This is a genomic window from Synechococcus sp. BL107 (genome assembly GCF_000153805.1).
In the GTDB taxonomy this organism is placed as follows: Bacteria; Cyanobacteriota; Cyanobacteriia; order PCC-6307; family Cyanobiaceae; genus Parasynechococcus.
In genome coordinates this window covers 1423944-1479438 of sequence record NZ_DS022298.1, presented here as the reverse complement: position 1 = coordinate 1479438, position 55495 = coordinate 1423944, and the positions used below count along the sequence as shown (strand labels likewise).

Annotated in this window: 61 protein-coding genes, 1 tRNA gene and 1 other RNA gene (1 of these 63 running past the window's edge); 36 read left to right on the top strand and 27 right to left on the bottom strand. The window is 52.4% G+C overall.

What is annotated here, in order from left to right; genetic code table 11:
- Positions 1 to 30: 30 nt before the first annotated feature.
- Together BL107_RS07670 and dnaK are read right to left on the bottom strand one after the other, a co-directional pair.
- Positions 31 to 960 (bottom strand): DnaJ C-terminal domain-containing protein, encoded by a 930-nt coding sequence (locus tag BL107_RS07670; protein WP_009789745.1) that lies wholly within the window; start codon positions 958 to 960, stop codon positions 31 to 33.
- Entirely contained in the window at positions 944 to 2935 is a 1992-nt protein-coding gene (gene dnaK / locus BL107_RS07665) for a molecular chaperone DnaK (RefSeq protein WP_009789744.1), read from the bottom strand. The genes BL107_RS07670 and dnaK overlap by 17 nt, the downstream gene beginning before the upstream one ends.
- Before the next feature lie 139 nt (positions 2936 to 3074).
- On the opposite strand from dnaK, the gene pstC reads away from it, so the two are divergent.
- The 3 genes from pstC to pstB all read left to right on the top strand — a co-directional run bounded on the left by pstC (position 3075) and on the right by pstB (position 5830).
- Entirely contained in the window at positions 3075 to 4025 is a 951-nt protein-coding gene (pstC, locus tag BL107_RS07660) for a phosphate ABC transporter permease subunit PstC (RefSeq protein ID WP_009789743.1), read from the top strand.
- A gap of 1 nt (position 4026) precedes the next feature.
- On the top strand, positions 4027 to 4941 hold the full coding sequence (pstA, locus tag BL107_RS07655) for a phosphate ABC transporter permease PstA (RefSeq protein ID WP_009789742.1): 915 nt from the start codon (positions 4027 to 4029) through the stop codon (positions 4939 to 4941).
- A 70-nt stretch (positions 4942 to 5011) separates the two neighbouring features.
- On the top strand, positions 5012 to 5830 hold the full coding sequence (gene pstB / locus BL107_RS07650; protein ID WP_037988312.1) for a phosphate ABC transporter ATP-binding protein PstB: 819 nt from the start codon (positions 5012 to 5014) through the stop codon (positions 5828 to 5830).
- A gap of 140 nt (positions 5831 to 5970) precedes the next feature.
- On the opposite strand, the gene BL107_RS07645 is transcribed toward pstB, so the two are convergent.
- Positions 5971 to 6057, bottom strand: a tRNA-Ser gene (locus BL107_RS07645).
- 54 nt (positions 6058 to 6111) lie between these two features.
- On the opposite strand from BL107_RS07645, the gene BL107_RS07640 reads away from it, so the two are divergent.
- From BL107_RS07640 to BL107_RS07625, 4 genes are read left to right on the top strand one after another with little or no spacing between them, the layout of a single operon-like run.
- Positions 6112 to 6480, top strand: a complete 369-nt coding sequence (locus BL107_RS07640) for a 2Fe-2S iron-sulfur cluster-binding protein (protein ID WP_037988885.1) — start codon at positions 6112 to 6114, stop codon at positions 6478 to 6480.
- A 4-nt stretch (positions 6481 to 6484) separates the two neighbouring features.
- A complete protein-coding gene (locus tag BL107_RS07635) occupies positions 6485 to 7372 on the top strand; it encodes an inositol monophosphatase family protein (protein WP_037988310.1) in 888 nt (295 codons plus the stop codon).
- Between the two features lie 22 nt (positions 7373 to 7394).
- On the top strand, positions 7395 to 8573 hold the full coding sequence (locus tag BL107_RS07630; RefSeq protein WP_009789738.1) for an ATP phosphoribosyltransferase regulatory subunit: 1179 nt from the start codon (positions 7395 to 7397) through the stop codon (positions 8571 to 8573).
- Between the two features lie 27 nt (positions 8574 to 8600).
- Positions 8601 to 8825, top strand: a complete 225-nt coding sequence (locus BL107_RS07625; RefSeq protein ID WP_009789737.1) for a ferredoxin family protein — start codon at positions 8601 to 8603, stop codon at positions 8823 to 8825.
- 9 nt (positions 8826 to 8834) lie between these two features.
- Here BL107_RS07625 and BL107_RS07620 read toward each other — a convergent pair whose 3' ends face one another.
- On the bottom strand, positions 8835 to 9443 hold the full coding sequence (locus tag BL107_RS07620; RefSeq protein WP_037988883.1) for a ferric reductase-like transmembrane domain-containing protein: 609 nt from the start codon (positions 9441 to 9443) through the stop codon (positions 8835 to 8837).
- 132 nt (positions 9444 to 9575) lie between these two features.
- On the opposite strand from BL107_RS07620, the gene htpG reads away from it, so the two are divergent.
- From htpG to BL107_RS07580, 8 genes are all read left to right on the top strand, one after another.
- A complete protein-coding gene (gene htpG, locus BL107_RS07615) occupies positions 9576 to 11480 on the top strand; it encodes a molecular chaperone HtpG (RefSeq protein ID WP_009789735.1) in 1905 nt (634 codons plus the stop codon).
- Positions 11481 to 11555: 75 nt separating this feature from the next.
- Positions 11556 to 11792: a 50S ribosomal protein L28 gene (rpmB, locus tag BL107_RS07610; protein ID WP_009789734.1), complete on the top strand. Its 237-nt coding sequence runs from the start codon at positions 11556 to 11558 to the stop codon at positions 11790 to 11792.
- An 11-nt stretch (positions 11793 to 11803) separates the two neighbouring features.
- The gene (locus tag BL107_RS07605) at positions 11804 to 12364 is read left to right on the top strand and encodes a peroxiredoxin (protein ID WP_037988308.1); all 561 of its coding nucleotides are present in this window, start codon (positions 11804 to 11806) and stop codon (positions 12362 to 12364) included.
- Positions 12365 to 12415: 51 nt separating this feature from the next.
- Complete coding sequence (ggpS, locus tag BL107_RS07600) at positions 12416 to 13912, top strand: glucosylglycerol-phosphate synthase (protein WP_037988305.1); 1497 nt, start codon at positions 12416 to 12418, stop codon at positions 13910 to 13912.
- Positions 13909 to 15210: an ABC transporter substrate-binding protein gene (locus BL107_RS07595; RefSeq protein ID WP_009789730.1), complete on the top strand. Its 1302-nt coding sequence runs from the start codon at positions 13909 to 13911 to the stop codon at positions 15208 to 15210. Before ggpS ends, BL107_RS07595 begins: the two co-directional genes overlap by 4 nt.
- The gene (locus tag BL107_RS07590; protein ID WP_009789729.1) at positions 15207 to 16073 is read left to right on the top strand and encodes a carbohydrate ABC transporter permease; all 867 of its coding nucleotides are present in this window, start codon (positions 15207 to 15209) and stop codon (positions 16071 to 16073) included. Before BL107_RS07595 ends, BL107_RS07590 begins: the two co-directional genes overlap by 4 nt.
- Positions 16070 to 16909, top strand: coding sequence for a carbohydrate ABC transporter permease (locus BL107_RS07585; protein ID WP_009789728.1), 840 nt, complete (start codon positions 16070 to 16072; stop codon positions 16907 to 16909). Before BL107_RS07590 ends, BL107_RS07585 begins: the two co-directional genes overlap by 4 nt.
- Positions 16906 to 17880: an ABC transporter ATP-binding protein gene (locus BL107_RS07580; RefSeq protein WP_009789727.1), complete on the top strand. Its 975-nt coding sequence runs from the start codon at positions 16906 to 16908 to the stop codon at positions 17878 to 17880. The genes BL107_RS07585 and BL107_RS07580 overlap by 4 nt, the downstream gene beginning before the upstream one ends.
- On the opposite strand, the gene csaB is transcribed toward BL107_RS07580, so the two are convergent.
- The gene (csaB, locus tag BL107_RS07575) at positions 17877 to 18950 is read right to left on the bottom strand and encodes a polysaccharide pyruvyl transferase CsaB (RefSeq protein WP_037988302.1); all 1074 of its coding nucleotides are present in this window, start codon (positions 18948 to 18950) and stop codon (positions 17877 to 17879) included. The genes BL107_RS07580 and csaB overlap by 4 nt on opposite strands.
- Before the next feature lie 59 nt (positions 18951 to 19009).
- Between csaB and BL107_RS07570 the strand changes: the two genes are divergently transcribed.
- Genes BL107_RS07570 through psaK form a run of 3 tightly spaced genes read left to right on the top strand, consistent with a single transcriptional unit; the run spans position 19010 to position 19903 of the window.
- Entirely contained in the window at positions 19010 to 19285 is a 276-nt protein-coding gene (locus BL107_RS07570) for a DUF2499 domain-containing protein (protein ID WP_009789725.1), read from the top strand.
- 3 nt (positions 19286 to 19288) lie between these two features.
- The gene (locus tag BL107_RS07565) at positions 19289 to 19585 is read left to right on the top strand and encodes a DUF3593 domain-containing protein (protein WP_009789724.1); all 297 of its coding nucleotides are present in this window, start codon (positions 19289 to 19291) and stop codon (positions 19583 to 19585) included.
- A gap of 30 nt (positions 19586 to 19615) precedes the next feature.
- Positions 19616 to 19903 carry a photosystem I reaction center subunit PsaK gene (gene psaK / locus BL107_RS07560; RefSeq protein ID WP_009789723.1) on the top strand — a complete coding sequence of 96 codons (288 nt, stop codon included), beginning with the start codon at positions 19616 to 19618 and terminating at the stop codon, positions 19901 to 19903.
- Between the two features lie 46 nt (positions 19904 to 19949).
- On the opposite strand, the gene BL107_RS07555 is transcribed toward psaK, so the two are convergent.
- Together BL107_RS07555 and dxs are read right to left on the bottom strand one after the other, a co-directional pair.
- Entirely contained in the window at positions 19950 to 21158 is a 1209-nt protein-coding gene (locus BL107_RS07555; protein ID WP_009789722.1) for an NAD(P)/FAD-dependent oxidoreductase, read from the bottom strand.
- Positions 21159 to 21176: 18 nt separating this feature from the next.
- Complete coding sequence (gene dxs / locus BL107_RS07550; protein WP_009789721.1) at positions 21177 to 23108, bottom strand: 1-deoxy-D-xylulose-5-phosphate synthase; 1932 nt, start codon at positions 23106 to 23108, stop codon at positions 21177 to 21179.
- 79 nt (positions 23109 to 23187) lie between these two features.
- Here dxs and ilvA point away from each other — a divergent pair, with 79 nt between their 5' ends.
- Genes ilvA through BL107_RS07535 form a run of 3 tightly spaced genes read left to right on the top strand, consistent with a single transcriptional unit; the run spans position 23188 to position 25580 of the window.
- On the top strand, positions 23188 to 24717 hold the full coding sequence (gene ilvA, locus BL107_RS07545; protein WP_009789720.1) for a threonine ammonia-lyase, biosynthetic: 1530 nt from the start codon (positions 23188 to 23190) through the stop codon (positions 24715 to 24717).
- A 44-nt stretch (positions 24718 to 24761) separates the two neighbouring features.
- Positions 24762 to 25259, top strand: coding sequence for an SMC-Scp complex subunit ScpB (gene scpB / locus BL107_RS07540; protein WP_037988299.1), 498 nt, complete (start codon positions 24762 to 24764; stop codon positions 25257 to 25259).
- A gap of 24 nt (positions 25260 to 25283) precedes the next feature.
- Positions 25284 to 25580 (top strand): YggT family protein, encoded by a 297-nt coding sequence (locus BL107_RS07535; RefSeq protein WP_009789718.1) that lies wholly within the window; start codon positions 25284 to 25286, stop codon positions 25578 to 25580.
- A 12-nt stretch (positions 25581 to 25592) separates the two neighbouring features.
- Here BL107_RS07535 and BL107_RS07530 read toward each other — a convergent pair whose 3' ends face one another.
- Both BL107_RS07530 and BL107_RS07525 read right to left on the bottom strand, forming a co-directional pair.
- Positions 25593 to 26063, bottom strand: a complete 471-nt coding sequence (locus tag BL107_RS07530; RefSeq protein WP_037988882.1) for a hypothetical protein — start codon at positions 26061 to 26063, stop codon at positions 25593 to 25595.
- A 10-nt stretch (positions 26064 to 26073) separates the two neighbouring features.
- Positions 26074 to 26403 (bottom strand): nucleoside triphosphate pyrophosphohydrolase family protein, encoded by a 330-nt coding sequence (locus BL107_RS07525; RefSeq protein WP_009789716.1) that lies wholly within the window; start codon positions 26401 to 26403, stop codon positions 26074 to 26076.
- Between the two features lie 57 nt (positions 26404 to 26460).
- Between BL107_RS07525 and pyk the strand changes: the two genes are divergently transcribed.
- The 3 genes from pyk to ftsH are packed head-to-tail and all read left to right on the top strand — an operon-like array spanning position 26461 to position 31140.
- Positions 26461 to 27912, top strand: a complete 1452-nt coding sequence (gene pyk, locus BL107_RS07520; RefSeq protein WP_009789715.1) for a pyruvate kinase — start codon at positions 26461 to 26463, stop codon at positions 27910 to 27912.
- Between the two features lie 12 nt (positions 27913 to 27924).
- Complete coding sequence (locus tag BL107_RS07515) at positions 27925 to 29154, top strand: ABC transporter permease (RefSeq protein WP_037988297.1); 1230 nt, start codon at positions 27925 to 27927, stop codon at positions 29152 to 29154.
- A 57-nt stretch (positions 29155 to 29211) separates the two neighbouring features.
- The gene (gene ftsH, locus BL107_RS07510; RefSeq protein ID WP_009789713.1) at positions 29212 to 31140 is read left to right on the top strand and encodes an ATP-dependent zinc metalloprotease FtsH; all 1929 of its coding nucleotides are present in this window, start codon (positions 29212 to 29214) and stop codon (positions 31138 to 31140) included.
- Between the two features lie 192 nt (positions 31141 to 31332).
- On the opposite strand, the gene BL107_RS12275 is transcribed toward ftsH, so the two are convergent.
- Positions 31333 to 31473 (bottom strand): DUF2256 domain-containing protein, encoded by a 141-nt coding sequence (locus BL107_RS12275; RefSeq protein WP_009789712.1) that lies wholly within the window; start codon positions 31471 to 31473, stop codon positions 31333 to 31335.
- The gene (clpP, locus tag BL107_RS07505; RefSeq protein WP_009789711.1) at positions 31470 to 32063 is read right to left on the bottom strand and encodes an ATP-dependent Clp endopeptidase proteolytic subunit ClpP; all 594 of its coding nucleotides are present in this window, start codon (positions 32061 to 32063) and stop codon (positions 31470 to 31472) included. Before clpP ends, BL107_RS12275 begins: the two co-directional genes overlap by 4 nt.
- 79 nt (positions 32064 to 32142) lie before the next feature.
- Here clpP and psb29 point away from each other — a divergent pair, with 79 nt between their 5' ends.
- Positions 32143 to 32790, top strand: a complete 648-nt coding sequence (gene psb29 / locus BL107_RS07500; protein ID WP_009789710.1) for a photosystem II biogenesis protein Psp29 — start codon at positions 32143 to 32145, stop codon at positions 32788 to 32790.
- Here psb29 and BL107_RS07495 read toward each other — a convergent pair.
- Both BL107_RS07495 and petN read right to left on the bottom strand, forming a co-directional pair.
- Positions 32772 to 34136, bottom strand: coding sequence for a hypothetical protein (locus BL107_RS07495; RefSeq protein ID WP_232192841.1), 1365 nt, complete (start codon positions 34134 to 34136; stop codon positions 32772 to 32774). The genes psb29 and BL107_RS07495 overlap by 19 nt on opposite strands.
- Positions 34137 to 34298: 162 nt before the next feature.
- Complete coding sequence (petN, locus tag BL107_RS07490) at positions 34299 to 34400, bottom strand: cytochrome b6-f complex subunit PetN (RefSeq protein ID WP_009789707.1); 102 nt, start codon at positions 34398 to 34400, stop codon at positions 34299 to 34301.
- Positions 34401 to 34470: 70 nt separating this feature from the next.
- Here petN and clpS point away from each other — a divergent pair, with 70 nt between their 5' ends.
- Positions 34471 to 34767: an ATP-dependent Clp protease adapter ClpS gene (clpS, locus tag BL107_RS07485; protein WP_009789706.1), complete on the top strand. Its 297-nt coding sequence runs from the start codon at positions 34471 to 34473 to the stop codon at positions 34765 to 34767.
- 1 nt (position 34768) lies between these two features.
- Here the strand turns inward: clpS and BL107_RS12270 are convergent, their stop codons facing one another.
- Entirely contained in the window at positions 34769 to 35011 is a 243-nt protein-coding gene (locus tag BL107_RS12270) for a hypothetical protein (RefSeq protein ID WP_009789705.1), read from the bottom strand.
- 59 nt (positions 35012 to 35070) lie between these two features.
- Between BL107_RS12270 and BL107_RS07480 the strand changes: the two genes are divergently transcribed.
- The gene (locus BL107_RS07480; protein WP_037988880.1) at positions 35071 to 35346 is read left to right on the top strand and encodes a DUF2103 domain-containing protein; all 276 of its coding nucleotides are present in this window, start codon (positions 35071 to 35073) and stop codon (positions 35344 to 35346) included.
- A 35-nt stretch (positions 35347 to 35381) separates the two neighbouring features.
- Here BL107_RS07480 and ssrS read toward each other — a convergent pair.
- The 3 genes from ssrS to BL107_RS07470 all read right to left on the bottom strand — a co-directional run bounded on the left by ssrS (position 35382) and on the right by BL107_RS07470 (position 37679).
- Positions 35382 to 35565: non-coding RNA, 6S RNA (gene ssrS / locus BL107_RS12265), on the bottom strand.
- A 7-nt stretch (positions 35566 to 35572) separates the two neighbouring features.
- Positions 35573 to 36751, bottom strand: a complete 1179-nt coding sequence (locus tag BL107_RS07475; RefSeq protein WP_009789703.1) for a 5-(carboxyamino)imidazole ribonucleotide synthase — start codon at positions 36749 to 36751, stop codon at positions 35573 to 35575.
- Between the two features lie 55 nt (positions 36752 to 36806).
- Positions 36807 to 37679, bottom strand: coding sequence for a carbohydrate ABC transporter permease (locus BL107_RS07470; RefSeq protein WP_009789702.1), 873 nt, complete (start codon positions 37677 to 37679; stop codon positions 36807 to 36809).
- Positions 37680 to 37725: 46 nt separating this feature from the next.
- Here BL107_RS07470 and aroB point away from each other — a divergent pair, with 46 nt between their 5' ends.
- Positions 37726 to 38838, top strand: a complete 1113-nt coding sequence (gene aroB / locus BL107_RS07465; RefSeq protein ID WP_009789701.1) for a 3-dehydroquinate synthase — start codon at positions 37726 to 37728, stop codon at positions 38836 to 38838.
- On the opposite strand, the gene BL107_RS07460 is transcribed toward aroB, so the two are convergent.
- Positions 38807 to 39976 (bottom strand): class I SAM-dependent methyltransferase, encoded by a 1170-nt coding sequence (locus tag BL107_RS07460; protein ID WP_232192838.1) that lies wholly within the window; start codon positions 39974 to 39976, stop codon positions 38807 to 38809. The two genes, aroB and BL107_RS07460, sit on opposite strands and share 32 nt — an antisense overlap.
- 40 nt (positions 39977 to 40016) lie before the next feature.
- Between BL107_RS07460 and BL107_RS07455 the strand changes: the two genes are divergently transcribed.
- The gene (locus tag BL107_RS07455) at positions 40017 to 40826 is read left to right on the top strand and encodes a TPM domain-containing protein (RefSeq protein ID WP_009789699.1); all 810 of its coding nucleotides are present in this window, start codon (positions 40017 to 40019) and stop codon (positions 40824 to 40826) included.
- 7 nt (positions 40827 to 40833) lie between these two features.
- Here the strand turns inward: BL107_RS07455 and BL107_RS07450 are convergent, their stop codons facing one another.
- The 3 genes from BL107_RS07450 to BL107_RS07440 form a co-directional block, all read right to left on the bottom strand.
- Positions 40834 to 41508 carry a glycoside hydrolase family 104 protein gene (locus BL107_RS07450; RefSeq protein WP_050749872.1) on the bottom strand — a complete coding sequence of 225 codons (675 nt, stop codon included), beginning with the start codon at positions 41506 to 41508 and terminating at the stop codon, positions 40834 to 40836.
- Positions 41509 to 41802: 294 nt separating this feature from the next.
- Positions 41803 to 42885, bottom strand: coding sequence for a hypothetical protein (locus tag BL107_RS07445; protein WP_037988287.1), 1083 nt, complete (start codon positions 42883 to 42885; stop codon positions 41803 to 41805).
- A complete protein-coding gene (locus BL107_RS07440; protein ID WP_071984237.1) occupies positions 42879 to 43727 on the bottom strand; it encodes a TIGR04168 family protein in 849 nt (282 codons plus the stop codon). The genes BL107_RS07445 and BL107_RS07440 overlap by 7 nt, the downstream gene beginning before the upstream one ends.
- 54 nt (positions 43728 to 43781) lie before the next feature.
- On the opposite strand from BL107_RS07440, the gene nadA reads away from it, so the two are divergent.
- Positions 43782 to 44714, top strand: a complete 933-nt coding sequence (nadA, locus tag BL107_RS07435; RefSeq protein WP_009789694.1) for a quinolinate synthase NadA — start codon at positions 43782 to 43784, stop codon at positions 44712 to 44714.
- Between the two features lie 10 nt (positions 44715 to 44724).
- Here nadA and BL107_RS12260 read toward each other — a convergent pair whose 3' ends face one another.
- Complete coding sequence (locus tag BL107_RS12260) at positions 44725 to 44958, bottom strand: hypothetical protein (protein WP_071984236.1); 234 nt, start codon at positions 44956 to 44958, stop codon at positions 44725 to 44727.
- 68 nt (positions 44959 to 45026) lie between these two features.
- Here BL107_RS12260 and BL107_RS07430 point away from each other — a divergent pair, with 68 nt between their 5' ends.
- Positions 45027 to 46013, top strand: a complete 987-nt coding sequence (locus BL107_RS07430) for a ligase-associated DNA damage response exonuclease (protein ID WP_009789693.1) — start codon at positions 45027 to 45029, stop codon at positions 46011 to 46013.
- An 11-nt stretch (positions 46014 to 46024) separates the two neighbouring features.
- Here BL107_RS07430 and BL107_RS07425 read toward each other — a convergent pair whose 3' ends face one another.
- The gene (locus BL107_RS07425; RefSeq protein WP_009789692.1) at positions 46025 to 46291 is read right to left on the bottom strand and encodes a hypothetical protein; all 267 of its coding nucleotides are present in this window, start codon (positions 46289 to 46291) and stop codon (positions 46025 to 46027) included.
- Between the two features lie 136 nt (positions 46292 to 46427).
- Here BL107_RS07425 and BL107_RS07420 point away from each other — a divergent pair, with 136 nt between their 5' ends.
- The 4 genes from BL107_RS07420 to BL107_RS07405 all read left to right on the top strand — a co-directional run bounded on the left by BL107_RS07420 (position 46428) and on the right by BL107_RS07405 (position 51641).
- Complete coding sequence (locus BL107_RS07420; protein ID WP_009789691.1) at positions 46428 to 48080, top strand: ATP-dependent DNA ligase; 1653 nt, start codon at positions 46428 to 46430, stop codon at positions 48078 to 48080.
- A gap of 14 nt (positions 48081 to 48094) precedes the next feature.
- The gene (locus BL107_RS07415) at positions 48095 to 50569 is read left to right on the top strand and encodes a ligase-associated DNA damage response DEXH box helicase (RefSeq protein WP_050749840.1); all 2475 of its coding nucleotides are present in this window, start codon (positions 48095 to 48097) and stop codon (positions 50567 to 50569) included.
- Between the two features lie 80 nt (positions 50570 to 50649).
- Positions 50650 to 51189 (top strand): DUF1543 domain-containing protein, encoded by a 540-nt coding sequence (locus BL107_RS07410; RefSeq protein WP_009789689.1) that lies wholly within the window; start codon positions 50650 to 50652, stop codon positions 51187 to 51189.
- A gap of 194 nt (positions 51190 to 51383) precedes the next feature.
- The gene (locus tag BL107_RS07405) at positions 51384 to 51641 is read left to right on the top strand and encodes a hypothetical protein (protein WP_009789688.1); all 258 of its coding nucleotides are present in this window, start codon (positions 51384 to 51386) and stop codon (positions 51639 to 51641) included.
- 405 nt (positions 51642 to 52046) lie between these two features.
- Here the strand turns inward: BL107_RS07405 and BL107_RS12250 are convergent, their stop codons facing one another.
- Entirely contained in the window at positions 52047 to 52397 is a 351-nt protein-coding gene (locus tag BL107_RS12250; RefSeq protein ID WP_009789687.1) for a molecular chaperone DnaJ, read from the bottom strand.
- 674 nt (positions 52398 to 53071) lie between these two features.
- Here BL107_RS12250 and BL107_RS12240 point away from each other — a divergent pair.
- On the top strand, positions 53072 to 53554 hold the full coding sequence (locus BL107_RS12240; protein WP_009789685.1) for a DUF427 domain-containing protein: 483 nt from the start codon (positions 53072 to 53074) through the stop codon (positions 53552 to 53554).
- Positions 53555 to 53563: 9 nt separating this feature from the next.
- Here the strand turns inward: BL107_RS12240 and BL107_RS13240 are convergent, their stop codons facing one another.
- From BL107_RS13240 to BL107_RS07395, 3 genes are all read right to left on the bottom strand, one after another.
- Entirely contained in the window at positions 53564 to 53692 is a 129-nt protein-coding gene (locus BL107_RS13240; protein WP_009789684.1) for a hypothetical protein, read from the bottom strand.
- A 128-nt stretch (positions 53693 to 53820) separates the two neighbouring features.
- Positions 53821 to 54261: a hypothetical protein gene (locus BL107_RS07400; protein ID WP_156779421.1), complete on the bottom strand. Its 441-nt coding sequence runs from the start codon at positions 54259 to 54261 to the stop codon at positions 53821 to 53823.
- A gap of 584 nt (positions 54262 to 54845) precedes the next feature.
- A protein-coding gene (locus BL107_RS07395) for a methyltransferase domain-containing protein (protein WP_037988284.1) crosses the window boundary here: on the bottom strand, positions 54846 to 55495 show its 3' portion. 4 nt of this gene lie beyond the right edge of the window; the window shows 650 of its 654 coding nt (coding positions 5–654); the start codon falls outside the window, past its right edge; it ends in the stop codon at positions 54846 to 54848.

Here is a 55495-nt window from a genome sequence, read left to right as displayed (position 1 = left end):
AACTACGCAGCCGCGGAGGTGGGGATTACATCACTGGATCTCAGATTCGACCGCTAGCTCCTGCAAGCGCCGATAGAGCGCCCGTTCATCTTCTCCCAAGTCCGACGGGATCACCACCACCACTTCAACCAACTGGTCCCCCAGTTGCTCATCCATGGATAGGCCCCGTCCCCGCAGACGTAAAAGCCGACCACTCGAGGAACCAGGAGGAACCTGCAAGGTGACAGGGCCATCCAGGGTGGGCACATCAACGGCACAGCCGAGGGCCGCATCAGGGGGGAAAAGTTCCAACTTGTAGTGCACCCGAAGGCCATCCACTCGCAGCCCCTCTTCGGTGATCACACGCAGCTGCAAAAAATGATCTCGCCCACCCGGAGCCACCCCCTCGAGACGCAAGCGCCAGCCATCACCGGCAAAGGGTGGGGTATCGAGCTGAATCAGCGTTCCATCGCCAAGCGTGAGTTCCACCTGGGTACCCAGAAGGGCTTGGTCAGGGGTGAGCTCCACAACAGATTCCAGATCTTCCACGGCCAAGACGGGCGGTGGTGGTGCGGGTGCTGCCACGGGCCGTTCTGTAGCCGCTTCACCATCACTCGCCTGCCAGGGCATGACGTCTGGTTCGGGCTCAGATTCAGCAGCAGGGTCTTCACGACGTTCTCGCCTCCCAAAAATCACATCGAGGTAATCCTCAAAATCAGGAAAACCTGTCGTGAATGGATTGTCGTCGGCTTCTACAACAGCTCCGCCCCGCTGCCACGCATCCCGCCGTCGTGGGTCATTGAGAACCGCATACGCCTCATTCACGAGCTTGAACCGCTCTTCGGCTACTGGATCATTTCCATTGAGATCCGGATGCCAACGTCGCGCTTCCCGACGGAAAGCTCGTTTGAGCTGCGCCGCATCGCTATCGGGACGGATCCCAAGCAGGGACCAATAATCAGGGTTAGCGGTAGATGTCATCGTCCCAAGCGGATGCATCACGCCGATTCAACCCGCGGCTCCGGTCGGGCGGACGACTGGGGGCACCCCAAGGGTCGTCATCCCAATCATCGGAGAACAATTCATCCTTCAGGGAACCGAGGGTGCTACGGATGCCCTGAAGAGGACTTCCATCGGATTGACGCTCAGCCGAGAGGCGTCGGTTCAAACCAAATAATGCTTCCTCCAAACCACTCACGCTGAGGTCAATCTCTTGAAGGTCGTCCGCGGCCAAACAGTCCTGCACATCACGGATGGCCATTTCCACGGATCTCTGCTGACGTTCTGCCCCATAGGGACCCAGTTCAAGCGCCGCATCACGCAACCGCCGCTCAGCTTGGGATAGAAGGGTTTGAGCTCGATTGCGCCGCTCAATCTGATTGCGTTTGCGGCGATCTTCATCAGCTCTTGCCTCAGCCTCAGCAAGGAGAGCCGTCACCTCCTCTTCATTGAGATTCGAACCACCCTGAATCGACACCGATTGTTTTCGGCCCGTCGTTCGGTCCGTGGCACTGACCTGAAGCAAACCATTGGCATCGATATCAAAGGCCACTTGCACCTGGGGAACGCCACGGGGGGCTGGGGGGATTCCTGAGAGGCGGAAGCGTCCTAACGACTTGTTATCGGATGCCATCTGGCGTTCACCTTGCCAGATATGAATTTCAACGGACGATTGGTTCGCTTCCGAGGTGCTGAACACATCGGATTGGCGCACGGGGATGGGGGTATTACGGGGAATCAAAACCTTCATCAAACCTCCCACTGTTTCCAGACCAAGGGAGAGCGGTGTCACATCGTTCAGCAGCAGATCTCGCAGTTCCCCAGTGAGGATCCCGGCCTGGACCGCGGCACCAATGGCCACCACTTCATCGGGGTTGACCGACTGGCAAGGGTCAATCGGAACAAGGGTCCGCACCAGTTGTTGAACCATCGGCATCCGGGTGCCACCCCCCACCAACACCACATCGTCAATGTCATCCGGTGCCCAACCGGAATCGCGCAATGCAGCCTGAACCGGATTCAGCAAACGGTCGAGGAGGTCCGGACAAAGTCCTTCAAAGGTGGGTCGGTCCAGGTTGGTTTCGATATGGAGTGGGCCCTCAGTTCCCGTCGCGATAAACGGCAAAGAGATGGGAGTCGTTAGGACGCCAGAGAGTTCTTGTTTTGCCTTTTCCGCGGCCTCGGTGAGCCGTTGCAAGGCCTGTCGATCGCGTCGCAAGTCAATGGAGTGTTCCTTCTGAAAGGCATCAGCGAGCCAATCAACGATGCGCTGGTCGAAATCGTTGCCACCGAGTTGGGTATCACCATTTGTTGATTTGACATCAAAAACACCATTGGCAATTCGAAGCAACGACACATCGAAGGTGCCACCACCAAGATCGAAGACGAGAACACGACGGACTGCACTGCGATCAAAGCCGTAGGCCAATGCTGCGGCTGTGGGTTCATTCAAAATTCGCTCAACGGAAATACCAGCCAACCGACCGGCATCACGGGTTGCCTGCCGTTGCGCATCGTTGAAGTAAGCCGGAACCGTCACCACTGCGGCTTCAACGGTTTCACCTAAGTAAGTCGAGGCATCGTCGACCAACTTTCGAATGATGCTTGCGACCAACTCCTCCGGTGCATATTCCCTCTCGGTCACAGGGCAGGGCACGCGCACCTGACCACGGTCATTGGCCCGAACGGTGTAGGGAACGGAAAGACTGCTGTCGTCCAACTCATCCCAATCGCGGCCCACAAAACGCTTGAGATTGGAAAAGGTATTGCGTGGGCTCAAGACCAGCTGTCGTCTGGCAAGTTGACCAACTAAAAGTTCTTGATCTTTGCTGTAACCAACAACGGATGGCGTGGTGCGCCCACCTTCAGCATTGGCAATGACATGGGGGCGACCGGCCTCCAAAACGGCAACAACCGAATTGGTGGTCCCTAGATCGATTCCGACGATCCGACCCATACCCGCGATCAGTGGAACTCCAGGCTAACGGCCGGTAACGAATAAGCCTCCAGCAAACCGACATGTATTTGTGTTCGGGATCACAAGGAACCCAGGACCGATCTCTCCCATACTTAGGGGAGGTGTGATCCTCCGATCAATGTCCAGCAACTTGGACGATCAGTACCGACTCCGCAAACGACCGCAGTCCGAAAAGCTGGTGGACTCGGGTTTCAAAAACTTGGCGGTGATCCTGGCGTCGGTCGTGGCCCTTGTCCTGTTCGCCATTTTGTTCGTGGTGTTTCAGGGGGGCCTGCCATCCATGCTTCGGTATGGCTGGGAGTTTTTAATCACGTCTGATTGGAACCCCGTCGATGATGAATACGGGGCTGGGGCCGCAATTTACGGCACATTAGTGACCTCGATCTTGTCACTCTTCATTGCCATTCCATTGGGGGTTGGAACGGCAATATTCATTACAGAAAACATTATTCCGCAAAAAATAAGAAACTTTATCGGATTGATGGTGGAGTTATTAGCAGCAGTTCCATCAGTAGTTCTCGGCTTATGGGCCATCTTTGTGATGGAGCCATTCATTCGGCCAGGCCTCGAAATGCTGTACACCTATTTTGGCTGGATCCCCCTATTTAGCTCTCCACCAATGGGGCCAGGAACCTTGCCAGCCGTGTTGATTTTAGTGGTGATGATTCTACCAATCATCACCGCAATCACCCGTGATTCGCTTCAACAAGTTCCTGAACGATTAACTCAGGCAGCCTATGGAATCGGAACCACTCGCTGGGGCGCGATTACCAACGTAACCTTACCTGCAGCAATCTCTGGCATCGTCGGAGGCGTGATGCTTGCCCTAGGCCGAGCGATGGGCGAAACGATGGCAGTAACAATGATTATTGGAAACTCAAATAATTTTAGTTTCTCCTTATTGGCACCTGGCAATACAATTTCTGCAATGCTTGCCAACCAATTTGGTGAGGCTGATGGATCGCAGGTTTCATCATTGATGTATGCCGCCTTCGTACTTATGATCATGACATTGGCCGTCAACATTTTGGCGCAGCTGCTTGTGAAACGGCTCAGCCTCAAATACTGACATGAACATCAATAATGCTGGTCTTATCACAAGACAAAAACAACTTAACTACAAACCAAATATCAAGCGTAATCTTGGCAACCGATTTATGACAGGACTGGCAGCACTGTTTTCAATCGTTGCTGTTCTGCCATTAATTCTTGTCTTGGGTTACGTATTACTCAAGGGTGCCTCGAAAATCAGCATCAGCCTCTTTACCGAACTGCCACCACCCCCTGGGCTAGAAGGAGGTGGAATCGGAAATGCAATCATTGGAACATTTGTGGTTACATTTGTTGCAGCATTATTTGCAATTCCGATAGGCGTTGGCGGAGGAATTTATTTGGCAGAATATTCAAGATCTGATTGGTTTGCACAATTTATCCGCTTCGGAACCAACGTTCTTTCTGGAGTGCCATCCATCATTGCTGGCGTATTTATATACGGAACACTCGTAACGACCAGACTGATATTTGGAAATGCCTACAGCGCCGTTGCAGGCGGATTAGCACTTTCAATCCTAATGATTCCAACCGTCATTAAAACAACGGATGAAGGATTAAAGCTGGTGCCAGACGATCTTCGTCGTGGGGCCTTGGGCGTTGGGGCCTCTCGATTCATCACGATCACTCGGATCACATTGCCAGCGGCATTTACACCGATTGCGACTGGGGTGGTGCTTGCCATTGCAAGGGCAGCAGGCGAAACAGCACCTCTTATCTTCACGGCATTATTTTCTCCCTACTGGGCAGATCTATTGTCAGTGGACGGGTGGTTTTCGTCGATTGCCACATTATCAGTCTTAATTTATAATTTTTCGATCATGCCCCTTGAAGTGCAAAATGAATTGGCTTGGGCTGCTTCTTTTGTCCTCGTAGCATTAATTTTGGCCCTCAATTTATTTGCGCGCTGGCTTGGACGGGTCGCATCCAGATGAATCATCGAAGCAAGCTTTCATCCAAAGGTTTCCCCGACGTCTTCCACTACTTAACCAATCACAGGGCACCATGACCTCCGAATCCGCAGACATTCAGCCAAGCACCCAAGAAGAAGTTGCTGTTTCAATGCAGAATGTGACCATCAGCTATGGCAATTCTGCTGCAGTACGAGATGTTTATTGTGATATACCAAGTGGGAAAGTAACAGCTTTAATTGGGCCTTCGGGATGCGGTAAGTCGACGATCTTGCGATCGATTAATCGTATGAATGACCTTATCGAAGGTTGTACGTTGAAAGGTCGCGTTTTGTTTGATGGTGTGGATTTATATGCTGCAGCGGTCGACCCAGTGGAAGTAAGACGGCGCATTGGAATGGTGTTTCAACAGCCCAATCCATTTCCCAAAAGTATTTACGAAAACGTGGCTTTCGGGGCCCGCATCAATGGCTACAAGGGAAATATGGATGAATTGGTGGAGCGCTCTCTGCGTCAGGCAGCTGTTTGGGATGAATGCAAAGACAAGCTAAAAGAGAGCGGCTACTCCCTTTCTGGTGGGCAACAACAACGCCTGTGTATCGCCCGCACGATCGCCATCCAACCGGAAGTCATCTTGATGGACGAACCTTGTTCTGCCCTAGACCCGATATCGACATTAAAAATTGAAGAAACCATGCATGAGCTCAAAAAGAGTTTCACGATTGTGATTGTGACTCACAACATGCAGCAAGCCGTACGAGTCAGCGACGAAACAGCCTTTTTCAACGCAGAGACAGTGGAAAACCGATCTGGAAAAGTTGGCTATTTAGTGGAGTTCAATGATACGCAATCGATTTTTAATTCTCCCCAACAGCAAGCCACGCAAGACTATGTGTCTGGGCGATTTGGCTAGACTTCAAAATAAGATATAAACAAATACTGCCTGGCTTGTAGATCTAAATATTGTGTCGTTTTTACTTGAAGGTTGCGTCTTCTTTCAGACTTATCTGAGAGATTTTCCAAAAAAAATCCGGCCCGTGAGGACCGGAATAGCGGAGAGCGAGGGATTCGAACCCTCGATAGAGTTGCCCCTATACAGCATTTCCAGTGCTGCGCCTTCGACCACTCGGCCAGCTCTCCACCGGCTTTTATGGGGCAGATGCCAATGTAGCAGGGCGTTTCCAGATGGATGGCATGAGCCCCAGCCACCAGATCACCATTCACTGGCGGCAGGAGAACCGCACCATCACCCACGAGGTTCCAGAAGGCGACTACATCCTTCACAGCTTTGAGCAGCAAGGAGATCCGCTTCCTTTCTCCTGTCGCAATGGATGCTGTACGAGCTGTGCCGTCCGCGTCCAAAGCGGCCAGCTTGATCAACAAGAAGCCATGGGCTTGTCCCATGAGTTGCGCCGTCAGGGTTACGGATTGCTCTGCGTCGCCAGAGCCATTGGTCCTCTCGAAGCAGAGACCCAAGACGAAGACGAGGTCTACGAACTGCAATTTGGTCAACACTTTGGCCGCGGCAAAGTCAGTCCTGGTCTCCCCATTGAAGAAGAGTGAATCCATGGCACAACAACTCACAGCCACGGCCGCAACAGAGGCCGGCTTAACCACAACCGAACTCACGCGACTCGTTGGCATCGCTCGCGAGGCCGCTGAACAAGGTGGAGCTGAGTTGATGCGCCACTACGGACGCCTGGCCTCCATTGAAAGCAAAGGTCGCGTCGGAGACCTTGTCACCAACGCCGATCTCGCCGCAGAAAAAGTTGTTTTGGATGTTTTGGCAGCTGCAACGCCAGACATCGCCGTCTTGGCTGAAGAGAGTGGCTCCGCAGGTGAACAGGACGGCCTGCGTTGGTGCGTTGATCCTCTTGATGGCACAACGAACTTTGCGCATGGATATCCGTTTTTCGCCACATCCATTGGACTGACGTTTCGTCAAACACCAGTGCTTGGAGCAATAGCGGTTCCTTTTCTTGGTGAGCTGTATTGGGGAGCACCCGGACTTGGGGCGTTCTGCAACGAACAAGCGATCAACGTGAGCAGCTGTCAACAACTCGAGGATTCATTGCTCGTCACTGGATTCGCCTACGACCGACACACACGCTTAGACAACAACTACGCAGAGTTTTGTTGGTTCACCCATCGCACCCGGGGAGTTCGGCGCGGAGGTGCCGCAGCCGTCGACTTGGCCTTCGTCGCCGCAGGACGTCAAGACGGCTACTGGGAACGTGGTTTGTCTCCGTGGGACCTTGCGGCAGGTGTCGCCTTGGTGGAGATCGCTGGAGGCCGTATCAGTGGATATCAAGGCGATGCATTTCAACTCAACAGTGGCCGAGTCGTCGCCGCTGGAGCGCAGCTCCATCCAGCAATTGTGAATGGTCTTGCCCAGGTGACGCCCTTAAAAGGATCAGACTTCGGTGCGCCCGAGGTCACGGCCATGGGATCCTGATCACAAGGCGAGTAATCCGACAATGGCGCTGCAACCTGCCGCTGGCGCAAGGGATCTGAACCCGCGCCAGGTAGAAACCAATCGGAACCTCACTGAGCGACTTGCTCGAGTGTTTCGACTCTGGGGTTATGACGAGGTTTCTCCTCCCCGCGTAGAACGGATGAAAACCTTGATGGCGGGGGGCGCCATCGCCAGTCGCGACATCGTGCGTCTTGTGGCTGACGATCCATTGGGCCTACGGCCAGAGATGACGGCTTCGATTGCTCGAGCAGCCTGCACGCGACTGGCAACACGACCACGCCCCATGCGTTTGTGGGCGTCGGGCACCGTGTTTCGATCCAGGGCTGCTGACGAGGGTGGTCAGTGCATTGAAGAAAACCTCCAAAGCGGAGTGGAGCTGTTTGGGGTCGCTGCCATCGAAGCGGAGATGGAATTGCTCAGCCTGCTGATGGCATCCATCGCTGCTTTAAAGCTGGGCCGATTGACGCAGCCTCGACTGCTGTTGGGACATACCCAACTCATGGAATTGATCCTCTCTCCATATGCGGGTCCGAAACGGGATGCGGTGCGTTCAGCTCTGATCCATTTCGACCGTCTAGCCGTTGAAACAATGGAGTTGTTGCCCAACCAACGGCAAACCCTGCTGGCACTAATGGAGTGTCGTGGAACGCCAACGGATGTGCTCCAGCAACTACAACAATTGTTTGGCCAACAACCCGTCTTCGATGATCTCGATCGCCTCTGCTCGCTCCTCAGCAAAACTGCACTAGAGCAGGAGGTCGTTCTGCAACTCGACCCAACCTTTCAGCCCCAATTTGAGCTGTACACCGGGTTGGTCTTTCAGCTGGTCTGCAACGGACGATCAGCACCTGAGGTGCTTGCCCGTGGCGGTCGTTACGACGAGCTGGTTCAACGGTGTGGAGCCCCACCAAACCAAGCGTTTGGCGCAGGCTTCAGTTTGGCGATCGATTCGATTCGAGAGCTGATGGTGGAAGACAACTCGGTTCAAGCAGAGGCGAAAAATGTGCTGGTGGCATATTCCTCGAATGCAAACTTGGAAACGGCCCTAGATCACCAGCGGCAGTGGCACGCGAAAGGACATCGTGCTGTTCTTGAGCTTCAGCCGATTCGATCCATCGATGAAGCCCAGGCTCTTTCGCAAGCGCGAGGGAACCTTCAGCTCGATTGGATCGATCTTTAATATTCAACTAACGGAGATTGATTTGCCATGGCTCACACCATCGTTTCTGAGGTGTGCGAAGGCATCGCCGATTGCGTTGATGCCTGCCCAGTGGCCTGTATCGACCAAGGCAACGGCAAAAACACCAAAGGCACAGATTTCTACGTGATCAATTTCGACACCTGCATCGATTGCGGGATCTGCCTGCAGGTCTGTCCCGTTGAAGGGGCGATTCTGGCCGAAGAGCGGCCAGATCTTCAGAAAGTCAGCTGAGGGAGCCGCTCACATCGATGCGCCGAGGGGAGCTTTCGGAGGGATGTGTTTTGCATAACGAATTGGAATCAGCGCCAACGTGAACACCAAGAAGGGGAGATAAAACCCGAGTGGTCCTTCCTTGACGTGTTTCACGTAAGTCAGCAAGAAAAGCACCCAGATCCAATGACTTCCAACAAAGTGAAGACGCTTCCAGTTCTTCATTCCCATCCAGTGCTGGGCCTGATCGGTTGAGGTGAGTGCCATCAAAAACACAAACCCATAGGCAAGTCCACCAAACACCCACTGAGCCATGGATTGTTGACTAACGAATGGATCCGGAAACAAAACGGTCATCGAGACGATCAGACCGAGATGGATGAAATGGGATGAAGCAAAACTGAGACCGATCCAACGCCGATTTCGCAGCGTCCAACGCGAGAGAGAAGACGGCCAAAGACTTTCAAGGCTGGAAGACGTAAAGGCAATCGCAAAAAGGATGAGGGAACTACGCCCCGTCGCATCGATCGCCTGATGAATGGCTGGTGCATTCCATCCCGCCAACCCAAAGTTGAACAGCAGGCCAACAACGATGAGACAGGTCACCAAGGTCGTGAGTCGCCACCCCTGCAAATTCATGACCAGCCAGTCAAAAAACAACTTTGCCAGAGGGGTGAGCAGCCAAACCGGGATGGTTCGGAGACCCCTCCTTCAACCGTCGTTGAGTTAGGCCTACCTCTCTCTCTAAGGTCGAGTTTTCACGTTGTTGTCATGGCGGTGTTGGACGAACAGGGTCAAATTCAGATCCACACCGAAAACATCTTCCCGATCATTAAAAAGGCCGTCTATTCAGGCCATGAAGTCTTTCTCAGGGAACTTGTCAGCAACGGAGTGGATGCCATCAGCAAGCGAAGGATGGCTGCCATGGCTGGCGATTGCTCCGAGGGAGACGATGGCGCCATCACGATCCACGTGGATCGTGAAGCCAAAACCCTCACCATTTCTGACAATGGCATCGGCATGACCTCCGATGAAGTGAAGCGCTATATCAATCAGGTGGCCTTCTCCAGCGCTGAGGATTTTTTAGAGAAATACAAACAAGAGGACGACGCGATCATCGGCCACTTTGGTCTTGGCTTCTACTCAAGCTTCATGGTGGCCGACCGCGTCGAGCTAATCACCCAGTCCGCCAAACCTGATCAGGAGTCTGTTTGTTGGAGCTGTGATGGGTCGCCCAATTTCAACTTGTCGGGAGCAGAGCGCAGTGAGCCTGGAACCGATGTTGTTCTCCATCTCATGGAAGAAGAGATGGAATATCTGGAGCCCGCGAGAATTCGCACCCTCATTAACACCTACTGCGACTTTATGTCAGTACCGGTACAACTGGAAGGTGAAACAATCAACAAAATGGAGGCTCCATGGCGGAAGAGCTCCAGAGATTTAAGCGATCAAGATTACATTGATCTTTACAACTATCTTTATCCATTTCAAGGTGACCCTCTCCTTTGGGTGCACCTCAATACCGACTATCCATATAATTTACAAGGCATTTTATTCTTTCCGAAACAAACGGGACGGGCCGATTGGGAGAAGGGAGAAATTAAGTTGTATTGCAACCAAGTTTTTGTTAGCGATTCCATCAAAGAGGTCGTGCCTCGCTATCTACTTCCGTTAAGGGGAGTGATTGATTCTCCAGATATTCCACTAAATGTAAGCAGAAGTGCCTTACAAACAGATCGTCGTGTGCGCTCGATTGGAAATTTTGTGGCTAAAAAAGTTTCCGACCGTTTACGTTCACTCAAAAAAGATGATCCGAAAGCTTATGCCGAAGCCTGGGATTCATTGGCGCCATTTGTAAAAATTGGTGCGATGGAAGATGAGAAGTTTGCCGATCAAGTGTCTGAATTGATTTTGTTCGGAACAACAACGAATCCCAACGAGCCAGAAGGGGATGACCCCATCGCGGCTAATGGCAAGTCGTTCACCACACTGGAGGGATATCGAAGCCGATTGAGCGAGGAAAACAGCAAACGAATCCTTTACAGCACGGATGATGTTTCCCAAGCGGGGGCACTCAATCTTTGGACAGCGCAGGGGGCAGAGGTGTTGAAGCTCGAAACGGTGATTGATACACAGTTCATCCCATGGCTGGAATACCGCCATGAGGAACTCAAGTTTCAACGTGTGGATGCGGAGCTGGATGAAAGCCTCAAAGAAGAAGACCCTGAATTGGCTGATCAAGACGGCACCACCGACTCAGAACGGCTGCGTAGCTTGATCAAAGACGCGCTCAACAACGAGAAGGTGACCGTGCAGGTGCAAGCGCTTAAAGCGGAAGGAGCACCACCGGCGATGATTTTGCTTCCCGAGCAAATGCGCCGCCTCAACGATATGGGCGCATTGATGGAGCAACGGCTTCCAGGATTGCCCGATCATCACGTGTTGCTGGTGAATCGGCGACACCCTTTGGTGGAAGGGTTGCTCAAACTTCAATCGGGAAGTGTTTTGGTGGGCAACAGCGAGAGCTCTCCTACCCTCAACCTGTCGGAAAACCTCGCCCGCCATCTCTATGACATGGCACGTCTTGGCGTGGGCGGTCTCGAGCCCAACGAACTTGCTGGCTTTCAAACCCGTAGCGCTGAACTGATGGGAACCCTGATGCAACGAGGCCTTTAGTCAAGGTCCTTTTGGTAAGATTGGGGTTGGACCTGTTTGTACAGATCCAACCAACTCAATCAGTAGGACAAATACATGTCTCGGGTGTGTCAGCTCACAGGTACTCGCGCCAATAACGGCATGGCCGTGAGCCATTCCCACATCCGCACCAAGAAGTTGCAGCAGGCCAATCTGCAGCAACGTCGCCTCTGGTGGGCTGAAGGGAATCGTTGGATCAAATTGCGCGTCACCACCCGTGCGTTGAAGACGATCCAAAAAAAGGGATTAGGTCCCTATGCCAAGTCCTTGGGCATTAACCTGGCCAAACTCTGATCTAGTAGAACGTGCGCCGGCGAGAACTTCTAATTCGAACCGGCCTACTGCTCACAGCTTTGTCTCTTAAACCCTCAAGAGCATCCGCTCTTGGGGGTGTTGTTTTGGAAACTGGCAACGCAGCTCCAGCTTTCAGCTTGCCCGGTTCCAGCCGTTCACAACCCGACCAGAGCAACTGGTCCTTGCAGGATTTCAAGGGCCGTTGGGTTGCTGTTTATTTTTACCCCAGGGACTTTACTGGCGGCTGCACAATCGAAGCACGTGGATTCGAGACGCTTCACTCCGACTATCTGGCCGTAAATGCAGAGGTGGTTGGGATCAGCGCCGACAGCGTCGATGATCACGAGTCATTCTGCGAAAGCGAAGGACTGAGTTTCCCCCTCTTGTCGGATCCGGACGGAACAGTCAGCAAGGCCTACGGCTCATGGATGGCTCCCTATTCGTTGCGCCACACGTTTTTGATTGATCCTGATGGGGTTTTGCAGCAACGGTGGGTGGCCGTGCGTCCCAGCGGCCACGCCCAGGAAGTGCTTGATTTTCTAACGAATCTGCAAAACAAGACTTCTGTTTGACAAATCCAGGGCCATCATGAAGGGTAGTGAAACTAATTCAAGAAATAATCAATGAGCATTGGCAGTAGTTCTTTTGTAATCCTTTATCACCGGACCCCTTTCGACGAATCAATCGATAGTGAAGGCAATAGAACATGGGTCGATCAGAAAAGTCCTAATGGGATTATTCCCACCCTTAGAAATTTATTTAGAAGCAAGGATGACGGAACATGGATCGCATGGAGACGTGTTGATTCTGTTGAGAATGCCGAAGACGAGAGCATTGAAATGACGAATCCTGCACCATTCACATTGTGCAGGATTCCCTTGGAAGATGATCAAATATCAAGCTTTTACCACATCACATCCAAGGAATGTTTCTGGCCCATATTGCATACTTTTCCAACACATTTTAATGTTAATAATGCGGATTGGGGGATCTTTGAGGAGGTCAATCGTCGTTTTGCTGAAGCTGCCTGCAAAGAGGCTGCCGAGGGAGCAACTGTTTGGGTTCATGATTACAACCTCTGGCTCGTACCTGGGTATATCAGAAGTCGTCGGCCTGATCTAAAAGTAGCGTTTTTCCACCACACGCCTTTTCCAAGCAATGATGTTTTTGCAATTCTCCCCTGGCGTGAACAGATCTTAGAAAGTTTGCTCTGTTGCGATGTTGTTGGCTTCCATATTCCCCGTTACACGGAAAATTTTGCCCGCGCAGCGAGCACCCTCGTCGGAGCTAAACGTGGTCCAAAGGTTCCTGTTGATTCGAAGTTCATCCCCGTAGGAACGGCTCTCTCTGAAGGGACAGTCACCAGTTATCTCGAGCACAATGGCCGCCGCATTCAACTGTTGAGTTCTCCCGTGGGCACGTCGCCCGATGTGATTCAGGAACTCAGCTGGAGTGCTTCTGTTGAAAGTCATGGTGAATTAATTGTTCAAGACACAAAAAAAGGGCGCAAGTTAATTCTTTCTGCCAGTCGCGTTGACTACACCAAAGGCAACGAAGCCCTTCTTCTCACCTTCGAAAGACTGTTGGAACGTCGTGAAGATCTTCATGGCGAAGTGGTTCTGATGTTGGCTTGCGTCGCGGCTGCGAGTGGTATGAAAATCTACGAAGATACTCAACGCACAATTGAAGAAATAGCAGGACGAATTAATGGGCGCTTTAGCAAGATTGATTGGGTTCCAATTCGTTTTTCAACGCGAAGAATTCCCTACGACGAAATGGTGGCTTGGTTCTGTCAAGCCGATGTTTGCTGGATTACCCCGTTAAGAGATGGTCTCAATCTTGTTGCTAAGGAATACGCCGCAGCACGCCGCAACCGTGGCGGAGTTCTTGTTCTTTCCGAATTCACAGGAGCGTCTGTGGTGCTCGACGGAGCTGTTCTCACCAACCCATATTCCAACAAACGGATGGATGAATCCATTGAAAAGGCTTTGTTTATGGATTCAGAGGCACAACGCGATCGCATGACGCGCATGTGTACGGCGGTCGAGAATTACACCGTGAAGGACTGGGCTGAAGAACAACTAGCTGGTTGCGAGCCGCCGTCGACGACGCCCGAATGAGACGAAGCATCCGGATTGCCAGCGGCTTGATCGGTCTGCTGTTTGTTCTGGCTTGTGTGGCATGGTCAGGCCAAAAACAGCCTGTACCAGTCTCAATTTTGATGCCTGCGCCCTATGCGGATGCAAGCACTCAAATGGTCGAAGCTTTCAATCGTGAGCACCGCGGATCGATTCACCTTGAGGTGATCCGTGGCCCCCTGGAAACCGAGTCGATCTCTGATCTCGCCATTAGTAGTTTGTTGCTGGGGGACACCCCCTTTGATGCCCTGTTGATGGATGTCACCTGGCTGCCGAAATATGCCGAAGCAGGTTGGCTCGAACCGCTTGACCCCTGGTTCGATCAAGCCGCTCTTGATCAATTGATCTTGGGTGCTCGCCTTGGCAATCACCACAAAGGTCAGCTCTATCGATGGCCCCTTGGCGCTGATGTTGGCGTTTTGTATTGGCGGACAGACTTGATGGACTCGCCTCCCTCCACTCCAGAGCAACTATCCGAGATCGCCATCAATCTGGTCCAAGCCCAGCGCGTCGCCAACGGCTACGTCTGGCAAGGCAGGCAATACGAAGGGTTGAGCTGCAACTTCGTTGAAGTGCTCCATGGCTTCGGAGGCCAGTGGCTTAACCCAGCCACCGGTCAACTCGAACTCGACGCAACGGCGGCAGCTCGCGCAGCCGCCTGGATGCAATCACTGATCACAACTGGAGCCAGTCCAAGAGCGGTGACCAATTACTCCGAATCAGAGTCGCTGCAAGCATTTAAAGCCGGGGATGCAGCATTCATGCGCAACTGGCCTTATGCCTGGGCCGAGCTGCAAAAACCCGAAAGCAAGGTCCAAGGCAATGTTGGAATTGCATTGATGGTGGCGGAACCGGATCAAAGTCCAGCCGCCACCGTTGGCAGCTGGGGTTTGAGCTTGCTCAAACAGTCACCCCATCCAGAGGCCGCTGTTGAAGCGATTCGCTATCTCACCTCTGAAGCTGCGCAGCGTGAACGGTTCCTCAACCAGGGCTATACCCCCACCAGCAAAAGCTTGTTTACGGATCCAGAGCTCATCGCAGTGTCGTCAGCCCTTCCTGAAATCGCGAAGGCTTTGGACTACTCCGTTGCAAGGCCGCCATCACCGCTTTATGCACAGCTCAGTGATCTTCTTCAACGCCAACTGAATGGCCTGCTAACCGCCGAACCAGCGAAGACCAATCGCGCTATCGACACGGCAACTGCTGCCTCAGCCGCCGCGATGAACAGAGTTCAAACCAAAAGCGACATGCTGCTCAAAGCAACAGGGGCCGAAGCATGACGGTGTTGCTTGCCCTCCCGGCGTTGTTGTTAATGGCTGTCGTTTTTGGCTGGCCAATGCTTCGGTACGCCTGGTTGAGTTTTCATGCCGACTCCGTCCTTACGGGGTTAGTTCCGATCCCAAACGGGGGTGCCAATTGGTTGCGTCTTCTCACGGACTCTCGCTTTTGGCTTGATGCCGGTCAAACAACGAGATTTGCCATCGTCTCCGTTGGCCTGGAGTTGATCCTGGCCCTCGCCATTGCTCTCCTCCTCGACCAGCGCTGGCGAGGACGCAGCGCCATAAGAGCTCTATCGCTTTTGCCCTGGGCTCTTCCGACAACAATGATGGCTCTTGGCTGGCGTTGGATTTTCAACACTCCTTATGGACCGATTGAGCAATTAGCGGAAGTAGTTGGAGTCGGGCCACTCAATCTCCTTTCCACTCCCGCCGTTACTTGGATCGTGACGGTGCTTGCTGATGTTTGGAAGACAACCCCTTTCATCACACTGATTCTCCTGGCTGGTCTTCAAACGATTCCAGAGGATCTTTATGCCGCCTTTCGCCTCGAAGGCGGCTCTGCATCCCAGGCCCTGAGGCGCGTCACCATTCCTCTGTTGATGCCATACATCCTGCTCAGCCTTTTATTCAGAATGGCGCAAGCGTTTGGTGTCTTTGATTTAATCCAAGTGCTTACCGGTGGAGGGCCAGCAGGAAGTACGGAAAGCCTTGCTCTTTACGCATATCTGAACGGAATGCGCTTTCTTGATTTCGGGTACAGCGCCACCGTCATGGTCGGTGGATTCTTACTGCTCACCGCTTTAATTTTGCTCGGCGCTCTGCTGCTCCGCATGTCCGGCGCCTTGAGGGCGATGCAGCCATGAGCATCAAACGTTCATGGGTGACCAGTCGACAAGCTTTGTTGATCACATTGCTGCTGATCTGGTCTCTTGCACCGATGGTTTGGCAATTGATCAGTTCCTTCACAAGCTCGGAAGCCCTCGTGAACGGAGCCATTCCTTTTCAGAACCGCTGGACATTGATTCATTACCGCGAGCTCCTATCCAGCGATCCTCCGTTTTGGCGATATCTACTAAATAGCACCGTTGTCGCTGGCGTTTCAACAGTTCTCACCCTGGTTTTGGCTGTGCCTGCTGCCTACGTTTTGGCCCAACTACCGCGGCGATGGCGGCGAGGCATCAGAAGTGGCGTAATGGCGGCTGCTCTTTTTCCTTACGTACTGCTGTTTTTGGCCCTTCTTGAATTGGCGCGCAACTTTCATCTCGGCAACAGCCTGTTCGCCCTTTCTCTGCCGTACAGCGCGCTGGCCATGCCCCTCGCACTTCTCCTGCTCACAGCAGCCTTCGAAGGGTTACCCAAGGATCTTGATGATGCAGCCAGGCTCGAGGGCCTCAGCCTGCGGCAAAGACTGCGATGGGTGATGTTGCCGCTGATCGCGCCGGCCTCAGCCAGCACAGCGATCCTTGTTTTTCTCTTTGCTTGGAATGAATATCCCATTGCACTCACTTGGCTGAGCCGCAGTGATCTACTCACGCTTCCAGTCGCGATGGCGCGGATCGCAGGATCATCGATTTACTCCATTCCGTATGGGGCCTATGCCGCTGCCACAGTGCTCGGAGCGATTCCACTGTTGTTGCTTGTGTTGTTGTTCCAGCGCCAAATCGTGAGTGGACTCACCAATGGAGCGATTAAGGGATGACACTCAGCCTCAAAGGAATTTCCAAAAATTTTGGTAGTCGAACCATCCTCCACAACCTCGACCTCAACGTTGGCGATGGTGAGTGCGTCGCATTGTTAGGACCAAGCGGTTGTGGCAAAAGCACGGCTCTCCGCTTGATTGCGGGGCTCGATCAACCCGACAGCGGCTCGATCAGCATTAATGGCGCTGAGATGAACAACATCCCCGCGGAAGACCGCAGGATTGGCATGGTGTTTCAGAGCTATGCCCTCTTCCCCCACCTCAGTGTTCGCGAAAACTTGGAACTGGGACTGCGGATGCGCGGCAGCCATGGAGCAGGGCGTGATCAGCGCATTAAAACGATTTTGGAAGTGCTGCAACTCACCCATCAGGCTCACCAAAGGCCAGCGCAATTATCCGGGGGTCAGCGGCAACGCGTCGCCTTAGCTCGCGCACTACTCCGTGATCCCCTGGTGTACTTGCTCGATGAGCCCATGAGCAACCTCGATGCCCAGTTGCGCGAAGAACTACGGCCTGAACTAAAACGCCTGATGCTTGGCGGGTCGCAACCTGTGGTGTATGTCACCCATGACCAACAAGAGGCCATGGCACTGGCCGACCGAATTGCGGTAATGCGCCACGGACGAATTGAACAAATCGGCACACCCAGGGAGTTGTATCACCACCCCGCCACCAGCTTTGTGGCTCAATTCATCGGGCGTCCCCAGATGAACATGCTCAGCGCTGGTCAGGGTCGAACGCTGGGTATCCGTCCAGAGGATCTTCGGCTCGATCCCAATGGAATCCCTTGCGAAGTCGAGAGCCGTGAATGGCATGGAGCGAGTCAACTGCTCTTGATTCGTTGCGCACGAGGGCAGCTCCGTTTGGTTTGCCCTGGCGACCAACAGATTGGAGACAATCCCCAGATCAGTTGGCTCAAAACGTCTGAACACCTTTTCGATGATCAAACTGGCCAACGGATAGATGATTAACCAACAGCGTTTGGATTAATCCAACGCCTGAGAAGTTCCCCATGCGCTGAAGCGTCGGACTGAATCCGTTGAATCACCGCCCGATCAGCTTCCTGATCAGCTTCAGCCATCCACTGAGCAGCCAGGTGATCAGTGGATGGCAAGTCGTTTAGCCGTGTACAAGGGACCTGCGCCATCTCAGCAGCAGCGTCCACCTTTGGGTCGTAGCTCAACGCAGCCATCGGACAACCAACAAGCCTGGCCAAAATCAAAGCGTGAAGTCGCATTGGCAGCACGAGCCGCGCTGTGGAGACGAGTTCAAAGACATGATCCAACGAGCGTGGAATCACGGTTGTGCTTCGAGCCAACAATTTTGCGGGCACAAGCTTTTGTGCAACAAGAGCGTCAAGCAACGGGCCATCTTGATGCTGATGAAAAGCCATCCAACACACAGACACATCAAGGCTTGCTGCCACTGAATCCAGGGCGTGGAGAAGACGTTGCCAACGGGGACCATCCAACAGATCAGTCGGTCGCCAACTGAGCACGATGTCTCCTCCTCCAACCCAGGGTTGACTTGGCATCTGCCACACCGGGTCGGCAGCCATACACATCGGTAGGTTCGGCGCCCAGGCTTGAGCCAGCCGAAGCGAGGCTTGATCCCTCCAACTCGCAGCAGTACAAAACGGCAGTGCACAACGCACAAGCCAGCGACTCATGGATCGACGTAATGGGCCTAGGCCTTGACCCCAAAGCACAACGCGGCGACGACGCAACCGCGCGAGCGCAATGAGGAGCAAGTAATAAATCAGGCTTCGAAAGCTAGTGCTGTCTTGTAGAAGACTGCCGCCACCAAGAATCAGAACATCCGCTTGCAAAACAGCGATCAAGCTGGCGCGTAGCGATCGCCGATTGACGATGCAAGCCAAAGGCGCCATCCCCTGCACCTCCGCTTGATCGTGGGCGGTGATCATCAATGAGGAAGAACCTGGCAGACCCTGCAAAAGAACCTGAAGAAGAGCGTCATCCCCCAAGTTGTGCTCGCCGTAATACCCACAAAGCAGCAACGAGGCCGGTCCAGATCGGGGCATCGGCGTCTTCCCGAACGTTGCCCCCATTATCCGTCGCTTCGGATTTCTAAAATGGACACATGCACTCTTTGTCTCTCGGAACTTGGTGGATCCACGTCGCATCAGTGATCGAATGGTCGCTAGCGATTGTTTTGATGCAGCGTCGTGGGCTGAACGGAATGGCACTTGCCATGCTTCCTGCCCTCGTCAGTGCCATGGCGGCTTGTACGTGGCATTTGTTCGATAACGCTGAATCTCTAAGAGGTTTGGTGACGTTGCAAGCGTGGTTCACATTGATCGGCAATTGCACATTGGCCTTTGCAGCCTGGAAACTTTTACCCCCAAAAACGGCTTAAACCATGGAGTTCGATCCAGCTCCTCTGTTTGCGTTATCTCTGATCCCTTATCTCTGCTTCTTGTACTGGCTCCGCAAAAGCGAAGCGCTACCAGTTTTGGCACAACGAGGTTTTCAACTCACCCTGCTGTTCGTCGGCGTCACGATCGTGGCGGCCATTGTGGCGCTGCGTTGTTGTGATGCAGAGCTTGTGGACATTGATGTGTTGCACGGCGGAGCTGAGGCTTTTCTCACTCTGGCCAACACCGTTTTGGTGCTTGGACTTGTCCTAGACCACAAAAAAAGGGTGAACAACTCTTAAGACTCGTGATTCTGGAGTCGTTCTGCTCAGATGATGGGTCATCGAAATTTGGCCCGAATGTTACTGACCCACCTCTTCGCGATCACCCCTGCCACCCTCACCTGGTCCCCCAAAGTTGCTCTGGTGATGATCGTGTGCAACGTGATTGCCATTGGCATCGGTAAAGCCACCATTAAGCACCCCAACGTTGGTGCTCAACTTCCCAACGCAGCCTTCTTTGGTGGCATGAGCCATGCAGCTCTTCTTGGCACCACTAGTCTGGGCCACATCATTGGCATAGGAGCCATCCAGGGATTAGCCGCCCGCGGCGTGCTCTGAGGCCTTTGTCTCACTGAATCTGGGAGACACCATCCGTCCCCCAGATTCAGATCAAATAGCGCAAAAGTCGAAGTCCATACCGTTCAAATCGGTAGTGGAATAAAAGACTGGATAGGTCTTGAGCTGAAGAGGTTCTAGACAACCCATGAATAATGCGTTCGACCCGTCGATCCGCAGAAGCAGAATCCAACCCCCACCAGGTGCGTTGGGCCAATTTTCCGGCAACACGCCAGCGCCAGCCAAACCAACAATGAAGCGCCTGCTCATAGGTTTGACGAACGGCATCGGCTTGATCGGGACCCACTTGATTCCGAGCCTCGGCATTCAGAAGCGTTTCAGCGAGAAGATCCGCACTGTCGATCGCATGACGAATCCCCTCACCTCCCAAGAGGTTGGCTGTACTTGCAGCATCCCCTACGGCCAATAACGCGCCAGAACCAAGCGATTCGCGTCTGGCTATCGAACTGGAAACCACGCCGCCATGGCGATCCAAGACGGAGCACCCTTCAAGTTTGCAGTTGCGCAGCAACGCCTGAAGTCGAGCCAAAAGGTCATTTTTAGAGCCCCTGATCTGTCCTGGCGCCAAACAACAAACCCCCACCTTGAGGCGATTGTTTCCCATTGGAAAAATCCATCCATAGCCGTGGGGAATCCAGCGCGTGCCGAGGAAAAAACTGATGCGGTCGAGCCAACGAGGCGAAACCCGATCATCGGCTTGTAGGAGCCACTCCACACCAATGCCTTCCAGCAAAGGATCGATCAACGATGGCGGAGGCACCGAGGCTTCTCGCAACAGACAACGCGATGAACCTGTGGCATCAATCACCCACTGCACGTGTCGGTGCTGACGACGACCATCTCCGTGTTGAAGAAGGACACGGGCACTATCGCTCTGGAGCGCCTCAATTCGAGCAGTGCATCCTGTTACAACCTCCACCCCGGCAGCTCGTGCACGGGACCACATCGCGGAACGCAACCGACCAAAGTCCAATACCACTCCAAGGGGATCGTCATTCCACCACTGATGTTCTTGTCCGCTGGGATCCAGCAATTGCCACCCACTCCAGGTCGCAGACCACGCAGAATGGGGAAGATTGAGCCGTGAAGCCTCCCCACAAGACAGGGCGGCACTTGAAAAAGAATTCCGGTGAGGGTCCGTGAGCCGCTCGACGAGGACCACCTCTCGCCCTGCTTCAGATAAGACGGCTGCCAGGCGAGCTCCAGCTGGACCAGCGCCTGCGATCAGGAAGGTCATCCCGCGACGGGAAAGCGTTCAAGCTTGAACCGCTTGGAATGGCGAGGATTTCGCTGCATCACCAGATCCCAAACCAAAGCGCTGTTGAATTTTCAAACTCATCTGCTTCGGAGTCAGACCCAATGCCTCCTTGCTTTGCTGTGGCGTGGCGTGGTCCACCAGTTGATCAGGTATGCCGATCCTTAAAACAGGAACATTGATGTCGTGATCGTTGAGGGACTCCAAAACTGCAGCGCCAAAACCACCCGACAATGTGCCTTCTTCCATGGTGACGACACGGGAAACGCGACGCGCCAAAGGATGAATCAATGCCTGATCCAGGGGCCTTAGGAAACGCGCATTGATAACTGAAGCAGATAGACCGGCGCTCTCTAACAACGTTGCCGTTTCCATGGCAGGGGCCACCATGGAGCCATAGGCAACGATCACCAAATCATTTCCTTCCCGAAGTAATTCGCCACGGCCAATCGAAAGGGCCTCCCAACCCTCTTCCATCAAAGGAACCCCTTCTCCCGAACCACGGGGAATCCTCAGAGCGGTGGGTCCATCATGCTGGAGACACGTCACCATCATCTGCTGCAACTCCGCCTCATCCTTCGGAGCCATCACGGTGAAATTGGGGACAGCCCTCAAATAGCTGATGTCGTACTGACCTTGGTGCGTCGGACCATCAGCGCCGACGATGCCAGCTCGATCGAGCACAAACGTGACTGGAAGCTTCTGGATTCCGACGTCGTGAATGAGTTGGTCGAAAGCGCGCTGAAGGAAGGTGCTGTAAATCGCGACAACGGGGCGTAAACCTTCACAGGCCATGCCCGCTGCCAGGGTGACCGCATGCTGCTCAGCAATACCAACATCGATGTACTGACCGGGAACAGCTTTTTGGAGTAGGTCGAGTCCGGTGCCGGTGGCCATCGCAGCCGTGATTCCGACAACGCGACTGTTTTGCTCACAGAGCTTGACCAACGTTTGGCCAAACACCTTGCTGTAGCTCGGAGGCTTGGGTTTGGTTGAGGGGATGGCCTTACCAGTGCTCAAGTCGAAGGCCGACTGGGCGTGGTAGCCCACTTGGTCAGCCTCGGCATAGGGATAACCCTTGCCTTTTTTAGTCACGACATGGACCAAAACAGGGCCGCCATCACGGTGGGCCGCTTGGAAGGTGCGAGTCATCTCGCCGATGTCATGACCATCGATCGGCCCCATGTAAGTAAAGCCGAGCTCCTCGAAAACAGCACCAACTTTGGGGACCGCGAGGCGACGCATGCTGCCTTTCAAACGGTTCAACTCAGCTGGGAGCTCACCCCCCATGAAAGGCAAATGTCGAACACTCTCTTCAACGCTTCCCGACAAAAACTGCATGGGGGGGCTCAATCGTGCTCGGTTCAACACGCTCGAAAGAGCACCCACCGGAGGCGAGATCGACATGTCGTTGTCGTTCAACACCACCAAGAAGGGCGTATTGGGAAGGTGTCCAGCGTGGTTAATCGCTTCAAGGGCCATGCCCCCCGTTAGGGCACCATCCCCAATCACTGCAACACATTTGAAATTTTCACCGCGGTTATCACGGCCCAAAGCCATTCCGAGGGCTGCGGAAATCGAGGTGCTGGCATGGCCGGCGCCGAAGTGATCAAATCGGCTCTCAGAACGTTTCAAATAACCAGCAACACCGCTTTGCTGCCGGAGAGAGTCAAAGGAATTGAAGCGTCCGGTAATCAGCTTGTGGGGATAGGCCTGGTGCCCCACGTCCCAACAAACTTTGTCCCGATCGAGATCAAGGGTTTGATACAGAGCAATGGTGAGTTCAACGACACCCAGACCTGGTCCCAGGTGACCACCACTCGTTGAAACCACGCCGAGATGGCGTTCCCTGATTTGGCGAGCAACGTCTTCGAGCTCAGCAAGACTGAGGCCGTGCAACTCGTTCGGATGCTTGAGATCTCCGAGATGCATGCACAACCCGCTCCTTCTCAATCAATCTACGGGTTCCCTCTCTTCAAGAGGGGCACCCAGAGGTTGAAAGAATGGAGAAATGACCGATTACCTGCAAAAGATCCTCCGAGCACGTGTTTATGACGTGGCCCGGGAAACCCCTCTCGATCCAGCTCCCAACCTCAGCCAACGGCTGAAGAACCAGATTTGGCTGAAACGAGAAGACCTACAGCCGGTGTTCTCGTTCAAGCTTCGAGGCGCCTACAACCGAATGGTGCAACTCCCTGTTGAGGATCTTCAACGCGGTGTGATCGCATCCAGTGCTGGCAACCACGCCCAAGGAGTGGCCCTAAGTGCGCGCCGTTTGGGTTGCAGAGCGGTGATCGTGATGCCCAAAACAACGCCCGAGGTCAAAATCCGCGCCGTCCGTGCCTTGGGCGGTGAGGTGGTTTTGCACGGCGAGACCTACGACGAATGTTCGGCGGAAGCGCAAAAGCGTTGCGAAGCAGAAGGCTTGACCTACATCCACCCCTTCGACGACCCAGAGGTCATCGCTGGTCAAGGCACCATTGCCATGGAAATCATGCGGCAAAGCAAGGAGCCACCGGATGCGATTTACGTCGCCGTTGGTGGTGGGGGCCTGATCGCAGGGATTTCGGCCTACGTCAAGCAGCTTTGGCCAGAAACAGAAGTCATCGGTGTCGAACCTATCGATGCCGATGCGATGACCCAATCCCTGCGGTGCGGGCATCGCGTTGAGTTGGAGAAGGTGGGTTTATTCGCCGATGGCGTGGCCGTTCGAAAGGTCGGCGAGCACACCTTTAATCTCGCCCGTCGTCATGTCGATCGCATGGTGACCGTGGACACCGATGCCATTTGTGCCGCCATCAAAGATGTCTTTGAGGACACACGATCAATCCTTGAACCAGCTGGAGCGCTTGCGATCGCTGGGTTGAAACAGGATGTGGCTGATCGAAACATGGAAGGGAAGCGTCTTGTTGGGGTGGCCTGCGGGGCCAACATGAATTTCGAACGATTGCGCTTCATCGCAGAGCGGGCTGAGCTCGGAGAGGAGCGAGAAGCGATGTTCGCTGTAGAAATCCCGGAAACGACCGGAAGTCTTCGTGCGTTGTGTCGTTGCTTAAGCGAGCGCAGCCTCACCGAATTCAGCTATCGCATGACGGAGGGAGTGCGAGCTCAAATCTTTATTGGGGTTCAGGTCAACAATGAGCAAGACCGTTTCGCTCTTGTTGAGCATCTCTCGAACAACGGTTTTCCCTGCCTTGATCTGAGCGACAACGAGTTTGCGAAAGTTCATTTGCGACACATGGTGGGTGGACGCCTACCGAGATCAGCTCGAGAGGCCTGTGCGGGGGACTGCAATGAATTGCTCTACCGCTTCGAATTTCCCGAACGGCCCGGCGCCCTCATGAATTTTGTAACGGCGCTCCATCCCAGTTGGAGTATCAGCATTTTTCACTATCGAAATCACGGTGCCGACGTTGGCCGAATCGTTGTAGGCGTTTTGATTCCCAAAACTGAAATGGACGGTTGGACCAGCTTTCTCAGCGAATTGGGTTACGCCTTTTGGGAAGAAAGTAAGAACCCTGCTTACAGCCTTTTCCTGTGAGGAACGAAGCGGTACCTTGAGCGAATTAAGGGGTAGAGCTTGAGATGACGTCCCCCTCCCTCACCACTCGTTTGGAGGCGATTCTGTATCTCAAGGGTCGTCCAGTGAGCGTGGGCGAACTCGCTGAGCTCTCCGAGGTGGATCGAAAAGAGGTTGAAGAGGCGCTGATTGCACTGACAACCTTGTACGCCCAACGAGAATCGGCCCTAGAAATCGTTCATCAGAACGGTCGTTGGGGTCTTCAGTTGCGTGCGGGACTTGGCGATTTGGTAAAGGACCTTTTGCCTGTCAATCTCTCGACAGCAACGCTTCGGACTCTCGCCACAATTGCTTTAAAAAAGCGCATTCTTCAATCAGATCTGGTGGATCTGCGGGGGTCAGGGGCCTACGACCACATCAAAGAACTGCTTGCACAAGAATTCATCGAGCGGCGTCGACAAAATGATGGCCGGTCGTATTGGATCACCCTGACTGAAAAATTTCACCGCACCTTCTCCGTACTTCCTGACTTAGGTGCAACCGATCTGGCGGAGGCTGCATAAAGTTGTTGTAGATCAGGTCACGTCATGGAAATGCTCCCCGTCTCGTTGCTGCAGGTGTTAGCTCAGACCCTGCAGATTTATTCCCTCGTACTGATCGTCAGGGTTCTTCTGAGCTGGTTCCCAAATTTGGACTGGAGCAACCCTGTTTTAAGCAGCGTCAGCGCTATTACAGATCCCTATCTCAATGCATTTCGAGGTCTGATCCCTCCTTTGGGTGGGATTGATCTCTCGGCACTTTTGGCTTTTCTCGCTCTGAATCTGCTGCAAAGCCTGGTGAATCAGTCGATTAGCGCATTCTTTATGTCTGGCAGCAGCTGGTAGTTGCGGATCGGTTCAATTAACTGCCACTTGGCGTTCAAGCGGCAAGAGATCATCTTCGTCATCGGCAGCTCGGGTTCTTACAGGAGCTGAAAAACCCCGAGCCTTGGCATTTTTCACAACAAATGGGCCTGGCGTTCCTGCAGGCACGGTGAGCCTTAAGGCAAAGGGCTGAGACCCAGGCGCCACATCTCCGATGGAGCCGACCCGAGTTCGGTTTTGCAGCACTGGTTCACCACTGGCATCCAGGATTCGGGCGTAAACATCCGTATCGATGATTGGCTTACGCCCTGGGTTTTCCACCTCTCCGCGCAGCACATAGCAACTTGCACCCATTGGACGCTTGAAGTCGGGCTGGCCTCCCTCCTCTTCATTACACGTGTCGAGGTGAACTCCGGTGAGCTGAAGTTCAGCCGCCATTGCTGGCATCGCCAACGTGAACACACAGGCAAGAACAACGAAGAAGCGAATTGATTGGCGCAGCATCAAGTTCAGATCAGCGTTTGTCGCCACTGCCAGAGATACGGCCACGGGCCGCACGACTGGACAATTTGGCGAGATTCGCTGCAGCAACATCCTCAAGGTCATAGCCCAGTTCCATGGACAGCTGCGCGATGTACCAAAGCACGTCACCCAGCTCAAGTTTGATCGCTTCACGCGCTGAGTCGTCAAATACCCCGTCTTGATCCCTCAAGACCTTCTTCACTTTGTCGGCCACCTCTCCAGCTTCCCCAGTCAAACCAAGGGTTGGATAGATGGGATTCCGGCCCACATCGGGATAGCTGGCTGTTTGACGCGCAGCAGACTGATAAGTGTTCAGATCCATCAAGGTGTGGTCGAATCGCCCCGGATGGTAGTTTCCGCAAGGATTTCCAGCCTCGATATGGGCCAGTTCGATTTGAACCGCCGGACCAAAATCGTGGCAACGATCGGTCCGGCCACAGAAAGCCCCGACCAGATCAAAGAGCTTGTCCGGGCTGGGGCCACAACCTTTCGTTTGAACTTTTCCCACGGCGATCACAGCGATCACGCCGAGCGAATAAAAACCATCCGCCAGGTGTCAGAAGAGCTTGGCCAGACCATTGGAATTCTCCAGGATCTCCAAGGTCCAAAGATTCGGTTGGGTCGTTTTGCCGATGGACCCATCACCCTGTCCAACGGCGACCCTTTTTCGCTCACATCAAGGCCCGTGAGTTGCGATCAGAGCATCGCCACCGTCACTTACCCGAAGTTGGCGGATGAAGTCACCGCTGGAAGCCGCATCCTTTTGGATGATGGGCGGGTGGAGATGAAGGTGGAAAGCGTCGATCAAGGGCAGCAGACGCTCCATTGCAGCGTCACGGTGGGAGGAGTTCTCTCCAACAACAAAGGGGTCAATTTCCCCGATGTTCAATTGTCCGTCCGTGCACTCACCGACAAGGACAAAGAAGATCTCGCCTTCGGGTTGAGCCAAGGGGTGGATTGGGTTGCTCTGAGCTTCGTGCGGAACCCATCCGACATGGAAGAAATCCGTGGTCTCATTCGAGAACATGGCCACGAAACCCCAGTCGTGGCCAAGATCGAAAAATTTGAAGCCATCGATCAGATCGATGCGATTCTCCCTCTGTGTGATGGCGTGATGGTGGCCCGAGGTGATCTGGGGGTTGAGATGCCCGCAGAGGAAGTCCCCCTTTTGCAGAAAGAGCTGATTCGCAAGGCCAACAGTCTTGGAATTCCGATCATCACCGCAACGCAAATGCTCGATTCCATGGCATCGAGTCCTCGTCCAACACGCGCTGAGGTGAGCGACGTTGCCAACGCGATCCTTGATGGCACCGATGCCGTCATGCTCTCCAACGAAACCGCCGTTGGCGATTTCCCAGTAGAGGCGGTACAGACCATGGCCACCATCGCCCGGCGAATTGAAAAGGATTACCCAGAACGGTCGATTGACAGCCACCTTCCGAGCACGATTCCCAATGCTTTGAGCGGAGCCGTTAGCACCATTGCAAGCCAGCTAAACGCCGCCGCCATCATTCCCCTTACAAAAACTGGAGCAACGGCCCACAACGTGAGCAAATTCAGGCCGGCAGCGCCGATTCTCGCCGTCACACCTGATAAATCCGTAGCCTGCCGTCTACAACTTGTTTGGGGAGTGACCCCACTCGTGGTGCCCGAAGAAAACGACACAACAGCAACGTTTATTACCGCCATGCGAAAAGCCAAGGATCTCAGCCTGCTCAAAGAAGGAGATCTCGTAGTGCAAACCGCTGGTACCCATTCCGGGGTATCGGGTTCCACCGACCTGGTGAAAGTTGGTGTTGTGACCTCGGCCGACGACTGCAGCTTTTTCTAGGGCTCAAACGCGATGGTCCGTCGGATGAAGTCAACTGAAACCGTTCGGATGGCGTTAACGACGCTGCGGACGAATCGCCTCCGCAGTTTTCTCACGATGGTGGGCATCGTGATTGGCAACGCATCCGTCATCACGCTGGTCGGGGTTGGTCGAGGTGCTCAAGGGCTCGCCGAAGAGCAGCTCAGCAACCTCGGGGCCAACGTTTTATTTGTCGTTCCTGGGAACAACGACACACGACGGCGAGGGGTTGCTTTTCCAAAGACGTTGGTTCTTGAAGACGCAACAGCAATTGCAGAACAGGTACCAAGCGTCAAACGCGTGGCTCCACAGATCACCAGTAGTCAAGTGGTTCAAGCAGGAGCGCGCAGCGCAACCAGCTCAATCTCAGGAGTCACCGCAGATTTTGTGCCCGTACGTAGCTTCGAAATCGCAAGCGGACGTTTTGTTAACAGCCAAGACGAACAAGCCGCGCGAGCCGTGGTAGCTATTGGTCCAGACCTACGAACGAAACTCTTTCCTACCGGCGATGCCATCGGCCAACAGGTCCGGATTGGCAGCCAGGCGTTTGAAGTCATCGGAGTGATGGCACCAAAAGGTGCTGTGTTTGGGAGCAATCAAGACGAAAACGCCTACATCCCGTTGAGCACGATGGTGAATCGCCTCACCGGACGTGATCCCACCTATGGCATCAGCTTGAGTTTTATCAGCGTTGAAGCCAAAAACGACAAGAGCACCGGGGCTGCCAAATTCCAAATTACGAATCTGTTGCGTCAACGCCATCGAATCCTTCGAGACGACGATTTTGCTGTTCGATCTCAAAAAGATGCCCTAACGATCGTCGGAACAATCACAGGTGGGCTCACATTGATGCTCGCCTCAATCGGAGGGATCTCCCTGCTCGTCGGAGGCATCGGCATCATGAACATCATGTTGGTGTCGGTAAGCGAGCGCACCGAGGAAATCGGCTTACGCAAAGCGCTAGGGGCTCGGAGCAGCGATGTACTCCAACAATTTTTGGTGGAGTCGTTGGTTCTTTCCAGTCTTGGGGGAGTCATCGGAACAGCGGTGGGACTTGGTGCCGTGGGTCTAGTGGCAGCTGTAACCCCGCTCCCCGCGAGCATTGGCACAGGCATGGTTCTGATCACAGTTGGGCTATCGGGATCGATCGGCTTGTTCTTTGGTGTTGTTCCTGCACGACGGGCGGCTCGCCTCGATCCAATCGTTGCTTTGAGAAGCCTCTAGAGACACCCTCGGTGATCTAAGGATTCCCTTTACACTCAGTCATTCTTAAAAAGGCTCATGAATCAGCGCTGGCGCCTCCTTGCCCTATGGCTGTTGCCGATTGGCGTTGTGCTGCTGATTGGCTGGCAGGTCCTCAGCAACGGCGGGATCAATGGCATGAGCCAAAACAACAGTGGCGGCAATAGCCCCACGGTTGCCCCCCGTAACGCCGCCGTAGCAAGGATGAGCTACGGGCGTTTCCTGGATTATGTGGAAGCCGGTCGCATCACCGCTGTTGATATCTACGACGGTGGTCGTAATGCCGTTGTTGAAGCTGTCGATCCAGACTTAGATAATCGCGTACAACGTTTGCGGGTTGATCTGCCTGGCTTGGCCCCTGAGTTGATCAATACGTTGAAGCAAGAAGGCATCAGCTTTGATGTCCACCCCCCCAAGAGCACCCCGCCAGCGCTTGGACTCTTGGGCAACTTGTTGTTCCCATTGCTCTTGATCGGATCCCTGATTTTCTTGGCCCGACGCAACAGCAACATGCCTGGCGGTCCAGGTCAGGCCATGCAATTTGGCAAAAGCAAGGCCAAATTCATGATGGAAGCTGAGACCGGTGTGATGTTCGACGACGTCGCAGGCGTCACAGAAGCAAAGCAAGAGCTCGAAGAGGTCGTCACCTTCCTCAAGCAGCCAGAACGGTTCACATCTGTTGGTGCTCAAATTCCTCGGGGTCTCTTACTCGTCGGACCTCCTGGCACTGGCAAGACTTTGCTCGCCAAAGCCATCGCCGGTGAAGCCGGTGTTCCGTTCTTTGCCCTTTCAGGCTCTGAATTCGTTGAGATGTTTGTTGGTGTTGGTGCCAGCCGTGTTCGCGATCTGTTCAAAAAGGCAAAAGAAAACAGCCCTTGCTTGATCTTTATTGATGAGATTGATGCCGTTGGTCGTCAACGCGGCGCTGGCGTTGGTGGTGGCAACGACGAGAGAGAACAAACTCTCAACCAACTCCTCACGGAGATGGATGGTTTCGAAGGAAACAGCGGAATCATCATCATTGCGGCCACCAACCGTCCTGATGTTCTTGATTCGGCCTTATTGCGTCCCGGTCGTTTTGATCGCCAGGTCACCGTTGATGCACCAGATATCAAAGGACGCCTCGCCATTCTTGATGTTCACTGCCGCAACAAGAAGCTTGATGGTGAACTCTCTCTGGAAAGTATTGCCCGCCGGACCCCCGGTTTCACCGGTGCTGATCTAGCCAACTTGATGAATGAAGCGGCAATCCTGACCGCACGACGCCGAAAGGATTCCATTGGCTTGAGTGAAATCGACGACGCTGTCGATCGCATCATTGCCGGCATGGAAGGACGTCCACTAACCGATGGCCGTAGCAAGCGGCTGATTGCTTACCACGAAGTAGGTCATGCTCTTGTCGGAACCCTGGTCAAAGCCCACGACCCTGTCCAAAAAGTCACCCTTGTGCCACGCGGCCAAGCCCAAGGCCTGACCTGGTTCTCCCCTGACGAGGAGCAGACACTGGTTACCCGCGCCCAGCTCAAGGCTCGCATCATGGGTGCCTTAGGTGGTCGAGCAGCTGAAGACGTGGTGTTTGGTCATCAGGAGGTCACCACAGGTGCCGGCGGTGACATTCAGCAAGTGGCTTCGATGGCTCGGAACATGGTCACCCGGCTTGGCATGAGTGACCTTGGACCTGTAGCACTTGAGGGCGGTGGCCAAGAAGTGTTTCTAGGCAGGGATTTGATGTCTCGTAGTGAAATCTCCGAGTCGATTTCCCAACAGGTGGATACCCAGGTTCGCAGCATGGTGAAGCGTTGTTATGAAGAAACAGTCGCCTTAGTTGCAGCCAATCGGGAAGCTATGGATCAGTTGGTCGAAATCCTGATTGAGAAAGAAACCATGGATGGCGACGAATTTAAATCAATCGTTGCTGAATTCACTTCAGTTCCTGAAAAGGACCGAACTGTGCCAATTCTGAACTGATTCACAAGTATTTCTTGTGATTCATTGAAAGCTCCAGCCATTAATCAATGGCTGGAGCTTTTTAATTGACCATGACCATGATGAATTACAGATATTTAGACACCAACACAAACAAAGCTAATTAGAACACACCCCTGCAAGAAAAAAGGCGGGATAATTTATATCAGAATTTAAACCTATCTAAGTACTCAATCACTTAATTGTATTTTTTCGGCGTCTACATCGTTCTGAGCAATACACCACATCCTCCCAACATTGTTTCCATGCTTTTCTCCATTCGAAGGGTCGCTGGCAAACTGGACAGATTTTGGAAGGACGTGGGGTTTTTCTCAAGCGACCGCTTGCACAGGGCGCTTGTCGATCACTGAATCAATCAGTCCGTAACTAACGGCTTCACTTGGAGACATGAAGAAATCACGGTCAGTGTCTTCTTGAATACGGTCGAGGGGCTGACCGGTGCGGTCAGACAATTCTGTATTCAGACGATCCTTTAGGTAGAGAATTTCATCAGCCTGAATCCGAATATCACTGGCCTGTCCGCTCGCTCCACCCAGCGGCTGGTGAATCATGATCCTGGAATGTTGCAAGCTGCTCCGCTTTCCTTTTGTACCTGCACAAAGGAGGAAGGCCCCCATGCTTGCGGCAAGACCAACACACACCGTTTGAACATCAGGTTTGATGTGTTGCATGGTGTCGAAAATCCCCAAACCGTCGTAAACGGACCCACCGGGGGAGTTGATGTACAGATAAATGTCTTTCTCAGGATCCTCAGCCTCGAGGAACAACATTTGCGCAACGATTCTGTTGGCCGAATCACTTGTTACGGCTTCCCCGAGGAAGATGATTCGCTCGCGAAGGAGTCGCGAGTAAATGTCAAAGGCCCTTTCCCCCCGGCCGGACTCCTCGATCACGATGGGGATCATTTGGCCATTAGCGAACTTAATAATCCTAACGGGGACGGCTTCGACGCTAGGGTTTCGCCATTCATTCGGGGTGCCACCGTTGGGCGAACGTCAAACCATCGCAGACAGCAAGCGGGCGTTTCACCAGGCCTTCCCCCATGTCATCGCACCGCTTTACCGGAGACTGGCCGATGAACTGCTTGTGGAGCTGCACCTCCTGAGTCATCAGAGCAGTTTTAAGACCACCCCTCTCTTCTCAGTGGGCTTGTGCACCGTTTTCGAGACGTTCTCCCAGGGATATCGCCCTGAAGACCACATCACCGGTCTTTTTGACGCTCTATGCAGCAGCAACGGGTATAACGCCACCACCTTTCGCAAAGAATCCAAGCAATGCATCGATGCAGCCAAATCTGAATCGATCGACGGCATGGAGTCTCACCTGGCTAAACAAAAGCTTGGTGAAGGTAGTCACTATTCACGGCTGATGGCGATTGGTGTTTTCCGTCTCTTTGAGGAAGCCAAGGGAGATGCTGAGCAACCGGATGAAACTGAATTGCGTAAACGCTGCAAAGAGGTTTCCACGACCCTCAACTTCCCTGCGGAGAGGGTCGAAAAGGACCTCAGCCTTTTTGCCGCCAACAGTGAACGCATGTCTGCAGCTGTTGAGCTCGTCCAGGAAACAATTGCAGCTGAGCGGCGGAAGAAAGAACGTCGTCAGGCAGAGCAGGCTCAACGCAGTGAAAGCTGACCTTTCAGCCAGTACCAGGTCTCTGCTTGTCCAGATCTGTGGCCCAGCATCGGCTTAAGCAGAAGCTCCCCTTGGCCTGCTTGCTGCACCGACCTGGGCCATGTTGCCTTCAACCAGCCCAAATCTCGTAGCTGCTTGGCGTCAAAACGGATGCGCAATCCTGAGGTTGGCCTCTGGATTGAAGACGGAAGACGAGAAACTGACGCTCCACCCAGGGATAGTTGAAGGGAGATCTGATTTGGCGTCGTCGAGTCCACAGACCATCGTCCAAGAACAGATTGTCCTTGGCCTTTCCACATGAGAACTGTGGATTGACCGTTGGTTCCAGCAGCCGACGGACTCACCTGAGGCCGCAAACCTCGCAGTTCAAGATTTGAGGCCACGGATGTCAAACCCGTCTGAAGTGTTTCAGCATGCCGAGCATGGAATACAACGCTGAGCTGAATTGATGCCTTAAAAGGGCCGTCGTTTCTGAGTTGAGCCTTTAAATCCAAAGGGGCTCCTAACCATGCAGCCTGAAAATCTGGAGTGAGGCCGTAGGTTTTTTCAATCGCATCCGAAATCAATCGGCGTTGAAGAAGTGAGGAGAAGAGCGGCTTCGTCGAAGCGCCTTGCCAATGGAGAGCAAGCCGATTGTTCATTGGGGTGGCATCAACGAACGCCTGAAACCCGGATTCAATTCCAGGGGGACGTCTTAAGGACCTTGGCGCTGATGACAGCGGTCTTGACGAGACCGATCCATCGAGGCGCAATCGTTGACGTCCATCCAACGTCAAGCTCAGGCAGCCATGAGAACCGCTATTCAACGCAAAGGCAAGGGGTCCTGCGATGGCCGATAAACCCGAGGGATTCCAAGCAACTGCAGGGGATCTGGTGAGCCGATCAATGCAGTCTTCTTCAAGGATGGAACGCGTTGAAATTCGGGAAGGAGATTTCGAGAAAAAGCTTTTTCGATGAAGTTCGTCTGCGAACAAAAGTTCGACATCTGGGAACGTCGATGAAACCCTTGAAGGCTCACTGGCTTTTGTCCGATGAAGCACCAATAACGGTGATCCATCTTGAAGCCACACCATCCACCAGCGATGTCCTTTGGATGACTGCCATCGTTTGGCTGCCGCTTTAAGGCCAAGACGCCTTTGCCAAACATCTGGGGGCAACTCTGCGGAATCAACGTTGAAGCTCTGGATTAACCGAGATTCCCGAAGAAAAAAAAGCAGACTCCCCTGATCGGACAACCTGGGCGCAAGCGCACGACCGGACGTAAGGAGTCTCGCCCCAGAGGCTGCGCTCAACAGGACAATAAAAGCCGTTGTGATCGGATGGTCCCGAAAACAACGGGGGACCATCAACGTCAACGGCTAGAGCGAGAAGGAACTTTTCTACGACGACGATCTCGCCATTCAATAGCGGAGAGATAAATCACCGAAACACTGACAAAAACCAGTAAAAACGCTGCAGCTATTGCTAAGGCTTGGCTCAACAACGGTGAATCTGAAAGCACGGTGCGTTCAGAACTTCAGTGTGCCGTCACCGTTACGACCCCACACCACCATCGCGATTGAGAAACTGAACATGGCGGCAAGAGATGCCCAGGCGACGGTGAATAACACTGAATCCAGGTCTGTTTCAAAAATCCTACCTAGGTTTGCGTTTGCTCCAGCTCCATTGAAAATTACTGTCATGACCAGCTCCAGCCCTTCATCTTCGACGCTTCTGGAGCGGCAAAAAACCACTCAGCGCTATCCGGAAGCCAAAGTCATCGTTCTCGACGACGACGTCAACACCTTCCAACATGTCGTGGATTGTCTTCGAAAGATTATTCCCGGCATGGACGAAGACAAGGCCTGGGGTTTGGCCCATCGCATTGATGGTGAGGGATCTGCCGAGGTGTGGCGTGGGCCGCTTGAGCAAGCTGAGCTGTATCACCAACAACTGCAAACGGAGGGACTCACCATGGCTCCCTTAGATCGCTGTTAAGTCACGCCGCAGGCAGACGGGTCGATGTTGCCAGCCTGAGAAGATCCATGGTTTTGAAGTGTTCGTTCCGTGCATCGAACACGTACCGAACGACACGACCTGGACACAGTGCAAGACCCCGAACCTCTGGGCCATGAACTTCCGCAGTCAGCATTCGCGTCTTAGGGCCACAGGCCTTCGTCAGAGGTCCGTGAACAGCAATATGCACAGCATCGACGGATTTCAACATCACGACCGAGAGCACCTCTCTTCGGCATAGCCGTTCCCGCTAGCTTTCACCAGTTCTTGGGTTTTGATTCAGGTTTGGGACGGGTCGTTATTACCCACAGCACCTATGTCGAGGGTTTAATCCCTTGGTTGAAATCCCTGGCTGGGGAAAAAGGAATCCAAACCATCACCCCTGCTGTGATTAATCGCGTCAGGGGGCGAAGTCAGTCCCTGCAATTACGCGTATCCACAACCATCCGCGGCGGCTACAAGCTGGTCGCGCGGAAAGGGAGCAGTGTCCAAGAAGTGTTCATCGTGACCAATCTTGAGGAATCTCAGCTGCAAAGTGCGCTGGAACGTCATCGGCCTTAGGTGCAAAGCCGAGTCGTCAAGCGGTTGAGTGATAAGGGTGAACCACCATGCCGTGTGACCGATTGTGGTCGACCTGGGGTTAACCAGAAGGGGAGTCAAAGTGGGGCTTCGTTTCCAGCTACAAGGCCGGTTTACGTCACCGTCACGACAGCCTCCCCAAGTCGAAAGAGAGTCAGATCAGAGCACTAGAAAAGGCCTTCACCAACACAGCAGTTCAATAAACAGTTTAGTCCTGAACTGAGGGGAACACGGGCCATATTCCTCGCACAACGTTTAAGACGTCCTTCGCTTGGAGTTCACAATGTTCTGCATCACTAGCGTTCAACAACACAGTGATGTGGCCGAGTTTGCGGCCTGGGGTCTCCGGTGATTTTCCATACCAATGAAGGTGAGCATTGGGGATTTCACGGAGCGCGCTCAACCGCTGCTCAAGCGGGGCAGCCTGGCTTGGATTAAGGCCGAGAAGATTCACCATCAATGCGCCATCACTTCTCAGTTCCGGCGTTGGCACTGGAAGCCCAGCTGCGATGCACACCTGTTGATCAAACTGACTGCTCGTACAAGCTTCGATTGAGAAATGACCGGAGTTATGGGTACGAGGCGCAATTTCATTCACCTGTAATCCGGCAGGTCCATAAAAGAATTCAAGGGCCAACACACCCACGTAATTCAATTTTGTAAGCAAGGACGCCGCAACGTTGTAGGCGAGAGCTTCGACAGCCTGATCCACTCCTGCTGGTGCCAAGACCCAGTCGCAAACTTGATCATGTTGGTGCGTTTCCACGAGTGGAAAGCTCCGAAGACGACCCTTGGCATCTCGACTCACCACCAGGGCAAGCTCGCGCTCATAATCCACCCACGTTTCTAAAAGCCAATCAGAAATGTCGACCGATCGGAGTAACTGAGCCAGAGCATCAATATTTTCCAAAACAATCGTTCCCTTCCCGTCGTATCCGCCACGGGCTGCTTTCGCCATCACCGGGAAATTCCAGCCCGGCGGCAGAGATGGCTGCGCTGGAGAAATAAGACTTAGGGGGCACCAAGGTGGACTGGGTATGGCTAATTCGTCCAACAACGTTCGCTGAGACAACTTGTCAACCAGTGGAGCAAGAGCCGCCAACGCAGGACGAAAGCGAACGCCCTGTTGTTCGAGGGGAATCAACGCATCGATGTTGACCCACTCATTTTCAAAGGTGATTCCTTCACAACCCTCCACCAGCTCGCGGGTTCCTGCCACATCACGGGGATCAGCTTCCACAATGCGGGCCGCAGCATCAGCAGCCGGATCACTCGCAGACGAAGTTTGAACTGCGATCGGTATCGACCGTGCGGAAGCTGCTTGCACCAGCATCCTCGCCAGCTGACCGCCCCCCACTACACCGATCATCGTGTCCGACGTGGACATCCCTGGCTCAGCACTGCTTATTGGCAGCTTGCCACTCCCTTGGGCAAATGCACCCTTAGATGAGGGATCGGTCGCCCGCCAGCACCAACCTCACCAGGGTTAACAGCATCACCATGAAGAACAGAGCCAAACCCAAGGTGCAGGCGTAACTGATTTCCAATTCTGAAAAAGCCTGGTCGTAGACGTAATAAACGATGGTTCGTGTGGCATCAGCCGGCCCCCCTTGCGTCATCAGAAACACTTCCTCAAAAACCTTGGTTGCAGCGATCGACGACACCACAGCGACGAGGGTGACGTAAGGACGCATCAGTGGAAGCGTGATGTCGAGGTGCTTTCGCCAACCCTCACTGCCATCGAGCTCGGCAGCTTCGTAGAGCTCTTTTGGGATGCCCTGTAGGCCCGCCAAAAAAATCACCATGTAGTACCCCAAGCCCTTCCACAGGGTCACAAGCATCACGGCGGGAAGCGCCAAATGGGGAACCGTTAGAAACCCAATTGGCGAGAACGTGTCACCAAAAACAGCGGCAAACCATCCATTGATCAAACCGTTTTCGGCATAGAGCCAGCGAAAGGCAATGGCTGCCACAACGATCGAAACCAAAACTGGGGTGTAAAACGCCCCGCGCAAAAACGTCTGCCCAGGCAGCTTTTGATTCACCAACACCGCCAAAGCCAATGCACCCAACACAATCGGCGGCACAACACCAACGAGATACAAAAAAGTGGTGAGCATCACTTGTCGTGCCATCGGATCAGCCAGAAGCCGTTGAAAATTGGCAAAACCGATAAAACGAAGCGGTTCACTGACATCCAGTCCCGTGGCGGTGAAACTCATCACCAAAGCCATCAGAGCTGGAATCAAAACCGACAGGCTGATTAAAACCAGTGCCGGCAACAAAAACGCCCATGCCGTCAGACTGTTGCGCACGACGCTTGGTTCTCTGCTGCGAGAGTAGATGGGCTCCCCTGGTTCAATGACGACGACTAACGCCCACCGCATCAACGTCGCCCTCGAGCGCAACCCCTACGACATCGTCATTGGTGACGGTGTCTTGGGAACAGTGGGCGAAGAACTCAGTCGTCTCGGGGCAAAGCCAGGCAAGAAAATCCTCGTCGTCAGCAATGCAGACGTTGCCGTTCCCTACGGCGATGCATGCCTTAACAGCCTGAGAGAGAAGGGATACAACGTTGAAATGCTCGTGATTGAGGCGGGGGAAGAGCAAAAACTGCTACGCACCGTGTCGCAAATCCACGACGCGGCGTTTTCGTTCAAATTGGAACGCAGTTCGATGATGTTGGCCCTCGGCGGTGGCGTCGTGGGAGACATGACCGGATTTGCCTCTGCCACGTGGTTGCGAGGTGTCGGCGTTGTTCAAGTTCCAACAACGTTGTTGGCGATGGTGGATGCCTCCATCGGTGGGAAGACAGGGGTGAATCACCCTGGTGGCAAAAATCTGATCGGCGCTTTCCATCAGCCGAATCTGGTATTGATCGATCCAACCACCTTGGACACCCTTCCGATTCGAGAATTTCGAGCTGGGATGGCCGAAGTGATCAAGTACGGAATTCTCGGGGATCCCGACCTGTTCAATGAACTTGAATCTTGCGACGATCCCAGTAGCCCTGGTGGATTAGGGCGCACAAGACTCGAATCCATCCTGCGACGATCTGCGTCCGCCAAGGCCCGCATCGTGGCGGCCGACGAACGGGAGGGAGGCCTCCGTGCCGTCCTGAACTACGGCCATACCTTTGGCCATGTGGTGGAAGCGCTGTGTGGTTATGGAACTTGGCTGCATGGCGAAGCTGTTGCTCTGGGCATGGTTGCTGTCGGGGAGCTAGCCGTTCAACGGGGCAACTGGTCGCGCATCGATGCGGAACGCCAAAAGCGGCTGATTGCCAAAGCAGGGTTACCCACCACTTGGCCCGAACTCAATCTTGAGGCTGTGTTGCAAACACTCCAAGGCGACAAAAAAGTCCGGGACGGTCAGCTTCGGTTTGTTATCCCGACAGGGATCGGTTCGGTCGAGATTCAAAACGACATCAGCCGCGACGAGATCACGCACTGTCTGGAGCAGTTGGCAGCTTGAAGCTGGCTGGATTCACCCTCTTGCCAAACAACAACCAGCGAAAGTCCCCGAGTCCGGATGGATCCACCAACCGCAGCATTGCCTCCCGTCGTTGCAGGGCTTGAGGCAAGTCCCCTGGCGGAAGCGATTGCAAACCATACAAACGTTCAGCGAGCCCAAGAGCGAGCAGAGCTTCGCCTTGCCTGAGTTGCCCCAAGCAGCTCCATCCCGCCTGAACGGCGGCATCTTCGACGGTTTCGATACAAATGTGTGCGGTCAAATCCTGGGAACCAGGCTTGTGGAGTGGAGAAAGACCAGCGCGTTGGGCCTGAACCGCCATCAACGTTCCATCGGAACGACGAGCGGAGTAGTAACGGTGCATTTCTAAGGCGTAATCCACCACTAGAAGCACACCTTGATCCAGGACCTGACCCAGCTGAGTGAACCAACCCAACGAGTCGCTATGCCATTCCGTCGTCCAGCCCGGATCAGCATCCGGCGGTGGCAAGTCCAGTCCACAGCGTTTGCAGACCCGCTCAATTTCATCTGCGAGCTGGGTTGGCAAGGGGCCCTTTGAAAACACCAGTGCACCATCGTCATCAAGCTCAACCAGTTGTTGCCACATCACTCCTTCGTCGTACGTCAATCGCTCAACGGGAAGTGCATCCAACAATTCATGGGCCAACACCACGCCCCGCAGCGGTGCTGCCACGAGCTCATCCAGGCCACACCAACGCATCGGAAACTTGGTTTGGTGTTGCAAGCGTTCTTGTTGCCGTTGCTTCATGCCTGGATTGGCCTCCACAAGCACCAATTCGAGGCGATGCAACATTTGGGGTGATTGATCCGCGATCGCATCCACCAAATCGGCCAATAGATCGCCTTCTCCAGGACCGATCTCAATGAGGGAAAGTGTTGGGAGATCCGCGGGTAATTCAGCAAGCCATCGCACGACTTGGCTGGCAAGGAGCCCGGCAAAATCGGATCCCAGGGCGGGCGACGTTACGAAATCGCCATCGCGGGATACTCGGGCGCGACCAGAGCCATAAAAGCCGTCGTTGGGATCATTGAGTGCAAGATCCATGTACCGACGGAACGAGGTCACACCGCCGAGCTGTTTCAGATGCATTGCTAGCCATGACGGGCAAGCCGCAGACATCGGTTCCATTGGAGAGAATGCCCGTCAATGCAGCAGGTCCATGGGAACACATCGCATTCGAATCCTGTGGGGCGCCCTCTTGGCCATGGTCATCGGCTTGTGGGGGGCTGCAGCGCCTGTGCAGGCGTATGACAACCCTGAACTTCTCCCAGACCATCCCACCCCAGTGATCGATCTCGCCAGGGTTTTCAGCGAAACCCAACGTGAACGGTTGGAGGAATCACTTGGGGAAGTGGAAGAACGAACAGGATGGAAGTTACGGGTTCTCACGCAATACGAGCGAACACCAGGATTAGCGATCCGAGAATTCTGGGGACTCGACGAACGAAGCCTGTTGCTCGTGGCAGATCCCCGGGGGGGCAATCTGCTCAACTTCAACGTTGGCGATGCGTACTTCGCCATGATGCCAAGAACGTATTGGGTCGAACTACAAACTCGATTTGGCAATCAGTACTACGTCAAAGATCACGGTGAAGATGGCGCCGTACTTGATGCATTGGGCGCCGTCGAAATCTGTTTAGATCGCGGCGGGTGTCAGGTGGTTCCTGGCTTGCCTCTGGAACAGTGGCTATGGACGCTCACCACATCGGTGTTAGGCGGGCTCATTGCAGGTTTTGCGGCCTATCCGCGCAAGGAAGGAGAAACCGTCGCTTGGGCCTGGCTGCTCCTGCTCTCACCGCTATGGGGAATGTTGTTTGGCATCTTCGGCATCGCACCCGTGATCACACGCACCTCGGAATGGTTGCCACTCATTCGAAACACGTTTGGATTTCTGGCTGGGGGAGTCGCCGCTTACTTCATTGCCCAAGTCACGATGGGGCGACGCCTTCAAAATGAAACTGACGAGTAACCGATGCTCAGAGCTGCGTTGCACAGGCAATTCGAGAGCCTGTGCAAACGGCTGGTTTTGCCGCTTGAGCAAGTGCAAGGCGACGCTCGTCTCGGATCCGCCTTAACTCAACAAGATTGACGTTGTAAAACGAACGAAGGCGATCATATTTTTTGACGGGTTGCCCGTAAAAACTCCGACCCGCAAGGGTGGGGAATGAGGCCCACTCCGGCGCCAATTTGGCAGCCAGATGGGGGGAAAGATGGCCCGAGTCGGTGAGACCAAGAGCCTTTCGACGCTGAATCAAGAACAGCGCCCCTTGATCCTGCACCTCCGGTCCGAAGCCGGTTACACCCAAGCTCCTCCGAACTAAATCCCAAGTAAATGGCATGAATTGGTAAGCCCCTGCAGCAGCACTGGCATAGCGGGAGCTGTAGATCACCCGATTGGGATGGCGATTGAGGGAGCTCATCAAGCCACCACCAAACATCACTCGATAGCCCACATCAAAACCGCCCTTCCAGGTGCCCTCAGCAAAACGGATGGTATTGAGCATCGCTCGACGCTCGGGGGTTATGACGTAGGGAATCGCTCGGGTTGGCTGAACATCGGGCAAATGCACCAACTGCGATCTCGTCTCAGGGGGCAAAAAACTCGCACTCGCTGGGGCACTCGGGAGAGATGAGGCCAAAGCTCCAGACATCGCAGCGAGTGCGAGTCCATGGCGACAAATCAGACCTGAGAGAGCCACAAAAAAGTGTCAAAGGATAAAGGTCAAACGATGCTTAGAAAGCATCAATCATTGACTAGATCTCAAGGAACCCGATGCTGGGTAACTTTCTGGCTGACTTTGTCGAAAGAATCAACGGATGCAATGAGTAGATATGCCAGTCAATTAATCGAACCCATGTATACAAGAACACAAAATAAGTGCCTGAAACAAAAATGCTCCATCTAAAATGCAGTCATGAAAACATTATTTTCTGGGTAGAAAATATTATTGAGCTTCCGCTACGGCGATTAAAGCGTCTGCAGCGCGCTGCGCACCGTGCTGCGGCAAAGGCCGTGCTTCCGGCGCATTGAGCGGGAGATCCAATTGCCAATCTCCCCGCTCCAACTGATCTCTAGTCAGTACTCGATGGTGGCCATGGCGTCGCAGACCATCCATCAAAGCCGCCACCTCCGCAAAATCGCGACGCTCCACCACATGGAGGCCAACACCCTGATCCAACGCCTCACAAAACGTGCTGAAGCCAGGCTTACCCAATTGTCGAGAACACAACGGAAAGGCATCGATCGGCCGAACGGAGCCTGGAAGAAAGCTGAGATTTGGAACTTGGTGCCCCTCCAAAGCATGAGCGGCTTGCGCTGGAGGGGCCATTAAAAAGTGATGGCGTGGCCAAAGGAGGAACAACTTGGGGTCGAGCGGAAGACCCAAGCCACCGAAACCCACCATAACCAGCGTTCGATTGAGGGAAATCATGGCGCGTTCCCAATCCGACGGAAGCGACCGAGGACTGGTGCAGACCAAACCAAGGGCCAGTTCCTGTAAATCCCAATTCATGGACAAATCAAAGGGACATCGCAAGAGCAGCTGCCCCCGTTTGTATTGAGCCAGGGCTGCATCGGCCCATGGCTCAAACGCCCCCCCCAGGGGGCGATAAATCTCATCCCAGCCGAAATTGCTCATCCACACAAGTGGTGCATCAAGACGATCTGCCAATTCGGCAGCAGCTGGTGGGATATCACCAAGAATCAAAACCGAGTCGGTTTGAGCACGAAGCCACTCCACCTCCCCCATGAGCTGATCTGGAAGAGCGGTCTCCAGATCACTAAGTGCCGCCAATGTTTGGCTGCGATCAACACCGAGCGCATCGGCTTGAACCATGCCGACATCCCAACGGCAGGGACGAATGGTGATGGTGTTGTCTCCTAATAAAAGACGCAAAAAGCGAGGCTCCACCACGGAGCTCATCACCAACGTCCAGTCCGGCCGTCGCAAACGCAACTGTTGCAAAACAGCGGCGTCTCTTGCCGCATGTCCGAACCCATGACTGCTGCTACAGACGTAAATCAGCACTGCACAGGTGTGTCGAGAGGTAGCGACTCTTGATGAGTGAGCTCACCTTCAGGCGTATACCAACGATGGCTCAGATGGGTCAGAGACGACCCACTGAATTCAGCCCAAGACCAGTGAAGCAATGAACGTCCTTTGGCATCCAAACCGCTGCGCGGTACACAGGCCGCATTCAGGTAAGCCGTACCACGACGATCTTGCAGAAGGCTTTGTCGGTAGCCCGAACCCCGCTTGAGTGCATGGTGCATATGACCAAACACCACAAGATCGGGGGGCCGCGTCACAGCAATCCGATCCAGGGCAATCGATAAATCCTGATCTCCCCAATCGATGGCAGGACTCTTCCAATCCCGTCCGCAAGGACTATCGGAATCCGACCCCAAACCAGTGGGACCGCAGTGAGCCAAAACCAAGAGCGGTTCCTCTGAAGGAACAGAAGAGGCAGCCGCCAAGATTCGATCCACCGACTGATGCAACGTGACAGGGCCGTACACAGCCTCCACGGCCTTAGACAGATGAAATCCACCTCCGGCACTGAACGGCCTTGCACCGACAACTGTTAAGGGAAGGTCCTCCCAGCGACGGACACCCCAGGCACAGTGACAGTCCCCCAGAAGAACAAGTTGCTGACGCAAAAGTCCACCGGTTTTGTCAGATCCCCTGTCGTGATTCCCAAAGATGACTGCCACTCGATAAGGAAGTGAGGCAATGCGACGGGTCAAACGCAGATCACCATCGCTGAGGTCACCAACGAACAAAACAGCGTCGGGTTGAAGCCGCTCCAACAGCTGTTCATCAGCGTCGCTCCAAGCGCCGTGAAGATCTCCGGCAATCGCAATGCGCAGATCTTTCAGAGCTCTTGCCTAGGCTGGTGTCCATCCTGACGCGTCCGGGTCCAAATGAGCGCTGACAACGCCCTGGTCGCGGCGATCGAGCTGCTCAAACAACAGCGGAATGCTGTAGTGCTTGCGCACTATTACCAGTCCCCAGATATCCAAGATATTGCCGATTTCATCGGCGACTCCCTGGAGTTATCAAGAAAAGCCGCCAACACCTCTGCAGATGTGATCGTGTTCTGTGGTGTGCACTTCATGGCAGAGACGGCAAAAATTCTCAGCCCAGAGAAGACAGTTGTTATTCCTGATCTCGATGCAGGTTGCTCATTGGCTGATGACTGTCCAGCAGACGCTTTCGCTGCATTTCGTCAGCAACATCCGGATCATTTTGTCGTGAGCTACATCAACTGCACTGCTGCAGTGAAAGCGCAAAGCGATCTCATTTGCACGAGCAGTAATGCCGTAGACCTGGTCAATCAATTGCCAAAGGATCAACCCATCCTGTTTGCACCAGACCAAAACTTAGGGCGTTGGGTACAACGTCAAAGTGGCCGTGATCTCACACTCTGGCCTGGACGTTGCATTGTTCATGAAACATTTAGCGAAGAAGCTGTACTTCAGCTCAAACTCGAGCATCCCAATGCTGAAGTAATTGCCCACCCTGAATGTCAGGAAAATCTTCTCGATCTTGCCAACTTCATCGGTTCAACAAGTAAATTGCTTAATTACACCGAAACCAGTGCTTCTGACACATTCATTGTTTTGACCGAGCCCGGCATCATTCACCAAATGCAGCAACGGGTCCCACACAAGACACTCTTAGAAGTTCCCGGTTTGGATGGATGCAGTTGCAATGCCTGCCCCTACATGCGATTGAATACGCTTCAAAAACTCCACGACTGCCTGAACACATTAGAACCCGCGATTGAAATGGAAGAGAACCTAAGAATCAAGGCTCTCCTCCCAATGAAAAAAATGTTGGAAATGAGTCGCTAAGGCGATCCAATCATTTTTTACGGCAATAACCGGCACCAACATTCATCCATCCAGATGGGCATGCTTCACCATCGGTGGGCTGCATCTCATAGTTAATAGGGGAGACACAGGTTGTTCCTAAAGTATTGACATAACCAAGGGGGCACTGATTATGGCCGGCTGCCTTAGGAATTTTTTTTTGGGCCAGAACAGACGTCGGAACGCTCAAAGCGCAAACAGACAGGGCAGCAAGTAAAAGCTTCATGGGCGTACATCAAATGCGCAGTTTCAGGTTAGTGACTTGCAGAATTCATGCAGCTATGAGGGCTGGGCTTGATAGAACGCACTGAATCAGGCCTGTACTGCCGTGCCGCTGATGCCTGGGTGGATCCATGGAAACCGGTTCCCAGAGCCTTAATTACCCATGCCCACGCCGACCATGCCAGACCAGGATGTGGCGAATATTGGGCTGTTAACTCCAGCGAGGGGGTCTTGAGGCAGCGACTGGGGCAGAGCATCAATCTGCACCCGGTTCGCTACGGAAAAGAGTTTTGGCTCGGTCAATGCAAAGTGTCGTTCCACAGTGCAGGGCACGTACTCGGATCAGCCCAGATCCGGCTGGAGTCCGATGGAAACGTCTGGGTTGTGAGTGGCGATTACAAGCGCGACCACGATCCCAGCTGCGCTCCATTTGAGACCGTCGGCTGTGATGTGTTGATTACGGAGGCAACATTTGGGATGCCAATTTATCGATGGAACAGGGGTGCTGAAGTCGCCGAATTAATAAGAGAATGGTGGCAGGGTGATCGAAGCCGCCCCACATTGTTGTTCTGTTATGCCTTTGGAAAAGCGCAACGTCTTTTGGCTGAATTAAAAGCCATCGGCGTCGAAGAAGAGGTGCTTTTGCATGGCGCGGTGGAGACTATTACGCGGCACTATCGCGAGGCTCAAGTTCCGATGACGCCGAGCCGGCCGGTCAGTGACTATCCACGCAAAGATCCTCTCAACGGCCGTTTAATTCTTGCCCCCCCTTCCGCACATCGCTCGACTTGGATGCGTCGTTTTAAGGCACCGCAAACTGGTTTTGCTTCCGGATGGATGGCCGTACGTGGCGCGCGTCAACGACGTGGGTATGAACGAGGCTTTGTGCTTAGCGATCACGCAGACTGGCCAGGCCTGATTCAAACTGTGCGGGAGTCTGGCGCAAAAAAGGTGTACGTCACCCATGGACAAAGTGACGTGCTCGCTCGATATCTTCGAGAATGCGAAGGGATTGCCGCCGAACCGCTCGATACCCTGTTTGAAGGTGAACAGGACTAAACGTCGTCAGTTCAATTACTGCCCTGACCGATTCCTGTTGGAAGAGGAGGAAAATTCAAATTGGCTTCGCGGCCTTCAATCGCAGCCTTTAGCGATTCAATCATCATGGTGTTGCCACTGTCCTGAATGGCCTTAAGTGCTGCCTCTAGACGCCGACGACGGTTGCTTGGATCATCACCAGAACCTTGAGGGGCAGGTGCTGCTTCTGGAGAAGCTGTGGGTATTGACGCACGCACGCTTGAGAGTTGCTGCGCCAGGTTCTCCCAAAGAAGTGCCATTTATCCACCAAGATGTGTGATCACTAGATGAACACAGACCTTGGCAATCGAGGCCGGTTGATCACAAAACGTCTCGATCAGAAGTTCCACAGACGTCGGCATCGCTCGACAAGATGTTGAGAGCGCTGTACCGACCATGCAGGCCTTTCAGGCCCTATTCCATCAGCTCGATCAGGTCACAGGCACACGGGCCAAGGTGTCATTGCTTGTCGAACATTTTCGATCTGTCCCTGCTGCCGATGCAGCTTGGTCGCTAGCCCTTCTCTTAGGGAAACGGAGACGTCGATTGATCACGGGTCGAAGGCTTCGCACAATCCTCGAGCAACGGGGTGGAATCCCTGAATGGTTAGTTGACGAATGCCACGGACAGGTCGGAGATTCAGCCGAGACGATCACCCTGTTATGGCCAGCTGTTCGTGACAAGGTCGATCCGGTGACCTCAGACCTTCCAAACATTCCAGAGAATCAACCACTGCAATGGTGGATGGATATCCTTCTGCCATCGATCAGCAGGCTTAAGGACGACAACGAAGCCAACGCTGTTCTTGAGCTATGGCAGACAGTTCCAAATAATCAACACTTTGTGATCAATAAACTGCTCACGGGGGGATTCCGAGTGGGTGTCTCAACGGGGTTGATCAGTCGCGCAATTGCAGAGGCGTATGCGCTCGACATCGAGCTAGTTGTCCAACGGTTAATGGGCGGCTTTGATCCAACGGCAGAGAATTTCCAGCAGCTCACCCTTCCCGCCAACGCAGAAGAACAACAATCAAGGGGCACTCCTTATCCTTTTTTTCTAGCCAGCCCCATCGACCTTCGTCGACTTCAAGGGAGCGACCCGAAGAACTGGCTCGTCGAATGGAAATGGGATGGCATTCGGGGCCAATTGATTCACCGAGGAAACGGAACATTCCTGTGGAGTCGAGGAGAGGAACTCGTGAATGACAGTTTTCCGGAACTGATCTCGATCGGAGAGGCTCTACCGGATGGAACTGTTCTCGATGGAGAAGTGATCTGTTGGAAGAAAGGAGATTCAACGCCACTCGGCTTCGACCAATTGCAACGACGTCTGGGACGGAAACACGTGGGAAACCTGTTGAAACGAGAATGTCCGATGCGTTTTGTCGCCTACGACCTGTTGGAACACAACGGACAAGACATTCGACAAGAACCCATTACAGAACGACAGCAAAAGCTATCTGAACTGATCAGGACGCTGACACATCCGGAGCAGTGGCGATTACAACAAAGCCAGCACTGGCAGCTAAAAACATGGGAAGAGCTCGATCAGCAGCGACAGGAAGCAAAAACAAAGCATGCTGAAGGGGTAATGCTGAAGCACTGCACATCTCCCTATTTAGCTGGTCGAAAGCGTGGTACCTGGTGGAAATACAAGCTAGATCCCATGCACCTGGATGCGGTTCTTCTGTACGCACAGGCAGGTCATGGTCGGCGCGCAAATTTATTTACCGATTACACATTTGGTCTTTGGAACGATGCAGAAAAACCAGAACTAATAACCTTCGCAAAGGCTTACTCCGGACTTGATAACGAAGAAATCCTTGAACTCGATCGATGGATCAGAAAGAACACGCTGCAACGTTTTGGTCCAACGCGATCTGTTCGTCCCGAACAAGTCTTTGAACTGGGGTTTGAAGGAATTCATCCATCAAAACGGCACAAAGCTGGAATAGCCGTGCGTTTCCCAAGAATTCTTCGCTGGCGGAAGGATAAGCCTGCCCAAGAAGGAAATTACTTAAGCGATGCAAAAGAATTAATGAAAAAATAGCGGAGATCTTAAGTATGCTTGGACATGAAATGGAATTGGTATTTACCGATCAACTACAACCTATTCATGATTGGTTCAATCATCAGGGATGGTCGCCGTTAACATTTCAAACTGAAACATGGAAAGCACATCTAAAGGGGCAAAGTGGCCTAATCCAAGTACCAACAGGGTCTGGCAAAACGTTTGCTGCAGTCATGGGACCAATAGCCAAAATGTTGGCAGACAACACGGATTGCACTGGGATACGTTTGCTGTATCTCACACCACTACGTGCATTGAGTCGGGATCTCGCTCTAGCAATTCGCGAACCAATCGAAGCAATGGACTGGCCGCTACGGGTGGGTATCCGGAATGGCGACAGTAAAAGTAGTGAACGGACAAAACAACTGAAAACACCACCAGAAATATTAGTCACCACACCTGAATCACTCACACTGTTGCTCAGCAATCCGAAAGCAGAGTTTTTGTTCAAAAACCTCGACACCGTGATTTTGGATGAATGGCATGAATTGATGGGAAGCAAGCGGGGTAGCCAAACAGAGCTATGCCTTTCATGGCTTCGCCAACAACGACCAAAACTACAGACCTGGGCAATTAGTGCCACGATTGGAAATTTAAACCAAGCCGCACGACACGCACTCGGAACAAAATGTCAACCCATCATGATTGGGGGCGCACCAGCGAGAACCACGGATATCCGTAGCATCTTCCCAGAAACAATTGATGGTTTCCCGTGGGCAGGCCATCTCGGACTGCGAATGTATGAAGAGTTAGTAGCTGTACTCAATCCGAGCGTCAGCACACTACTTTTCACCAACACAAGAAATCAATCAGAGCGCTGGCATCAGTGTCTTCGTTTCGCTTGTCCTGAAATGGAAGGGGCACTCGCGTTGCATCACAGCGCGATTGATCGTGGGGAACGTGAGTCGATTGAATCAGCTGTAAAAGTTGGAGATATTCGTTGGGTTGTGTGCACAAGTTCCCTTGATTTAGGTGTTGATTTTCAGCCCGTAGAACAAGTTGTACAAATCGGCAGTCCTAAGAATTTAGCTCGCCTATTACAACGGGCAGGTCGGTCTGCCCACGTACCAGGAGGCACCTCTAAAGTATTATTTATGCCAACAAATGCACTTGAGCTCCTAGAACTAAGCGCTGTTCGACGTGGTTTAGAAGAAGGACTAGTCGAGCAACGAAAACCACCCAATGCACCCCTTGATGTATTACTTCAACACCTAACAAGCCTTGCATGTGGACCTGGTTTCAACCCAGAACAAACACTTAGTTCAGTAAGGACAAGCGCATCTTATGAACATCTCAGCCAAGCCGACTGGGATTGGAGCCTAATGTTTCTTAAAGACGGTGGAGAATGCTTAGGCGCCTACCCAAGATACAAAAAACTTGAATGGAGTACGGAAAGCGATAGATTTCATATTCGCGAGAAAACTATTGCAAGACTACATCGATTCAATATTGGTACGATCACAGCAGCACCATCAATCACAGTCCGTTTTGTACGAGGAGCTGTATTGGGACATGTCGAAGAAACATTTATTAGCCAGCTAAAACCCAAGGATGTTTTCTTTTTTTCAGGACGACAACTTGAATTTATTCGTTTAAGAGAGATGACAGCCTACGTCAAGGTAAGCACGAAAAAAAGTCGTACGGTTCCAGCATGGGCAGGCGGACAAATGGCTCTATCTGATCTGCTGACCCATCACCTTCGACAGGAAATAGATCGGGCAAGGCGAGAAGATCTTGATACACCAGAATTGAAGGCATTAAAACCATTATTTGACCGCCAACAGGATCTATCTGTTTTACCAAAGACTCATCAGCTACTCATTGAAACCTGTCAGACACGCGAAGGATCCCATCTATTTGCATATCCATTTGAAGGACGGTTTGTCCACGAAGGAATCGGATTTCTGTGGGCATCCAGACTCACAAAGCTAAATCGCGGCACAATCACAGTTTCTGTCAATGACTATGGATTTGAACTTTTAGCACCAAGAAGCTATCCAATGGAAGAGCTCGTTGAAGACCATGCCGATCTGCTACTAGACAAAGAGAATCTCGAGCATGATCTGCAAAATGCACTAAATCTATCAGAGCTTCAGAGACGACGATTTAGAGCCATTGCACAAATAGCAGGGCTAATGAATCGGGGGTTTCCAGGATCAAGCAAAAGCACTGGTAAACTACAAATTAGTGCATCTCTGCTGTTTGATGTGTTTAATCGACATGAACCAACTAATCGATTACTTCAACAGGCTTATCAAGAAGTGATGCACGACCAACTAGAACTCAGCAGATTAGACAAGGCACTAACTCGCGCCGCTTCCCAGGAATGGCTCCATGTACAAACACCGCGCCCAGGGCCACTAGCTTTTCCATTGTTAGTCGAGCGTCTCAATTCACGCATGTCGAATGAGACTGTTCTCGAGCGAATCATGCGCATGCAAAAAGATGCTTTGAACAAAGAAGTTTAAGAAAGGAGCAATAAAAATTGATAGATGAGTTAATCGAATAACGTAATGTAAAAATCTAGTTCCCATTAAGCCATCCCTCCATGACAAGCCGTTTATTCCTTGTTGTTTTAGGCGGACGGATCAACGGTTGCAATGTTGAACTCCATGACGTCCGCTGGGTCATTGGAGAATCAATAGAAGATACAATCAGGACGCTTAAAAACGAATGGTTTGGAGATAAAAAAGGTCTCCACATCGATAGCTATCGCAAAATTCAGCATGTTGACGGGATGTCGGTGGCTGTTGTTAATTCACCAATAAAGAATGATTCACCCAATGAATATAAACTTTGGTTTGTGAACCTTGGGGGATATTCAAACCAATCGATGGCCGAGCAACATGAATTCGGCATCGTCGTTGCACGAACAGCTCAATCAGCAAAGGCGATAGCTAAGCAACGCTGGCTCAACGGAATGAATCAAATCCACAAGGACGATTTATACAAGATTGATGGCAACCCAATCGTGGATGACCTCTTACCGATCGATGGCAATGGTCGCTGGCATATCCAATTGTCACCCAGCACAGTGGAGGTGTCAGCATCCGAAGCTCCTGATTGGTCCGGCTACTGGCTGATCTAGGCACAGAACACACCAGACCATGAACCATCCGTGGAAGCTAAAATTAAGACTCAATTTGATGCCAGAAGATTGCCGATCTAGTCAATACACAACGACAATATAAAGACTGAAGAAATTTAATCAACAGGATCTTAGTACCACTATACTGCCGTATATATACTTTCTCCTTTAAAACCTTAATCTCAATCCTAGCCATGAATAGTGACTCAATCAGTCAGGAAGCAATCAATGCCTGGCGAGATTATGTACTCAAGCAGATTGTCGAAAATCTTGAAGCGAACAAAGACAAGATCATGGATCAGTTTGAACATGAAAACACCCATGGCTTAACGTGCCAAGATATCAATCAGGAGGGATTACTTGATTTTGATATCGCGATTACACTTCATCGCGATAAAAAACAGTCATTTGGCCTTGGACTAGGTTTTTTTAAAGCAACCATCATTCGCTGACAGGTCATATATACAAGCATGATAAGCATGACATTCGAAGCTAATTAGAAGATTTGACAAATAGAGAGAGACGTCCAAATATTCAGGCTAATTAAGACTTAATTTAAAGCTTAATAGATATCAAATGATATCAAACAATTGACAACCTAGGCACTTGCGGAGAGACTATTTGTGAGCCCCGCATCGTCGATGGACACGCAATCGATTCTGACCATCGCAACACCATTTTTGGTATTTGGTGCAGTGTTGGCCGTCCTCATTTTGGTTTGGGATCGGTGAATCATTTATACGTAGGAATGTTTTGGACCCCCTATGCCGACTGGATTTACACGGTTGTGAGTTTGGTAGGGATCCTTTGGATTTGTTGGTTAGTGCTTGGCCGGTCGCCCAAGCAATGAGCCAGGCTTATTCACTAGCGATACTTTCCATCACTGGCTCAAGTAATACATCACGGGCATTATTGAAGCGTGTCATCATCGCCGGATCACCACCCTTATCAGGATGGTGTTGAACAGCAAGCGATTTATGAGCTTGTTTTACCTGAAGAGCTTTCAATCGGCCCGTCAACGGCAAGCCAAGACTCTGGCGAGCCTTTATAGCCTCTAGTTCAGGATCACGACCTAATGGACACTGCTCTCGCCGATGGTTCGATTTACGGGGCTTACGCCTCGCCTTTGATGCCTTCGACCTGGTGGTGGTTGAACCGCCAAACCCACCCGATCCACTGTCGCTACTAGTCGCACGTTTGTTGGTCACCGAGGATCAGGCTGCAATATCACCTAACAATGCCTGAGCGCCTGACACAGTCGGACACCAACGTTGATCCAAGCAATGACACAGTTTGCTCAGAAATATGGGATCAGCCCAGCCATAGACATCGCTTACAAGCTTCCTGACTGATTAAAAATCAATCGAAGAGGAAATAGAGAGTTGAAACCAACTGAGATCTTCAAGAGCTTCAACCGGGACAATCATTAATCAATTCGCATTGGGGTGATTGAATTAATTCATATCCACGACATATACGGCTGCTAGTAGGCTCAAGAATCGTGCTAAGACGTTGACTCTCAGATGAAGCCTCTAACACCACATGCTGACCGATAAGCACGATGCGGAAATGCCACGGAAGAAGGCCAGGAAGGGTGAAGGACATGAAATAGCAGGGAACTAGTGATTGCACATTGCCAAATAAATCCAACAAGTCCATCCCAATCCTGCAAGATCTCCGATGCAAAATCTGTAACTTTCGATAACCCTAATAATAAGTATATTTACTTCGTAACCCCATCCATCTCGGCTAGAGAATATTTGCGAGCAGGCAACGTTGAAACTAAAATCATTTGTGCTGCGTTAGTTTTAAAATTTAAAGAAGAGGAGCAATCAGGAGTCATTTCAAAACCTAGAATGGAATATCAAGAGTCAGATCAGCTATGGCCACGATTGAATACGTTGCTGACTACCCAAGACCACCAAGAATTGAACTCATCTCAGGAACAGTATCAATTCATATTAGCAACGAAATAATTGCCAAGGATTGCGAGTATATCAGAGTTTGTGAAACATTTCATCCGCCAAGTATCTACATCAAACCATCAGCATTTGCCCCAGGAACATTGCATCAAGTCTCAGGCCGTCCATCATTTTGTGAGTGGAAGGGACTAGCAACCTACTGGGATTTATCACAATCCAGCGGGAAAAATATTCGGCAAAAGGCAGGTTGGAGTTATGACAATCCAGATCATCGATATTCATCATTAAAGTCTTGGATTAGCGTCTATCCAAGAGTCGTCGACGGATGCTATTTGGAGGGGGAAGAGGTGATTCCTCAACCAGGATTATTTTATGGAGGATGGATCACAAGTTGGATAATGGGACCATTTAAAGGAGACCCGAATCACCCCGAATTAATTTGACCAAAAATATCACTTAAAAATAAAATCGAAAACGGAACCAAAGCTCATTCCACCTTTTACATAGCCCGAGACAACCAATGCAATGACTCCTGCATTCAGGGCCAAGAAAGCAATGCTGAGCTTGATTTCGTCCTTCATTGCTTAATTATCGCTAACCGATGAGAGGTTCCGCGAGCTCAAAACGGGGTGAAATGATAAAGAATGTGATGTTTTCGACCTGCCCAAGCCGCCGAAAGAACACGATTCGTCAGTGGAACAAAAAAGCACTACAGCGGTTTATCGAGCGCACTCTGAGAGTCGAGCCAGCCATCATCAATGGCTTCTAGCCAGTGGGTCATTGTTGCGATAGCCAGCTTTCGAGCCGATGCAAGACCTGGCCAAAACATCAGGGTGAGCAGCGTGCCACCAGTCATCGGGTCCGACACTTCTGCAGCTTCAATGCGCCGTGTTTCGGGGTCAAACAATAGATGGAGGTGGGCCGCAGATGTCTGGCTGAGTTCGACCACCATGGCGAGATGCTGCATCTGAATCATGGCTGTTGGCTGGAGCTGATCGTCAAACAACTGATGGTCGACGGGGTCGTCGACCCACCAACTTCCATTCGGGCATTTGCGTTCTTCTCCTTCGATCCAGTCGATCTTCAAACCACCTGCAAGAACAAGCTGGTTTAAGACGTTATCAATAGTTTCGATCATCCCTGACGTCATTCATACTTCATACTCTAATGAACTTGCTCTGAATAAGCACTTCGTTGATAGCAGTGGAACCCGCCCGAAACAGAAAATAATCATTGAAAACCGATGAAAAATATGAGTTCGGTTCTCCGTACCTAGGTGCCATTCAGGCAAGTCGTTCAGTTGATTATAAATAACTGATGGAATTTTTTCTTATTGTGACCTGGGCATTCATCGCATGGGTTCTAAAAACACAAAATCCATTCAAGAATTAAATTAATCCTCTCGAAACAACATATACAGTAAGTATAATTTCATTCAGATAATAGTGATTGCATCTTCCACCTAAGATCGATCAGACATTTGCTTACGTAAGGCTCTCAAAAGCGTACACATCTCAAGGCTTTCAGATTCAAAATCACAGACATGCTCTAGAAGATTGTCATACCAGTCGCCATAATCTGAAGTCTGAGCGCGGAGCCGTGAGTCGCTATTCACTAATTCAAGAATAGGAAGAGCCGCCGAGTAGATTTCATGATTCATGCATTGATTATAACTAAAAAAGATTCATAGGCCGATAAAGTTTAGTTAACATATCAGATATTCAGTAGAGACAACTACCGAGATTTCGTGGCAACCACAGCGAAAAATGGATCACCTTTGCCACCAAAAAGACCCATCACCCCATCCGATCGAGTGTCTTCTGCAATAACTTCAGGCTTCATCCAACCTTGGGCCATCAACACTGAAGACACATACGTCAAATGATCTCCGTCGTCACCATCAGTCCAAACCTGAGGTGCTTTGGTAAAAAACATCCGGTTCGAAAAAGCGACAATCACTTGTCCCATTGGCCGTGTAATACGTAGAAGCTCGGCAGCGACAGCCTCAGGCTGCTGTAAATATTGCCATCCAGCAACAATTAATGTGGCATCAATACTTGAATCTGATAAGGGCAAGACTTGATCCCTATTTAAATTTTGGACCCAATTCCTATCGAGACGCGAATTGGCATTGAGCTCCTCCGCGTTTAAACCATGCCCAATAACTTCGTCATAGATCACATCTTCTGGAAGGTGGCTAACCCAGCTGCTCATCAAATCAAGAACAACAGCACATGGAGGAAGCTTTTGCCGATAAAGAGTGGTTAATCGTTCTCTAAAAGGAGAATCTAGATGATGAACAAATCGTGGCTCATTATAGAAAAGAGCATCATCACTTCGATCTAGTTTAAACCGCTGTGACTCATCAAGAACCTGAACAACAG

Excerpts from the sequence above, each read along its gene's own strand:
- BL107_RS07670 (WP_009789745.1), bottom strand. The coding sequence starts at position 960 with ATGACATCTACCGCTAACCCTGATTATTGGTCCCTGCTTGGGATCCGT.
- dnaK (WP_009789744.1), bottom strand. The coding sequence starts at position 2,935 with ATGGGTCGGATCGTCGGAATCGATCTAGGGACCACCAATTCGGTTGTT.
- pstC (WP_009789743.1), top strand. The coding sequence starts at position 3,075 with ATGTCCAGCAACTTGGACGATCAGTACCGACTCCGCAAACGACCGCAG.
- pstA (WP_009789742.1), top strand. The coding sequence starts at position 4,027 with ATGAACATCAATAATGCTGGTCTTATCACAAGACAAAAACAACTTAAC.
- pstB (WP_037988312.1), top strand. The coding sequence starts at position 5,012 with ATGACCTCCGAATCCGCAGACATTCAGCCAAGCACCCAAGAAGAAGTT.
- BL107_RS07640 (WP_037988885.1), top strand. The coding sequence starts at position 6,112 with ATGAGCCCCAGCCACCAGATCACCATTCACTGGCGGCAGGAGAACCGC.
- BL107_RS07635 (WP_037988310.1), top strand. The coding sequence starts at position 6,485 with ATGGCACAACAACTCACAGCCACGGCCGCAACAGAGGCCGGCTTAACC.
- BL107_RS07630 (WP_009789738.1), top strand. The coding sequence starts at position 7,395 with ATGGCGCTGCAACCTGCCGCTGGCGCAAGGGATCTGAACCCGCGCCAG.
- BL107_RS07625 (WP_009789737.1), top strand. The coding sequence starts at position 8,601 with ATGGCTCACACCATCGTTTCTGAGGTGTGCGAAGGCATCGCCGATTGC.
- BL107_RS07620 (WP_037988883.1), bottom strand. The coding sequence starts at position 9,443 with ATGAATTTGCAGGGGTGGCGACTCACGACCTTGGTGACCTGTCTCATC.
- htpG (WP_009789735.1), top strand. The coding sequence starts at position 9,576 with ATGGCGGTGTTGGACGAACAGGGTCAAATTCAGATCCACACCGAAAAC.
- rpmB (WP_009789734.1), top strand. The coding sequence starts at position 11,556 with ATGTCTCGGGTGTGTCAGCTCACAGGTACTCGCGCCAATAACGGCATG.
- ggpS (WP_037988305.1), top strand. The coding sequence starts at position 12,416 with ATGAGCATTGGCAGTAGTTCTTTTGTAATCCTTTATCACCGGACCCCT.
- BL107_RS07595 (WP_009789730.1), top strand. The coding sequence starts at position 13,909 with ATGAGACGAAGCATCCGGATTGCCAGCGGCTTGATCGGTCTGCTGTTT.
- BL107_RS07590 (WP_009789729.1), top strand. The coding sequence starts at position 15,207 with ATGACGGTGTTGCTTGCCCTCCCGGCGTTGTTGTTAATGGCTGTCGTT.
- BL107_RS07585 (WP_009789728.1), top strand. The coding sequence starts at position 16,070 with ATGAGCATCAAACGTTCATGGGTGACCAGTCGACAAGCTTTGTTGATC.
- BL107_RS07580 (WP_009789727.1), top strand. The coding sequence starts at position 16,906 with ATGACACTCAGCCTCAAAGGAATTTCCAAAAATTTTGGTAGTCGAACC.
- csaB (WP_037988302.1), bottom strand. The coding sequence starts at position 18,950 with ATGCCCCGATCTGGACCGGCCTCGTTGCTGCTTTGTGGGTATTACGGC.
- BL107_RS07570 (WP_009789725.1), top strand. The coding sequence starts at position 19,010 with ATGCACTCTTTGTCTCTCGGAACTTGGTGGATCCACGTCGCATCAGTG.
- BL107_RS07565 (WP_009789724.1), top strand. The coding sequence starts at position 19,289 with ATGGAGTTCGATCCAGCTCCTCTGTTTGCGTTATCTCTGATCCCTTAT.
- psaK (WP_009789723.1), top strand. The coding sequence starts at position 19,616 with ATGATGGGTCATCGAAATTTGGCCCGAATGTTACTGACCCACCTCTTC.
- BL107_RS07555 (WP_009789722.1), bottom strand. The coding sequence starts at position 21,158 with ATGACCTTCCTGATCGCAGGCGCTGGTCCAGCTGGAGCTCGCCTGGCA.
- dxs (WP_009789721.1), bottom strand. The coding sequence starts at position 23,108 with ATGCATCTCGGAGATCTCAAGCATCCGAACGAGTTGCACGGCCTCAGT.
- ilvA (WP_009789720.1), top strand. The coding sequence starts at position 23,188 with ATGACCGATTACCTGCAAAAGATCCTCCGAGCACGTGTTTATGACGTG.
- scpB (WP_037988299.1), top strand. The coding sequence starts at position 24,762 with ATGACGTCCCCCTCCCTCACCACTCGTTTGGAGGCGATTCTGTATCTC.
- BL107_RS07535 (WP_009789718.1), top strand. The coding sequence starts at position 25,284 with ATGGAAATGCTCCCCGTCTCGTTGCTGCAGGTGTTAGCTCAGACCCTG.
- BL107_RS07530 (WP_037988882.1), bottom strand. The coding sequence starts at position 26,063 with ATGCTGCGCCAATCAATTCGCTTCTTCGTTGTTCTTGCCTGTGTGTTC.
- BL107_RS07525 (WP_009789716.1), bottom strand. The coding sequence starts at position 26,403 with ATGGATCTGAACACTTATCAGTCTGCTGCGCGTCAAACAGCCAGCTAT.
- pyk (WP_009789715.1), top strand. The coding sequence starts at position 26,461 with ATGGGCCAGTTCGATTTGAACCGCCGGACCAAAATCGTGGCAACGATC.
- BL107_RS07515 (WP_037988297.1), top strand. The coding sequence starts at position 27,925 with ATGGTCCGTCGGATGAAGTCAACTGAAACCGTTCGGATGGCGTTAACG.
- ftsH (WP_009789713.1), top strand. The coding sequence starts at position 29,212 with ATGAATCAGCGCTGGCGCCTCCTTGCCCTATGGCTGTTGCCGATTGGC.
- clpP (WP_009789711.1), bottom strand. The coding sequence starts at position 32,063 with ATGATCCCCATCGTGATCGAGGAGTCCGGCCGGGGGGAAAGGGCCTTT.
- BL107_RS07495 (WP_232192841.1), bottom strand. The coding sequence starts at position 34,136 with ATGGTCCCCCGTTGTTTTCGGGACCATCCGATCACAACGGCTTTTATT.
- clpS (WP_009789706.1), top strand. The coding sequence starts at position 34,471 with ATGACCAGCTCCAGCCCTTCATCTTCGACGCTTCTGGAGCGGCAAAAA.
- BL107_RS07475 (WP_009789703.1), bottom strand. The coding sequence starts at position 36,751 with ATGTCCACGTCGGACACGATGATCGGTGTAGTGGGGGGCGGTCAGCTG.
- aroB (WP_009789701.1), top strand. The coding sequence starts at position 37,726 with ATGACGACGACTAACGCCCACCGCATCAACGTCGCCCTCGAGCGCAAC.
- BL107_RS07460 (WP_232192838.1), bottom strand. The coding sequence starts at position 39,976 with ATGTCTGCGGCTTGCCCGTCATGGCTAGCAATGCATCTGAAACAGCTC.
- BL107_RS07455 (WP_009789699.1), top strand. The coding sequence starts at position 40,017 with ATGGGAACACATCGCATTCGAATCCTGTGGGGCGCCCTCTTGGCCATG.
- BL107_RS07450 (WP_050749872.1), bottom strand. The coding sequence starts at position 41,508 with ATGTCTGGAGCTTTGGCCTCATCTCTCCCGAGTGCCCCAGCGAGTGCG.
- nadA (WP_009789694.1), top strand. The coding sequence starts at position 43,782 with ATGAGCGCTGACAACGCCCTGGTCGCGGCGATCGAGCTGCTCAAACAA.
- BL107_RS12260 (WP_071984236.1), bottom strand. The coding sequence starts at position 44,958 with ATGAAGCTTTTACTTGCTGCCCTGTCTGTTTGCGCTTTGAGCGTTCCG.
- BL107_RS07425 (WP_009789692.1), bottom strand. The coding sequence starts at position 46,291 with ATGGCACTTCTTTGGGAGAACCTGGCGCAGCAACTCTCAAGCGTGCGT.
- BL107_RS07420 (WP_009789691.1), top strand. The coding sequence starts at position 46,428 with ATGCAGGCCTTTCAGGCCCTATTCCATCAGCTCGATCAGGTCACAGGC.
- BL107_RS07415 (WP_050749840.1), top strand. The coding sequence starts at position 48,095 with ATGCTTGGACATGAAATGGAATTGGTATTTACCGATCAACTACAACCT.
- BL107_RS07410 (WP_009789689.1), top strand. The coding sequence starts at position 50,650 with ATGACAAGCCGTTTATTCCTTGTTGTTTTAGGCGGACGGATCAACGGT.
- BL107_RS07405 (WP_009789688.1), top strand. The coding sequence starts at position 51,384 with ATGAATAGTGACTCAATCAGTCAGGAAGCAATCAATGCCTGGCGAGAT.
- BL107_RS12240 (WP_009789685.1), top strand. The coding sequence starts at position 53,072 with ATGGCCACGATTGAATACGTTGCTGACTACCCAAGACCACCAAGAATT.
- BL107_RS13240 (WP_009789684.1), bottom strand. The coding sequence starts at position 53,692 with ATGAAGGACGAAATCAAGCTCAGCATTGCTTTCTTGGCCCTGAATGCA.
- BL107_RS07400 (WP_156779421.1), bottom strand. The coding sequence starts at position 54,261 with ATGACGTCAGGGATGATCGAAACTATTGATAACGTCTTAAACCAGCTT.